Here is a 57,671-nt window from a genome sequence, read left to right on the forward strand (position 1 = left end):
ATCTGTTCGAGGTTCAGGCCGCGGACATACTTGTAGTAATAAAACGCTTCCCAGGTGTTCTGCGTCAGCCGGCCCCGGCCCGATGACGACACGGTCGGATACATCGCCCGGACGCTGCCATCGGGGTTGACACTCATGGCGACGGGAACCCACGGGATGTCGTAACCGATATTCCATTTGCTGAACAGGTCATGAACAGCCAGCAGACGATCATCGAGGAATTCATAGGGGCCGACGGCGTTCGACTCGGTCGAAGGCGTACCTGTCACCGGATCGACCTTGGTACCTTGCGACATGATCATGCGCGCCAGGATTTCCGAGTTGGTGAGGTCGCCGGCGCCGTGGGCCTGATCGCGGCCCATTTCCACGTGCTGGATCTGGGGCGGAATCGCTTCGCCGGTGGCGTCATTCTTCGTCACCAGGCGGAACAGCCTCTCGATCGAGCCGGTCCATGCAGGATCGGGCGCATCCTTGTTGACGGTGAACCACTCGACCGTCTGATTGTACGAATCGCGATCGCCCATGAAGATCGCACCGGACATCTTCGCGATGGTCGTGTACAGATGCTGGTTCATGAAACGGCAGTTGCAATTGTCGTCGGTCAGGATTGTCGGCACGAAGAGGTTGGCCGCGATCTTCTGTGTGTCGTCATCCGTCCACGCGAGCGTCGGGTCCTGGGTGCTGGAATAACGCATAATTTCGGCCGCGCCGACCATCCGCTGCATCGGGATTCCGGTATGGATGTGCGCATCGGTGTAATACGCGTACTTGGCCGGATCCATTTGCTCGTACAGGCGCATGATGCGCATGACGTTGGCCCGGTAGACCGGATCGCCGGTCACGTAGTAAAGGATCGCCTGGGTGTAGGCGGTCAAGGCGTCCGACTTGAAAATGCCCTCGGCACCCTGCGATTCAATTCCGAGAATGCGCGGCTTGGTCTGGTCCGAGGCATTGACGTTCGCGATGTTGGGCGTGCGCTTGGCGCTGGCCGACTGGAGCATCATGTTGAAATGTGTATACCAGGGCTCTTTCTTCGCCAGAACCTGGGCCCGCATGTTTTCCAGCTGCGCCTTCGTGAAGCCGACGCCGGGATGCTTGAATCCGCTTGCATCGATTGTTTCGGTGAGGACCGGCTGGTAGCTGGTCACCATCGTGTCGATCGGATCCGCGGCCATCGCGAGCTGGCCCGGGAAGGGCACCAGCGTCGTCGCGATACCGACTGAAAATGCCATGCAGACGGCGCGTCTTAACGCATGGTTCAATTTGATTGTTCTCATGTCTGTCCCTCCATTTTTAATCTCTTCGTGTTTAGGTTACCGATAACATTGTTGACCGGAGACGGACCGGAAATGCAGGGTGCGGCAGCACCCGCTTGCGTAGCCGAACCGGGTCGCATTGGTTTCTTATATATGAAGTGCTTATAAACGAGTGCCGTATCGAAGAACGTTCGGCGCAGTCTCACCGTACGTGTGCCTGAAACAATGCCGTTCCCGACTCGATCGGGTCACGATCAAGTCGCCGCTTGCACATGGCGGGATTGTACGTTATCGATACCGTACAATTGTAGGCCTAATTTCAGCAGGCGCGAACATATTTTTTGCCGCGCTGGCGATGCTCATGCCGGCTGGATGAATGAAAAAACCAAAAATGAAAAAAACCCAAAAGCCGGACAACGGCCTTTGGGGTCCGATTAAGACTGCAGGACGTCAGGACGGATCAGGGCCGGCGCGCGCCTTGCCCGCGCCACGCCATCATCGCCAGCATGGCAACCAGCATCAGCGCCGCCGTCGACGGTTCCGGAACCTTCGTCACGCTGCTGACCGGGGTCGAGGGCGCCGCCACGAGGACCTGTTCGCCGGCCGGTGCAAACGGCTGCAGGAACAGGTTGCCCAGGTCGCCGTCGGCGCCCAGGTAGTGCGTCGCATCGAACAGCGCCCAGCCGAACGCGGTGCCGATGTCGCCCGGCAGCATGGTGAAGCTGACGTCGAAGCCGAACTTGCCGCCCAGCTGGATAGCCTGGACCAGGTCACCGCCGCCGCCGGCATTGCCGAACACGAAGGAACCGGGCGCGGTGCCCGTGACCGTGCCCGTCAGGTCCGCCGCGCCGTCCAGCGCGCCCGTCAGGCCGCTCACGATGGCGGTTGCAGCCGGCGCGCCGTCCAGTCCCAGGAAATACAGCTCCAGGAAAGCCGGCCCCGAACCCAGCGACGCCGTGTCGATGTCGACGTGATAGAGCGGGGTGGCCGCCGCCTGGCCGCAGGTGCCGGTCAGCGCGGCCGCGAGTGCCAGCCAGGATACGAAGTGCTTGAATCGAAACATGGTCAGGTCCTTTACTGGATGCTGAAGAGGGCCGGCGTGTACGCGATGCCGGCCTTGTTCGGGTTGGAGAAAGTGGTCGTCAAGGTGACGCTCTGGCCAGCGGCCAGATTCGTCACGGGCAGCACCATGTACGGCACGCCGTCCTTCACGCCGGTCTGGGTGTCCAGCGTGACGCCGGCCGTCAGTGCCTGCAGGCGGAAATGCAGCGGCCCCGTCAGCGTCTGGCCACCGGTATTCGTGATCGTCACGGTGCCCGTGTACTTGTTGGTGAAGCGGTTCACCGTCAGGCCCGAGCGCGCGATCGATGCGAAGGAGGTCACGTCCGCCGATTTGTCGATCGACACCGTCACCGCGTGCGCCTGTTCGGTATTGCCCGCCCAGTCCTTGCTCCAGTAGCTCACCGTGTGCGTGCCGCTCGTGGTCAGCGTGACGGAGTTGCCCGTCTGCTGCGCGCCGCCGTCGACCGTGTAATAGGTCGCCGAGACACCGGAACCGCCCTGGTTGTCCGTGGCCGTGAAGGTGATCGTCGCGTCAGTGGTCACCGTGCCTTGCGGCGCGGTTGCGGTGGTGCCAGGCGCGGTCGTGTCCGCGGCGTTCACCGTACCGTACAGGCGCAGTTCGGTCATGTTGCCGAACCAGGCGTTGGCGTTGGTCATGCGGATGTAACGGTAGGGCGTGGTGCCGGTGATCTTCAGCGACTGCCACTCCGGCGCATTCCCGGCGAAGGTCGAGATGTTGGTCCACGTCGCGTTGTCATTGGAACCCTGGACGACGGTGCCGTTGATCCGGCCCGAGTACTGGTTCTGGGGACCGATGACGTCGACGCGGGACAGCACCGTGGTGACGCCGGGCCGGAAGTCGAACTTGACCCAGCCATTGTTGCCGCTGCCGTTGAGGCGCAAGTCGGTGTTCGTCGTCAGGTTGCTGTCGAACAGTAATTTTGCGTTCTTGATCACATCGGTTGCATTGCGGCCGTTGGAATCGGTGACGGTGGCAATGTCGAGCACGTTGTCGATGTAATCCTTCTGGTCCGCAATGAACAGGGTCGACGAATCGGTCGGGAACAGGACGGGTTCGGCGGCGGTGCCGTCGGCGGTCCTGTAGTTGAGGAGCAGCTTCACCGGTCCCGGTGCCATGGCGGCCTTGACGACTGTCGTCGCCGTCCAGTTCAGGTTATCCGTGGTGGTGACGGTGGCCGGTTCGCCCTGGATCGTCGCACTCACGTTGTTGATCGGCTCGGACGACTGGAACGTCAGCCTGATCGTATTCCCCGGCACGACCCGGTTCTTCAGCGCCTGGTCGGAACCCAGCGACACGCTGGTCAGCTTGTTCACGGTTTCATAGCGGGTGCCGAAGATCCTGAATTCGCCGAGTTCGAGGATGTTATACGACCAGAGATCATGGATCATCGAGAGCTTGAAGAAGCGATAGCGCTTGGTGCGGAACTCGTCCGCCACGTTCAGCGTCTGCCAGCCCTCGATCCCGAGCGTCTCGTCGGGCGAGATCCGGGTCCAGTTCTCGTTGTCGTTGGAACCGAAGATGGTCACGCCGCCGACGCGTTCCGGGAAGCTGGTGCGCGGCTGGAGCTGGAACTTGTTCGCGGCGACCTTGAAGCTGGGACCGAAGTCCAGCGTGAACGTGTGATTGGTATCGCGGGCGATCGTGAACGCGATGAAGCTGTCGGTATTGTTGTCGACCCCGTTCGCCGCCCAGTCGCCGAAATTCGTCACCAGGTTCGTCTTGAAGAACAGGTTCGTGTAGTCCATGCTGCCGTCCTTCAGCAGCGGGGTCAGTTCACGCAGGCCGGAGACCGCGTTGCGCAATGCCCCAAGCTTCTGGAAGTAGGTAGCGTCGGTGCTCGACCCGATCGTGTTCTGCATGTCGGCATAGGCGCTCTCGTAGGCCGTCTTCGTCGCGGTAACGTACAGCGTGTCCGGCTTGAACGGCGCGGCGACGGTCGCCACGGCAGCCTGCCGGTCGGCGGCGACTTCGACGATGACACGCCTGGTGGTCACCGAGGTGCCGTCCGATGCTTCGGCGAGGAACGTGTAGGTGCCGGCCTGCGTGGGTAGCCACGAGAACGCGCCCGTATTGGTATCGAACGTGGCGCCCTGCGGCAGGTCGTCCATGTTGTAGGTCACCACGTCGCCGGCCGCCGGGTCGGTGGCAGACAGGTCGAGCGTCACCGGGATGGTGGCGCCTGCATACGTGGTCGCCGTCGTGTCGCCGGTGCCGGACTTGAAGACTGGCGGGCTCAGCAAGGTGCTGGACTTGACGTTGATGTGGTCGACGTCGACCGTCGTACCGGCACCGGTGATCTTGAGCGGCAGGAAATCGCCCAGGTTCATCGGCACCACGACGTAACGCCACTGGCCCCGTGTATTCGGCAACGCGACCGACATGCCGTCGACGTCCATCATGGCCTGGCCATTGGTGCGGATGCGGAAGCCCATGTTGGGGATGGCGGCCCCGTTATAGCTGTACACGGCGATGCGCGTGCCTTCCGGCGTGGCCGTGCTTCGCACGAAGCCGGTCGTGCCTTCGGTCTGCGCGACCGCATTGCTGTCGTATGCCGTGAACCGGTCTTCCACTTCACGGTACGGATCGACGATCGGGAGGCCCAGGTATTTGCCGCCTTCCGCTTCGGCGGCCTTGGGAAGCGTCAGCCAGAAGTCGCCGCCGCCGTCGACGCCATCCCAGTTGTAGGCCTTGCGCTTGGCGTAGATCGTGGTATAGCCCGGCGCGATCTGTTCCAGGTCGAGGCCGCGCACGTATTTGTAGTAATAGAAGGCTTCCCAGTTGTTCTGGGTGAGCCGGCCGCGGTACGACGGATTCACGTTGTTGTACATCGCGCGGATGCTGCCATCCGGATTGACGCTCATGGCGACAGGCACCCATGGGATGTCATAGCCGATCATGTATTTGCCAAACAGTTCGTGGACGGCCAGCAGGCGGTCGTCCATGAATTCGTACGGGCCGACGGCGTTGGATGCCGTCGACGGCGTGCCCGCCACCGGATCGACCTTGGTACCCTGCGCCATCATCAGGCGCGCGAGGATCTCCGAGTTCGTGAGGTCGCCGGCGCCGTGCGCCTGGTCGCGGCCCATTTCGACGTGCTGGATCTGCGGCGGAATCTCTTCGCCGGTGGCGTCGTTTTTTGTCACCGTCCGGAACAACTGCTTGATCGATCCGGTCCAGGCCGGATCGGGGGCATCCTTGTTGACGGTGAACCACTCGACGGCCGTGTCATAGCCGTCGCGGTCGCCCATGAAGATCGAGCCGGACATCTTGGCGATGGTCGTGTACAGGTGCTGGTTCATGAACCGGCAGTTGCAGTTGTCGAAGGTCTGGATCACCGGCGTGACCAGGTTCCTCGAGAAGTTGACCGTATCGTCGTCCGTCCATGCGAGCGCCGGCGTCTGGGTGCTCGTGTAGCGCAGGATTTCCGCCGCCGCCGTCATGCGGCTCAGCGGAATCCCGGTATGGATGTGCGAGTCGACGAAGTACACGTACTTCGACGGATCCATTTTCCCGTACAGGCGGATGATCCGCATGGCGTTGGCGCGATAGACGTCGTCGCCGGTCACGTAGTACAGGATCGCCTGCGTGTAGGCGGTCAGTGCGTCGTTGATGAACAGGCCGTTGGCGCCCTGGGAATCGATCCCCAGGATACGCGGCTGCGTCGGGTCGGCGCCGTTGACGTTCGAGATGCCCACCGTACGCGACGCTTTGCTCGACTTGAGCATCATGTTGAAGTGGGTATTCCAGGACTCCTTCTTCGCCAGGACCTGGGCCCGCATGGTTTCCAGGGTCTCCTTCGTGAGCCCGACCCCGGGATGCCTGAAGCCGTTCGCATCGATGGATTCGCTGATGACGGGCTGGTAGCTGGTCACCATCGTATCGATCGGGTCTGCGGCCAGGGCGACCTGGCCCGGGTAGGGCACCAGCGTCGCGGCGATACCGATCGACACCGCCATGCAGGCGATGCGCCTCGCCGCACGGTCGAATTTAATTGCTCTCATGTTTGTTCCCCCATTTTTCTACCTCTTCTCGTGTTTAGGTTACCGATAACATCTTTTGTCGGAGCCAGAGTCGGGAAAGCCCCAAATCTGCTTCCAGAGGTTTTTAATGTATGAAAAACGTCCGCGTCCGGACGGTATCGACAGCTCCAGCCTGTAAAATTGCCGCACTGGCTAGACAGAAATGTACGTTATCGATACCATACAATTGTAGACCTAATCCCTGCCAGCCGACACAAATTTTTAACGATTACGACCATCTGCAACGGACATGCCCACCTTTCCCGAACATAAATTCTCCCGCTGGTGCGCAGTCGCACTGTCCGGCTTGCTCGCTGCCGCCATGACGGGCCCTTGCCAGGCCGGCGACGGCGTCACCTGGGGTGACTGGGCCAAGTGGGGCGACCTGGGCAACGGCCGCTACCGCAATCCCGTCCTGCCGGCCGATTACAGCGACCTGGATGCGATCCGTGTCGGCGACGACTACTACGCGATTACATCGACGTTCCAGTTTTCTCCGGGGATGGCGGTGCTGCATTCGCGCGACCTGGTCAACTGGCGCACGGTGGGCCACGCGGTGCCCGACCTCACGCAGATCTCGCCGGAACTGGACTGGACGCGGATGAACCGCTACGGCCGCGGCATCTGGGCCGGCGCCATCCGCCACCATGCGGGCCGGTTCTGGATTTATTTCGGCACCCCGGAAGAAGGCTATTTCATGACCAGCGCGGAACGGCCGGAAGGGCCGTGGACGCCGCTGCAGCACGTGTTGCGTGCAACCGGATGGGACGACTGCGCGCCGTTCTGGGACGATGACGGCAAGGGCTACCTGGTCGGCACGCACTTCAGCGACGGCTACAAGATCCATCTGTGGGAACTGAGCGCGGACAACCGCAGCCTCGTGCCGGGGACCGACCAGGTGATCTACCAGTCGAAGGGCAGCGAGGCCAGCAAACTGTACAAGTTCAACGGCACCTATTACCACTTCTTCAGCGAAGTGCAGGGCGACGCGCGCGTGATGATGATGCGGCGGGCGCCGTCGATCCGCGGACCGTGGTCCGAGAAGCGCCAGCTGATGCAGGCGGACCGCGCCGCCATGGAGCCGAACCAGGGCGGGATCGTCCAGGGCCCGGACGGCAACTGGTATTTCTTCACCCACCACGGCAGCGGCGACTGGGCGGGACGGGCCGCGAGCCTGCTGCCGGTCCACTGGATCGACGGCTGGCCGGTGATCGGGCAGCCCGACCGCGCCGGCATCGGCACCATGGTGTGGGAAGGACGGATGCCGGGCACGCCGTCCGTCCGCCGGTTCCCGCAAGGCGGCGACGACTTCGATGCGGGCGCGCTCGCGCCCGTCTGGGAATGGAATTACCAGCCGCGCATGGACAAGTGGTCGCTGTCGGCCCGTCCCGGCCATCTGCGCCTGCACGCCTTTCCCGGCCTGGACGGCGCCAACCTGCTCAAGGTGGGCAATGTGCTGACCCAGCGCGTCGTGCGGACGGGCGACCAGTCGTTCGCAGCGCGGATAGAACTGGCGGGGATGGCCGAGGGCCAGCATGCCGGCCTCGTCCACTTCACGGCGCAGCCGCGCGCCGCCAATCCCGCCGAATCCACGGCGTCCGCGGGCATCGTGATGGTGGAGGGCAAGCGTTACCTGGAAGTGTCCCGGGACGGCAGTTACACCCGATTGCAGCCGTGGAAGCACGATGCGATCTGGCTGCGCTCGACGTGGGGGCTGGATGGCAAGACCACCCTGGCCGTCAGCGCGGATGGAGCAAGGTACGAGACCGTGCTGCCCGACTTTTCGTTGACGTGGGGCGCGTATCGCGGCAGCCGTGTGGGCGTGTTCACGTTCAATCCGGCTGGAGAACATGGCTACGTGGACGTGGACAGGGTGGATTATCGCATCGACAACCGTCAGTATTAACTTGTCAACAAGAGGCAAATGGTCCACACTGGTTGTGTGATTATTTGTGATATTTCTCTTTGACTAGACATGAGCACCGTCACGCTGGACGCGGCCGTACTGCTGGACATCATCGACATCCAGACCGAGATCGCCTGCCAGGGCCTGGATCTGGGCGGCGTCATGCAGCTGGTCAGCCAGCGCGCCGCGACGCTGTGCCGGGCCGAGGGTGCTGCCGTGGAATTGGCCGAGGGTAATGAGATGGTGTACCGCGCGGCAGCCGGGCTCGCCCGGGCGCAGTTGGGGTTGCGCCTGCGGCGCGAAGGCAGTCTGTCCGGCCTGTGCGTGGACAGGAATGAAATCCTGCGTTGCGACGACGCCGAGCTCGACCCGCGCGTGGACCGCGCAGCATGCCGCAAGGTCGGCCTGCGCTCGATGCTCGTCGTGCCGCTACGCCATGACGACCATTCGGTGGGCGTGCTGAAAATCGTGTCGTCGGCGGTGAACGCCTTCGGCACCTGGCATGCGCAGGTGCTCGGCCTGCTGTCGACGCTCGTCGGCGCGGCGATCTACCACGCGGTGCAGAACGCGTCGAACGACCTGTACTACCGCGCGACGCACGATGCCCTGACGAGCCTCGCCAACCGGGCCCAGTTCTACGACAGCCTGCGCCAGCGTGTGGCGCGGGCGGCGCGGTGCCATGGGCACGTCGCCGTCCTGAACATCGACATGGATGGGCTGAAAGCGATCAACGACAACTTCGGGCACCGCGCCGGCGACGCGGCGCTGTGCGAAGTGGCCAGCCGCATCGGCGCCGAACTGCGCGCGGACGACATGGCGGCGCGCGTCGGCGGCGACGAGTTCGGCGTGATCCTCGTCGGCGTGCGCGACCGCTGCAGCGTCGCGAACAAATGCCAGGCATTGACGACGGCGATCGGCGCGCCGTTCGAGTTCGAGGGGCGCGCGCTGGCGCTGGGGGCGAGCATCGGGTTTGCGCTGTGGCCGGAGGATGGCGATGACATGGAGCAGCTGATCGAACTGGCGGATCGGGCCATGTATCGGGTCAAGCATGGGCGGCGCGCGGGCGTGGGTGCGGGCGCCTGAGTGTCATTTGTCGTCGAGTTCGGCCCGGTCGCGTCCGATAATCCGGAACGACGTGCTTGCGCTCTGACGCACAGGGAGTTTGATGCCTTCGAATTTCACGGGGACATGGGTCGTGTATCTCGTAGTGAGATCAAGCATCCATTCTCTCAGGCCCCGGATTGCCGATGGGGAAAGGCGCTCTTCCATTCTGATCGATTCCCCAGGCGCTACCGACGTAAATTTGTTGCGGAGCGAGAGATCCGCAGGCGGGAACGCGCACAGCGGGATGACCTTTTGTGTTTCGTTGTCGACCAAAGCACAACGTGCCCCGGTTTGCTGGAGGAATTCGAGCGGCACGCCGACCGGGCGCTTGAATTGTTCGTCAGTGTCAAATTGACGTCCATGCGGGCGTGGTCGAAGATGCACTTTTCATTATCACGGCATGTGGCTGTCGCCGAAAGGACCTGTGGCAGGGCTGCAGACACGGTCGTAATTGCCATTATTACTATGAATGCTAAGACCAGTCTGGGGTAATGGGGCATATTTTGTCCCGGCCATTGTCGAGGAGGTGGCCGGGCGTTTGAGTCATCAAAATAATGAAAGATACACGAGAACTTTTCCGGATTTTTCGCACGAAAAACCGTTGACCTTGCGCCCGGATTTCCTTACCTTTGTGTCATATGCGTGGCACCCGGCAGTTGTCGCGAGATCGAAATTCGTGTTCCTGTTCTTTACCAGAATGCTTTGAAAATGGCTTGAAAGCCATGGGCGCGCGGCTTCCGGAACAATATAAATAGCTTTGTCGTTCGTGCCGCTCGTGAAACTTTCGGCATTCGTGACCGGTTCGACTTCCGCAACGAGGGTCATGTAATCCGTGGGGCCCGGCACACCACCTTCGTATTCTGGCGTTCCGAACATTTCCCATCGGGCCGACTTCAGATCGGCTGGGACGTCGACGAGCTGTTGCAGTGCCTTGGCATCGTCGGACGCCTTGAGCTTTTTATCTTGCGCAGAGCAGCCAGAAATATAGAGAATGGCTGCGGCAACAAGCATGATCAAAATACGATCAACTTTTTCTGGCCTCTGCAACCCAGGACCGAGCATCGACGCACGCCCTATTTCCAACATAGCTATCAATTACCAATCCGCTCGAGGCTTTCACTCTCACACATTTCGTTTTCCTTGACCGGGTGTCGAGGATTCGTCACGTCGTAACAGACTAAAGATAACTGGTTATTTTTATCAACTTCACGTTTGTAAATATTATGGACCGACACTGGGACCGATGGATTGTCACTTGGCAACACCCCGATCCAGTCGAATCCGTAGCCATCTTTAAGGTATTTAATCGAAATTTCGGGTTTGGCGGTTGGGAAGGGGGTTGAGGTATCGATCTGGGTGGAGGCTGACCAAATTGACCGCATCGTGTTCGTTTTTTGGTCGTAAATGTAATAATCAGTTCCCCTGTAAAACCGTTGGGGGCGGTATTCCTGCTTTGGGCAAGTCTTTTTTATCAATGCGTAGTCGGATCTGGCGTCGATAACGCGGACTTGATATTTAAAACAGGGGTGTTTCGAGTTTTCGGCTGAGCTTGCTTCTGAAATTTTGAATGATTGTGTTGCATGGGGGGAGGCGAAAGTCAGCCGTCCCTTTTTTGGATCTAACGACAGGTTGAATTTATCAGCCATGATGATTGGCATGCTGAGTTCTTGCTTTTCCGTCGAACTGGATAGCAATATGACACTGGACCAGCGTCCCTTATCACTTGCATTTGCAAGAAGGCTAGCTTCGATCTCTCCGCCTTCGCGGGCTTCGATTGCACCTGGATCCTCGCCAGTTTGAGTGTTTGGGCATGGATGTTTTGAGCATTTACCCATATCTATACGTTCCCCAGCGGCCATCGCATGCATGATTCCCAATGCCAGGGAGATCGAGGAGATAAGTAATGCGGTCGAAATTCTGTTTTTCATGTCAGCGATTAGTGCAATTTACAATGAATGGCAGCGGATCTGCACGATTAGCCAGCCCTGTAGCCACCTTCCGTGCTTCCAATCTCACCTCGAAATGCAAGTGAGCGCCAAGAGCAATGCTGGTCATTTTGCTTGCGTTGCCGGATGAGCCAGTTTTACCTATAACGTCGCCGCTCTTGACGATTTGCTTCGGCGTATCAGGAAGTCCGCTTAAGTGAGCATAGAAAAATCCGATAGTTCTTGCGTTTGGATTAATGCGGCGGAATTCCGCAGCCTGTGGTTCCGGCAAGTCATTGATGCCCACTTCAAGAACTAGGGTATTCCCGTAAGCATAGGAAGAGGACGGGGATTTCTTGCTGTAGACGATTCCGTCGGCTACCGCGTAGATTGGCGTACCAGGATTCGCAGCGAGATCAATCCCTTGGTGGTTCTTTTTTCCACCGTTGCGCGTCCAGCCGAACATTGCCCCGGTTTTGCCGGCTAAGCCGGCGGTTCTAAGTGTACAAACTGCGAGCGGATCATGCCATCTGTTGGCAGGAGCGATTTGTGTTGTTGCAGACTGGGTTTGATGATCTGGCAGCGGTTTGCCGCTCGACGGAGGAGTGGTTTTGCTGGATGAATGCGCGGGAGTTTGATTTCCCTTCTTGTCGCTACGCGCTTTTGGTTTTGGTTTCGCAACTTGAATGCCGCTAGATAGCAATTGAGCGATCGCAGCCATCGACCTCGGCGGAGTCGCAAATTTTTTCGCGTCTTCGATTACGAAATGATCAACGCAGATATTGGCATCAATATAACTGAACAGCCAGCCTTTGTAAGCAGCGGCAGGTTCGTAATCATATCGTTCGAGCAAACTGTTTAGGGCTTTCCCAGCGTCTTCCCCCAGCTGCTTCCGTAAGCGTTTCAGTAGATCCGCGTCATTCATCTGCGGCTTTTTCCCGAATATTCGCAACGCACCTGTCAAGCCTTCATGATGAAGTAGGTAAGCCACCTTTGCCTTGTCCGCCGCGCTCAACGAATCAATAGGGAAATTCGTGCTCTGTTTAAATGCCTCCAGGTTGGAAGAAGCATACGATGACTATTTGAAGCTGTACAACCACCATATTCCGCAACGTTCACTCGACGCAAAAACGCCTATCCTCGCGCTCAAGGAATGGCAGCAGAAACGGCCAGAACTATTCGTTAAACGCGTTTACGATCAAACGGGACTCGACACGCCCGGATGCGCACCTGAAGGTCACGCGCTATAGTGGAGACGCTGTCCGGCAGACCGAGCCCACGACTGTCGGATAGGCGACTGTATTTCATTTCGGAAATATTTCAAAGATAAGTCAATTTTTAAAAAGGTGGTATCAATCGCCGATCGGACCTATCACTTCCCGTTGAGGGCGATATAAATAGCGTTGAGGTCCAGCTAAATCAATAAAGGTTTCCTGTTTTCCCCACTTGACTTTTTTCAGGTGTTCGCATATGTCATCGTCAGGATTGTAGGAGAACGGCTTAGATACAAAGGGCTTTGTGTCAGTAAAGTCAAGCATGATATAACGTCTCACGCAGTTACTCGTTGCGCCAACAGAAACGATCATCCTTTTCACATCACTCGGGCCGCTCTGATTACCTTTGCTGGAAGCCCAATCGATGACATTTGTGAAGCTGTCAAGCATGAGTGATTGTTCGGATCCTCCTTTGTCGGTAACGCCTTCTAAATTCACGATGGCTTTTCCGTTCAATAGAATCTTGATTGCAGGGGTTCCCCGCTCGCCTGAACGGTCCAAAAACTCAAGCGTTCCGAGTCCGGTATGGTAAGAATAATAATCGGAGCCTCGTTCATCCAACAAAACTTTTTGTTGTGCGTCAATCGGCCTTTTGGCGTTTTCTGAGTGGCACACACTTACGACGGTGCAAAGCAGGATCGTAAAACAGAGCTTTTTCATTATTTATTGATGATTGATTAGCGAATAGCGATTGTAAGGTCAATAAGGTGGCGCGGGAGCGTACCCTGTCTTGTACACATTTTGTCGGAAACTATGATCTTGTTGTCAATAAACTCGCCGAGCCAATTTCGATGGGCCTTGAGATAATCACCACCCGCCCGCTTTGCGCGTATTTCCGCGCCTTCATCTTTGATCTGGGTTCTAAGAAGAAGCTCCGCTTTCTTTGCACTCATTGTATTACAAATGAAGGATATAGCATCATCTGCTCCGAGATGATGGGTTAAATATATCACTTTCGCCTTTTCCCCGTCTGGAATGCTGTCTACTTTTACGCCTTTAGACTTCAACATCTCGAGGTTCTGAAGGCCGTAGTCAACGGCTGTATTGATCGCGCATTCGGGATCATACCGCAAATCCAGGAGATTTTGAATATTCTTATCACTCGACGTGGCCCATTTCCGTATAAACCTACGTGAAGAAAGCAATCTATCGAGGCTGGATTTCGGTGTGGAAGTGATTACTGTGCCGTCAGCCAAGTTGAATTGAGGATATGTTTTCTCCACTTAGTCTTTACCGCGCTGCACGGTCTTTGTCTTTTCAGTAATCCATCCCTCGCGTTTAGCGCGTTCGTACAAGAACGTGCCCTTGGTGAGGGCCAGACTTATCCATGTGGCGTCAAGAAACTGTGTCATTCCTCTGGCAGACGATCTTGGATTCTCAGAACGAGGGTCCCACTCACCAGTGTCGTATGTTTGCTTGATAAATACTGGCGTGCCATGTGCGTCAGTTTTTTGTTTGCCGGTTTTTTTGTCAATAACTGGCAATTTTTTTACGTTTAAAATGCGAGCCGCTTCTGCGTTCATAATGGCAGCAATAGCATGAGGCGACAGTTTTGAACGTCGCGAGGCTCCAAGAATGATTTCGCGATACTTATGGTTGGCTTCCAGCCTCAGATTTTCAGGATTCGGACATTCCAATGCGACCTGCTGTACAGGATGGCCGTTCTGGCTCCGAGTAAAGGTAGTGCTTCCAATCTCTTGTCGGGTTGTTTCGACAGGTTTGGCAGGTTGAGCTGGACCTTCATGTAATTTCTGTTCAGAAGTCCTTTTTATTTTTGGACTAACGACTCGCGCGTGTGTTGTGGGACCCGCTGGCTTTACCTCGGAAATGGTCTTCCATTCACCGGCCAATGTCTTCACGGAAATCTTAATTTCGTCACTCGGCTCGAGGACGACAGCAGGGACGAATCCATCGCTGTCGGTCGAGTGATGCAATTTGTGTGCGCCAATCGTTAGATTGACATGCATACCTTCTATAGGCTCATTTGAGGCATCAATAAACTGGCAAGTAATAATCGAGAGATCATCGAGCTGCGGGAGTGGTAACGGACCGAGCTCTTCAGGTGTTACCTCAATAGCCAGACGCGGCAATATAAGTACTTGATCTATTTTAATGAGATTATGGTTGTGTATGTCGTTTAATGAGGCGAGTTCATATCGATCGACCTTTTCCCGGGCCGCAATACCGGTTAGGGTGTCGCCCTTTTTCACCACATATATCCTGTTCATTCTTCTGCCTCCAAATCCATCCAGTCGTCTCGGTTCCAACGTCACGGGGTCCTGATCGGCAGTTATGTCGGTAACCCAATTTCCGCTTCCGACAAGGACGACGAATTCTTGCGGACGTTCTTGATCGGTTAGTCGCTGCGTCCTGCCATCGCCTTGCGTAGTGCCGGTATACGCAACCTCGAAGCTTTCGGTGTCAAAGACGTCGACATCGACGCCTGCCGCCGGCTTACCCGTGATAGCCGATGTCGCTGCCCAGCGTATGCTATATGGCTGTAGTATTGGCGTAACAAGACGATGCGGGAGCTCTTCCAATCGTGCGGCACCGAATGAACCTTCATCAAATACTTGTTGCGCGCCTTTAACGGAAAACCTGCCCGGACAGGCAAACGTAATATTCTTTCCGTCCAGCGTCACTGATGCCTGCCCCGCCTGCAGCACGATCTTCTTGCTCGCCTTGACCTCGATCCCGTCATTGACCGAGATGACAGTAACCTCTTTGTCCGCCAAAATCTCGAGCAGGTCCGTATGCGCCTGCACCGATACCGGCCCGTTACCGGCAACCGCCTGTATGCCTCCTTCGTGCGCATACAACGACGTCGCCTCGGCCGACACCGATGACGACGTGTACGCCGCCATCACGTGCATGTCCGACTGCGTCGTCCAGTGCAGATGCTGGCCCGCGAACAGCACGGTCGACGCGGGTGTCGCCCAGTTGATGCCGGCCTGCGAATCCAGCAGCACGACCGGCGCGCCGAATTTTTCGACGGGCGACGACGTGTCGAGGTCGCGCGATCCGGGCGTTGTCTTCGCGGCGTCCTGGCCGTTCACCGGGCCGGCGAACTTGCCCTTGTCGGCCGGATCGATCTGCGCGAGGAAATCCTTCTGCGCTTGCACGGCCGCCTTGCTGGTCAGCGCATGCTGTCCCGTCGCAGCCTCCAGCAGAGTAGCCCCGAGCGACTGCGCCGCTTTCAGGCTGTCTACCGCTTCGGCCGCGTCCATCTGCGTCGAGCCGACGCCGGCGCCTTGCGCGGCGCGCGCGCGCGTCGTCAGCAGCACGCCTTCCGCGCCGCGCACGACGGCCCAGGCATCCGTGCGCAGTTCGAAGCCGCTGCCGCGGTAGTGGCCGCGTTGCGCGCTGCGTGGCGCCTGGCGAACGAGGTGTCCGAGATTGAGCTGCGTGGCCGCCGTGCTGGTGGCCAGGCGCATGCGCAGCTGGCCCTGCGTGTCGTCCAGCTGCCACTGGTTCCAGCCGGCGCCGTCGAACGTCTGCGTGTGAATACCCGAGATCGTGCCCGCGTGGTCGACGCCGGAATCCACGCCCGCCGCGAACGGCGGCGCATCCGCCCCCGTGTACAACTGCGCGACCACGAGGGGGCGGTCGATGTCGTTGTCGATGAAGTCGACCAGCACTTCGGTGCCGATGCGCGGCGTGAATTGCGACCCCCAGTTGGGGCCCGCAAGCGCTTCGGCCACGCGCACCCACGTACCCGAGCGGTCGTCGCCGGGCGCGCAGCCCGCGTCGTCCGTGTCGTGATCCAGGCCGCCGCGGTTCGCCGCGGCGCCGCGCTGCCAGGCGAACTGCACGCGCACCTGGTGGTCGCGCGTCGTGGTGGCGACGCTGTCCGGCAGGCCAACCACCAGCGCCGTCTGCGGGCCGAGCGCCGTGTGCGGCTGGGGCAGGGCGGTCGCGTGCGGGACGATGGGCACGGCGTCGCGCACGCAGCCGAACCGGTTGCGGTACGTGCCGGGTTCGACGCCGCCCCGGTCCACGGCCGCGATCTGCGCGCCGACGTTGTTGCGCGCCTCGTGCTCGACCCACAGCACCTTGAAGGCGTTGTCGCGGTCGGGATAGCGGTCGTGCTGCGTCAGCGTGAACGCATGGCCGGCGGCGAGCCGGCGCGCGGCGCCTTCGCCTTCGAACAGCTTGTTGTCCAGTTCCAGCGCCTGCAGCATCAGGCGGCTGTGCAAGCCGGCCGCGCCAGCGTCGGTGGCGATGCGTTCGCCGGCGCCGTCGTATACCGGCAGCAGCGGCAGCTCGCCGGCGTCCAGGATCGATTGCTGTTCGGCGGCGGGCGCGCGAACCTGGGCCGGATCCCAACTGCTGATCGAGACGGCGTTCGCCTGCACGCGCCGGCGCGCGCTGAAGCCGTCGATGGCGTCGTCGGTGTCGGTGGCGCGCACGCCGTGAAAACGGATGGCGGCGTTGCCCGGCGTCGCGGGGAACCCGGCCGCACTGTCGAAGATGATCACGCGGTGCCGCGCCTGGCCGTCGTCGGCCGTGACGTCCTGGTCGTGCTCGAAGCGCCAGGACAGGCCCTCCGACGCCATCAGGCGCACGAAGAAATCGTAGTCGCTTTCGCGATACTGGGTGCAGATGGGGCGCGGCGGCAGGTCCTGCGTGATGTCGAAGTCGAAGCGCAGTTGCGGGTAGTCCGCGAACAGCTCGGTGACGATGGCGCGGACGTTCTTGTCCTGGAAGATGTAGCTGTCGCGGCGCAGGCGCAGCAGGGCCAGCGCGGGCTCCAGGCGCAGCCGGTAGCGCGCGACGCCGCCATCGGCACCCAGCCACTCGGCCGCGGTGCAGATGCCGTGCCACGCGCGGCGGCGTCCGTCAGGTTGCAGCAGGCCGACGGTCAGTTCTTCGCCGATGAAGCCCGCGAGATCGAGGTCGGTCGACGTGCTGAGGGCATCAACGTCGAAACGGTATAAATCATTTACGGCTTCGCGGCCGCGCACCCGTTCCGCGAGCGGGGATTGCGGCAGTGCGGCGTCGTACGCGCTGGCCAGCGTGATGAGGCGGGCATGCTGGGACAGGCCGGTGCCGAAGCGGCGAAGTGCTTCGCTTAATGTTGCGAGGTCCATGTCAGAACGGTGTCATTGTCGGGTTGGCGGAGTTGGGAGGGCGCCCAGGCGTTGCGACAGGGCGGCCCTGGCCGCCCTGATATCGCCGGTTGCGCCCGCACCGTTGATGTCGGCGGACAGGCCTTTTTCGACCTTCAGCGTGCCGTCGTTCGCAATGGACGCGATGACGACCAGCTGCTTGCCGGCGTCCGATCTGAACATGGAAATGTAGTACGTCGCGGCGGGCGCGGCCAGCCGAGTGGCAGCGAGGACGCCGGCGCACCCGGTCGTCGACGCCACCTCGGCCAGGTTTGCCGATAGCGGTTTGGCGCCGGCTTCCATCGCGAAATGGCAGGCGCGGGCGTGGCTGTCCTCGAAGGTGGCAAATGAGGACGTATCCCCCGCGATGAAGTCACGTTCCAGGAACCTCCATTGCGGGAACGTCTTCCGCATCATCGCCGCGCGTGCAAGCTTGATGCCGTCGGCTTCTTTCCAGGAGTCGGACGACGGGACACCGTCGTTGAGCATCTTGTCGTCGACGAAGCCCTGGGCCGGATCATCGTACACGTAATGGAACTCGCGATACGTGTCGTCGCGCGTGTCCCGGTCCAGATATTCGATGGCAAGGTAATGCTTGTCCTGCAGGCGGAACGCCCTGATCGACGGTATCGCGACGCATTGCGGAAACGTGTTGCCGCTGTCCGCATCAAGTATTTCGATATAGCGTGGCTTCGGCGCGTCGGGGACGGCAACGAGGAGGCCGCAGCTCGGCGCCAGGCCGTCCTGGTCGTAGAACGCGACGGGTACCACCGCCGGGTTGGGCGAGCGCGCCAGCTGACGGAGTTCGGCCCTCTCGGCGCCGCGCTCTTTCAGGAATGCGGCGACGTTAACTGATTGGGCGGCGGCCTGGATACTGAATGTCGGGATAGCCAGAGCAACGAACGCTGTGATCATTTTCATGGTGGCAGTCGGGTCTTAATCTGCAAAGGTATCTTCCGACATCTCGACCTTTTTGCCACCGCGCGTGAACGTATAGATGATGCGGCCGGATGTCGTATCCGAGCGCGTCTGCATCGTCATCGGTACGCCATTCGCCGTGAACGATGCCAGGATCGTGGGCTTGTCGAATCGCGCGCCGACCACGGCTGCCGAGAACGGCGAGCCATCTTCCGGGTTAGCCGCAATTTGTGCGAGCGTCTTCATCACAGGCGTCCAGAGCTTCTTGTCGGATGTCGGAGCGGCCACATAGATGTATCGGTAGCCCTTGATGCTTTTCATCTGTGAGGCGAACAGGGGATCTTTGCCGTACTTCGCCAGTTCCGTATCGAGCGACGTCGGCGTGGTGTTTTTGACTTCATAGCAGCACACGACGTCCAGGGTCGAGCCGGGGCCTTGCAGACCGTTGAAGACAGTCGATCCGGACAACTTCTCGTCGGTGAAGATGTAGGTCGGACGGGCGGTTACGTGGCTCCCGTTTGCCAGAACAGGGATTTGTTCGACGATACCGACGATGGGAAGCCCGTCGGCATGACAACCGACGCAGGCTAATGCGATGAGCGAGAAGAAGAGCCGTTTTTTCATGGAGACTGGTCGGGAAAGGTCAGGAAGAGGCTTTTCGGGTTGGATACCCGCTGGGCGTAGCCGATACTCGTGCTGACGACGCGCTTACCCGGCTTCGCCATGTCGCCGGGATTGTTGGTGCGCCATGCGAAGGAGCCGCCGATGTACGGCGTTCCCTCGCCGTTTTCGTCGAAGTAGTGGACGGCCTTCTTTTCGCGATAATAGGTCGCACGTACGAACATCGATTACCCCTCAGCGGCCGAAGAATTCATGGTCTATCGCGTCGCGTCCATCCACGTAATGGCCCTTCGAGCGTTGCTTACTGTCGCTCTTGAACAGTGGGATGTCCTCATTCTCGTTGAACCGGACGACTTCGAAATCGAAAGGCGTCTTGCGCGCGCCTTGCGCGTCGGCGCTTGGCCCGACCTTCGTCGCCTGGACCGCGAACAGGTGATTGCCTTCGACGTAAAACGCGACGGCGTGCGTGTTGGCGTCGCCGGACTCGTAGTTGCGGAAGTTGTAGCCGAGGCCCTTGGGCGTGGTGGTCGTTACCTGCAGCCAGGGCTCGCCCGCGCTGTCCGGCACCAGGTACACGGTGAACGTATCGAAGCTGCTCGCCGTGCCGTTGGCGACCATCCCGCGCACGATGTGCAGTGACAACTTGCTCAGATTGACCTCGTTGACGCCGTAGCCCAGCTTGACCTCATGATGGGTCGACGCCGCAATCGCCGGTGCTTGTACACCGGCACAGAGCCAGGCGGCGAATAGGACACCTGCCACAACGTTACGCGCTATGTGCATGCTTTTTTTCATCATTAGGGCGAAAGCGCTCAACTACGCCGCACCGAGAAAGCGCCAGACAGTCAATCCATATGGGGACTTCAGATCCTGCATTGGCGCCCCTTGCGTATAGACCGTATCGTGGACGGGCACCCCGATCGATTGCCAGCGTCGTCCAATCGGGCATGTTTCGCCAGGCTTTGCACGAATTTCAGCGGTTGCAGTGCGCGGCGCACCTGTGGCACTTCCTGCCGTCGAGTTCCTGAGATGTGCAACGAGGTCGCGTGGGTAGAAAGGTAGGTCCCGATACGATTGGTCGTCGACATTCAAAGCAATCGTGATTGCTGCCGCTTCCCATGCCCAATAGCCCAAGAACGAAGGGGCGCCGGTGTGAGCGTCGTAGTAGGGTTCGCGACGGCTCGCTTCGTACCAGTCCAGCAGATACGCCTTGATCAGTCCGGGGCGGTCGGATGGTTGCGCGTCGAAGATTGGCAACGCCTTATAGTACGGTAAATGACGCGTGCATTCATCGGGTAAAGGCGAGGGCCGCTGGCTGTAACACGACGCAATTCGTTCGAGCAGACCGTCGCGCATCGAATTGTTATAGTCGAGAATTGCCATGATCCGGGGGATCAATTTTGTATGCCCGAGCAAAACGGAAAAGCAGAGCAGCCGGTTTGCTATCTGGAATTCGACATCCTGCAGATGGATGACAGGCGAGTTGAGTCGCGTTCCTTCGTCAGTTCGATTGAATGCCTGGATATATAAAGCGAACGCCTCGAAATAGTCGACGACGTGCGGGAAAAATCCTTGTAATTCCATGATGTGCACGCCAGCCGAATAGCTGAGCGTCAACAGGTCGATCGCATAATCGGAACGTGCCCCCGTGAGACGCACCAGCGCGGCCACGTCTTGGCCGGAGAGCCATTCTGGATCGCTCAGTTTCTTTTGAGCGTTAGGAATTCGCCTTGAGATGTCTGCGGCTTCATCGCTGTAAGCAGCGTAGTCGAGTAAAGGTTCTCGCTTTGCCTGTTTGAATTCGGACTCGGTCAGTATATGGATCATGGTTCTCGCAAGTTTTTTCCGACGATCGAGCAAGTCGCCGCGGTGTTATTTCGGCCGGTATCTAATGATTCGCTTGTTGTCAATGTCGTTCGCAGTCTGCGATACAAACAAGCTTCTCTCGATTCTTGGCGACCTGCTCTAGCGTCATTTCGCTTTTGTCGGCGCTCATGACTACGTTATCGGGTACACGATACATCAACGGTTTCACCGGGTCGATATGCCGTGCAAATGCGACTTCGCCGTTACCAAACCACGCTTGATCGTCATTTTTCTGCTTGTACTGGTCAGAGGGTTCCTCATACATTCTCTTGATTCCGGGCCAGCCAGGCGAAGTATTAACGGCACTCATGCAACTGTCGGCATTCTGACCTGGACACAACGCGTTTAACTTTTCATTGTAGAAGTTAAGGAACAGCCAAGTCGCGTTTCTGCGACGTTTTGGATCGCCCGGAGCGAGGAAAACGGCATTTCCAGAAATAAATACTCGATCGCCTGTGGGCTTATGGCTTTTGGGGCTGATCGCTCTTCCTTCTTTATCGAAAAGAACGTGGAAAAATATGTTCGAATACGCTGCAGGCGCAATCAGATAAGGATTCTTGTTGACGCTCTCGCGAAGAATGACTGCGTCTTCGCTACCCGTACCCGGCGATCTGATATACAACCAATAGCGAAATGCCCAAGTCGGCACCGGCATGTATTCTTCGGCGCTACGAAAATCGTCATGCTTGACCCATCCTCTGACACCGCTGACTTTGCATTGCGCCCAACCATCCGCGCTGTTTTTGATGCAAGGCTTGACGGCGCCGCGTTGATTTATCACTGGCTTGTCTTTCAGCGTAGCGATAGGGCTTGTGTCACCTTTATTTTGGTATATGTTGAGCACGCCATTGACTGGAAAGATTGGGGCATCCAGGTCCATCCCAAAGTTAGTGTAATTTTGACTCCCTAACGCTTCGTCCGCAAGGATGCTTCCGGAAAAGAAAAACATGAACGAGAATAGAATTCCGATTTTAGTATCCAAGTTCAGTATCCCTCACGGTAATATGCAGATGGGTTCCATGCAATTTCTCATTGCCGGTAATGAGGTGGTTCGGTTGTGCTGGCGAATTGTCACGAGTGTTTAAATCCATTTCCCATGGATCAAATGTCTGCTTAACATCACTGTTCTCTCGCAGCTTATGAATAAAAGTGCGAATAGAGGTGCTGTCGCTGTTGCGAATCGCTATCGTCGCGGCTTCACGTTTATTTGTCTCTTGCGCCACTAGTTGCTTGAGTTCTTGTTTTTCATCCTCGGTAAGCGTCTTTTTTCCTTCAAGCCGATTTTTTTGCGTCAATAAATTTATGTATGCCGTGTCTGCAGAAGTCCGGCTGCGGCTTAGCTTCAAGTCACGACCTTCCACTAATATGCGGCTTACGTCCAAGCCCACGCCAACGCGATGCAAGACTGAACCAAGCATGGGGCGCCAACCCGATGCAATCTCAAGTGCCGTAGCGTCCAATTCGAACGCGGCCTTCAAGAATGCTTTATAAGTCTGAGGGTGAACGCGAGGAATAATTTCGGCTTTGGCTGCAGCAAGGTTCGTAATAGAAGGTATGTTTTGCCTGCAATTCTGAAATGCAGCCGCTTGCCACGTGATTACCATGTTTTTCTTGTTTGGTTTTACGACGCTCAGCGTTATAGCGTTGCCGCTAACGCTTGCATTTCCCCCAAAAATCTGTTGCAAGGCTGCTTGGAGTTCCGGAGGTTCGAATCGACTTTGTTCCAGGGCCTCATCCGCTGTGAATTTATGACTGAATTTTAACCAGGTCGTCCCGAAAAGGCTTGCAGAATAGACCTTTTTGGTTCCTGTCGAGACTGGGTCCGACGGTAGTTCATCTGAAGGGTCATAAGCCGTACCCTTGATTTCCGAAATCTTCACTACCACGTCGCTCAGCCCTTCTTCCGCACGCACGCGATAAAGCGGGGTAGTGCGATATTGAACCTTTGCATCATTGCCAAGGTATAAGGCGACTTCTTTGCCAAACGGAACTTTTTGTCGAATTTTGTTGTTTCTCATTAACAAAATACCTTGCCCCTTCATCAGGGGTTTGCCTTGATCGCCCGACATCTCAGCAATAACATACGGCAGTTTTTCCAGTTTCTTCTCAGAGCCACGCTTGGTATCGAATTCCCACGCAACATACACGCCAGCTTCTTTTATGACATCTTGTACATGGTTCTCGGACTTTTTCTTCGTACCGGATAGCTGAACTGCGCCAGCTTGCTTAACGGTCGACAGAGGAGCCGGTGGAGACAAAGGCGCCTCCTGGAGCTCTTGATGTCCAGCGTCTAAGTCGTTTTGGCGTGGTGATTCGTCATGCTTGCTGTCTTCGCCAGCAACTGCTTGACTGAACGTCTGGCTGTACCATGGTTTAGTCGTGACCTCGGCAGCGACAATCGTTTTTCCTTTGCCGCCTCCCACTTTTTTTTGCAGGGGTTTTAGAGACTGTCCGGGGTCAGGTCGAGGTAGATGCAATTGTACGGTAGTTCGGGTGTCGGTAACGGCGATGACGGTCTTGCCGTCCGCGCTTGTTTCGCCTTCGATTTTTTTCTGCTCACCATCGCCGGTGAAGTAGGAAAGTAAATAGCGTAGACCTCCCATCGGCTTTCCATCAATGCCTTTTACGAGAAATTGCTTGGCATGGGGAATTGGCTCAGTTTTTCCTTCTTTCCAACCTTCCACGCGCATGATTGCTAATTTAAATTCGTCCAACTCTTCCTTGGTGAGAGATCCAATAGTCCGAACGGCGTCCAGGCCGGTCATCTTTCTGACTGTGGCTGCATATTGCTCCGGATCGTTATGGTCGGTGGCCGGGGCATATTTTTTAAAAACCTTATCCAGTTTGATATCGGAATAAAAATTCTTTAAAGAATACTCCAGGGCCGCAAATCCATCCTCCTGACTCGCAAATGCCGCAAAGCTGCCGCCGCGTCCGATCGATAAACCACTCTTTTCGGCGGCAATAAGATTCCCTGGGTTGTTATTTCGCCAGGCGCGAGTGCCTCCGGATCGTAAGAATTCCGTGCCGTCTGCGCAAACGTATATGACACTGTTTTTTTCGCCATCACGCGCTTGGATGAATTTCTTCTCAGCCATTATTCGATCCCGTTGATAGGTGACGCCTCGCTGTCGATAGCACGATTGACATCACAGTATGCTTTTTTCGAGCTGTAAACTTTACGCTCTTTAAAATAGTGTAGTGGCGTGCCAGGGGCGCGCTCATCATTCTTCGTTAGATCGAATTCCTGGAATTTTACGGAGTTTTTTTCAGACCACTGGCCCTTCCGGCTCGCGTAAACGACACGAATTTTCTTCCCGTCCTGAAACGCGCGCATTCCAGTGATCGCGCAGTCGGCGCCGGAACGCAATGTCAGGGAAGCTTGATAGTCGTCGTTTATCTCGAACGGAATAGCTTCAGCGGCTCCACGCGGATTTCTTATCAGGAAACTGACAGTTTCCAGCGCATGTGCATTGTTCAGGTCAATGATCGTGTGCAAAGCCACGACATCACCGCTGGCGAGTTTGATCGGCGTCATGTCACCACGCAATACCACTGGGAGCGTCTGGGCCGTCGCGGAGAGGGCGGCTATCGCCAAGACGCTAGCACTCGCTATGGCTCGAATTTTCATCGCTTTCCTCTTCACAGATCCATTGCAAATCACGGTCGAATAAGATGTAGGTCGTCTCAGGGTTTTCGGTGTCGACATACGCCGTCATGCCATGCGTATCTGTCACACCCTTGATCTCTTGTTGGTCCGCTACGTATATCGTGTAGGCCTGATCTGCCAGCGGTGTGCCAAGCGTGTCCTTGAGCCTGAAACGTTGGCCACACTGATGGCTCAGCTGCGGCATGGCTGGTAGTTCGAATTGTGCGCTCGCCGGGCCGGTGAGCTCCTTCATGCTCGCCTTGAAGGCGATTGTCCCCGGGCCATGCACTTCGATGTCACCTCCCGAAAGCCGAATGTACGCGCCTTGCGCAGTCAACAGCACATGCTCCTTCGCTGCCACGTTCACGCTCCTCGCGATGCTCGCCACCGTAATCGTCTTGTCGGCTGTCAGCCGTGTCTGGCCACTTTGGCTTTGCATGCTGATTTTGCCGCTGGCCGCATGCATGCGGATGCCGGTTTCCTGATTCGGTTTGTCGGTGCTCGTGGCCTTACCGTACGTGAACAGGCTGACCCCGGCGCTGACCGAGTGAATGGTATTGCCTTGTGAGGCAAAGCCGATGTCCTGTCCCGCCGTGATGTTGGTGGTCGTGCCTGACGCAATGACGGTCGATGCTGGCGTGAGCGCTGCGATGCCTGCCGGCGTGTAGAGTTGCAGCTGCGGTTCGCCGTAAGCGGTGGCGTCGCCGTTGGCTGACGTCGCGGTCAGTGTATCGCTGGCCTTGGCGAGCGCTTCGGTTGCCGGCAACTTGTCTGGAGACGTGCCTCCCGCCAGCATGGCGTTGTGCTTGCCGGCCGTCTCGGCCAGGCTGTGTTGAAGTGTATGGCTTTGTTCGATCTGTGCAGCCGCCTGTCCGGACTCCAGCGCGCCCGCATCGGCCGACGCACGCTCGGTCGCAATCAGCAGTCCGCGGCCGGCGCGCACCGCCACCCCATGCTCCGCCTTCAGCTCGGCCCCCAGCCCCACGGTCCCCAGCCGCTGGTTATCCGTTTGATGCACCAGATGCCCGAGATTCAGCTCGGCCGTCCCCCGATGCGCCTTTGCATGCCGCTGCAGCGCCACGCGCGCCTGCTCCGGCGTGTCGTCGAACACGAGCTGGCTGTACGCGCCGGCGCCGTTGCCGCTCGCCTGCATGGCCTGGCTTTTCAGGCCCGACAGCACGGCCGCGTGCGCGTGCGCGCCGGCCGCGCCGGGGAACCAGGCGCCCGCGTTGCCGGTGGCCGCGCCCGCGCCGCCGGCTGCCGTGTTGTGCTGGGCGTCGTCGGCACCGGCCCCGTTGTAGACGGCGCCGATGACCACCGGCCGGTCGATGTTCCCGTCCAGGAAATCGACCAGCACTTCCTGGCCGACGCGGGGCAGGGCGTGGCTGCCCCAGTTCGCACCGGCGACCGGCGCGAGCGGCGTCGCCACGCGCACCCACGTGCCGGCGCGGTCGTCGGCCGGAGCGCCCGTGTGGCCGTGCGGTTCGGGATGATCGAGGCGGCTGTGGCTCGCTTCGCCGCGCTGCCAGTGGAACTGCACCTTGATACGGTGGTCGCGGTCCGTGTGGATCGCGGTGCCGGGCGGGCCGACGACGATGGCCGTCTGCTGGCCCCGCACCGTCGGGCGCGGATGCAGCAGGCGGCCGTGGCCGTCCACCGGGCTGTCGCGGTATGGCGTCGCGGCCGGGATCGCGTCGAAGCTGTTGCGGTACACGGGGCGTTCCGCGATGCCCTTGCCGCGCGCGTGCAGGCTGGCCGACAGGATCTCGTCGTTGAGCGCAGCGACCGGATCGTGGCCCAGGTGGCGGACGAGCGTCGATGCGGTATCGGCATCCAGGTTGTTGTGCGCGAGGTGGCGCACGCGCACGAGCAGGAACGTGTCGGCCGCGCTGTCCCGGGCGCCATGGTCCGCCAGGGTGAACGTCGTCCCCGGCGTGAAGGTACGCACGGTGCCGGCGCCCACGTGGACGACCTGGCCCGCTTCGAGTGCCTGCAACTGGCGCTCGGCGATGCGCGCGCCGTGTTCGCGGCTCGTGTACGCGTACACGCCGGGGATGTCGCGGCTGGCCAGTTCGACCGGATCCTGTCCGGCCGCGCCGGCGGTCCGCACCTGGCGCGCGCGATAGTCCCAGCTGCGCAATTCGACGGCATTCGTCGCGAGACGCGTCTCGGTGCGCCAGCGGTCGATGCTGTCCTCGCGCATCACGGCGCCGGATTGCGTGAAGCGCACGAGGGCCTGCGTGTTCGGCTTGAACGTGTCGTTGCTGTCGGCGATGACGAGCGTGTGTGCGCCCAGCGTCGCGCCGTCCGGATCGCCCTCGTGCTCGAAGAAGGCGAACAGGCCTTCCTCGCTCATCAGGCGCCGCACGAACGCGAGATCGCTTTCCTGGTATTGCGTCGTCAGGCTGCGCAGCGGGTAGAGCGAGCGGTCGACCTGGAAGCGCCAGGCCGGCGCCAGCCTGCCCTTGCCGTCGTATGCGGAAAACACGGTGTCGATGATGTCGACGATCGACTTGTCCTGGAAGACGCGGCTGTCGCGGCCCAGCGCGAGGAACGCGGTCCAGGGTTCGATCGTCAGCGTGTACCGGGCCAGGCCACCGTTCGCGCCCGTCATCTCGGCCGCCGTCACGTGGCCGTGAAACGGACGCACACCCTGGAACGGGCCGGCGAGCAGCTGGAGCAGCACGGGCTGGCCCAACAGCGATTTGAGCGCCAGCCCGGCATCCGTCGAGAGGGCCGACACGCGCAGCCGGTAACCCGTGGCGATGGCTTCCTCGCCGTGCAGCGATTCGGCCAGCAGGACGTCGTCATCACCCAGCGGCGTATGCAGGCGCAGCACGCGGCTCGACGGGGTGAAGCGCGCCACGAGCGCCCGGATCGCCTGGGCCGTCAGTGGAAGAGAGGGTGTCAGCATACGCGGGGTTCTCGTTGTCGCATGATTCAGGTACCGATGAATGCCGCGCACAACGCGTCCAGCGCGGACTTGAGCGAGACGTCGGGCCGCTTCAGGTGCCTGGACACCTTGTCGACGGCATAGTCGGTGTCGACCTGGTCTTCGACCCAGTCCAGGTCATCGAACGCGATGTGGCGCTCGCTGGCTGCCTGCGGATCCATGATCGCCTGCAGCGTGTGCGCCGACGCGCCGCCGAAGCCGAGCACGAGGCGCGGCTGCTCCCCGATGCGCGTGACGAACAGGGCGAGCTCGAAATCGGCGCGTGCGAGGAACGGCGCGATCGAATGCATCCAGTAGGCGCCGACGAGGCCGCGGTACAGCGGGTCGGCAGGCAGCGGCAAAACGAGGCTTTTCTCCAGCCGGCTCGCGCTGCTGGCCAGGACCGGCTGCAGCAACAGGCCGAGCGCCAGCAGCAACTGGCGCACCGAGCCCGCGTAGCCGGCTTGCGCCAGCAGCGCCTGCAGGGTGCCGAGCGACTGCAGTTCGATGAAGTCGGTAAATGCCGCCGCGTGGGCATCCGCACGCAGGTCGAGTTCGACGACCTGGCCGGCCGCCGCGCGGAGCGGCACGTCGGCGTCGACGGCCGTCACCAGTCCCTTGCTGAGCGCTTCCAGGCGGTTCCACAAGAGACCCAGCATCAGCGGCGCGGACGGGACGAACGCGCGCGGTTCGGCCACGTCCAGCATGCCCATCATGAGGAACGGAAAGCGGCGTCCCGACTCGTCGCTGCTCGCGACGATGTGGCCGGCGATCGCGTGCCGGCGGCGCGGACCCGTGATGACGAAGTGCAGCGGGGCGACTGCGTCGTAATTCGCCTTCCACTGCGCGTCCGCCGTCATGAGGTCCATCGCGCGCGCGAGCCAGTCGTCCAGCAGCTTGACGAGCGCCGGGTTGTCGGAACCCTTGATGAAGTCGCCGCGGCTCGGGATCTTGCCGAAGTAGCCGATCGACACGTGTGTGGACGCGAGACTCATCAGAACGGCGGCGGACGCGGCGAGACCGGCCGGGCGGACCACGGCGACACTACGATGGACTGGATCGGCATTCCCGACGCACAGGACGGCGCCGGCGCCATCCAGTGCCTGGCGGCGGGCCAGCGCGAGCGTGGCCAGGAACGGCACGCCACCCGACAGTCCGCAAGCCGGCCCGGTGGTCCTCACGTCGATGCCTGCATCGAGGTGCGGCAGGTCCTCGTGGGCCAGTGCCATCGCCTCGAGGACGCGGTTGCTGCGGTGGTCCGCATCCGCGAACAGCGCGGACACGGTGGATGCGTCGACGGCCGTTTCGGCCAGCACCCGTTCCGCCAGCCGGCGTAGGTCCACGGCGTCGGTGCGGTGCATGGCGTCGGCCGATGCGCTGCGCGTGGCGCTTGCCGCCTGCAGCGTCGGCGCCGTGTACGCGGTATCGGACAGCAGGAGCCCGGCGGCGCCTTCGCCCGGCACCAGTCCCTGCGGATGGGCGGCGGAGAACAGGATGCCGTCGGCCGCCATCCGGTCGACGGCCGCCTGGTCGATGCGCGAATCGAAGGCGAGCAGGATAGTCAATGCCGGATCGTTGTTCGGCTGGCCGGCCAGCACCGACAGCAGGGCGCTGGCGGCCGCCGCGGGTTCGCCCGGCGGGGCAGGGCTGACGGTGACCTTGTCCGCGTCCCAGCCGGCCTGCGCAGCGACGTGGACGAACCACGCGCCGGCCGCCGTGCGCTGCGCGGCGGTCCAATCTACAGGCGCCAGGGGCACGATGCGCAGCAACGGATCGTCGACGGCGGCCAGTGCCGCGGCGTCGGCGAGTTCGCTCACGACGGCGCTGGCCAGTTCGAGGGCGCGCCAGTGCGCTTCACCGAAGCGGACGTCCGACTGGCCCTGTGCGGCGAGCCACGGCTCGGCCTCGGCCCGCCACGCGGCGTCGCCGGCGGACGGCACGCGCACGGTCATCACGGGATAGCCGGCGTCGTCGACGAGCTCCGGGTCCAGGTCGGGGCGCGCGCGTCGTGCGTCGATCGTGGCCGCCAGTTCGTCGATCGAGTCGCCGTGGCGCGTGCGCACGGCCGCATCGACCAGCGCCAGCGCGGGTAGGCGCGCCGCCGCGGCGGGAGCCGGTGCGGCGGTCGTGGCCGGCGCGGCGGCATCGGCTGCGGGTTGCGGCCGCGCGAATCGCCGGACCAGCACGACGGCGGCCAGTACGGCGAGCGGCAGCGCGACCAGGTACGTGACCAGGTCGGACGTGGAAGGCGCGCGGTCGGTGCCGCGCCAGGTGAAGATGGCGCCACCCCAGAAGGCGGCGAACGTCAGCATCGTCAGGATGCCGCCGCGGATCCATGTGCCCATCAGGTCCGTCTCCGCCTGTGGCCGCGGCGCTGCGGGTTACACATGATCGACCGTCGCCTGCTGGCCGGCGATCAGCGTGGCGCCGCAACCAGCCTTGTCGCCGTGCCGTGCCGCGGCCTTGCCGTCGACGATGAAGGTGGTGTCGCCGCTGACGATGGGGGAGCGGCCGTGGCGCGGACATACGGTCATGTCGCCCACGCGCGCGATGCCCTTGCCGTCGCAATCGCTCAGCGTCGACGCTTCGATCACGCTGCCGCCGTGCGATGTCCTGTCACCCAATACGATCAATGGTCCTGCCATGCTTTTCTTCCGTCACCGTTACAAATGTGCCGCATGTAATGTTACATGAAGACAATATTTTTCCGCATTATAGCTGGGCAAAACTGTGTTATTAATCACGGTTTGTAACAGTTATGCAGTTTCTTTCAGGCTATAGCGTGGCGCTCGCGATTAGCGTAAAGTTAAGTTTGTTAAGTATGGATGAGTTGGAGAGTGTGTCTTGCAGCAATCGATGACCCATGCACTGGAAGCGCTGGCCGCCCTTGCCGGATTCGACAGCGTCACGCGCCTGTACGCGTTGCGGATCGGGGATGGCGCTACGGATTTCCCGGGCGGTGAACTGCTGGTCGAGGCGTTCGTCGCCGACGATGCGGTTCAGGGGCTCGGCGTACGCGACGTGATCGCGCTGTCGACCAGCGCCGCGATCGAGCCATCCTCGCTGCTGGGCCGGCCGGCCGCCCTCGAAGTCACCCTGGCGGACGGCACGCGCGCCGACTTCGCCGGCGAGATCTGCGCGGCCGCGCAGCTGGGCAGCGACGGCGGCCTGGCGCGCTACCGCGTCCGCATCGCCCACTGGGTGTGGCGCATGGCCCACGTGCGCAATAGCCGCGTATGGCAGGACAAGTCCGTCACCGACATCGTCGACGACGTCTTTTCCGCCTATGCACCCGACGCGCGCTGGCGCTGGAGCGACGACGTCGGCCCGTTCATGGACGGCGCCAACCCGCGCAGCTACTGCTGCCAGTACCGCGAATCGGATCTCGCGTTCGTCGAGCGGCTGCTCGCGGAAGAAGGCCTGGCATGGCGCTTCGAACAGGCCGACGACGGCCCGCGCATGGTGCTGTTCGCGGACAGCCGCGATGCGTCCGCCGTGGCCGACGACCCGAGCATCGACGCCGGCGGCGCACGCTTCCACGGCGCGCACGCGCGCGAAAAAAGCGACAGCGTGCAGGCGCTGGCGGCGCTGCGCAGCGTCGGCGCGTCCGCCGTCACCCTGCTCAGCTACGACTACAAGAGCAAGCAGGCGGTCGCCGCGAACTCGCCGTCGCGCCTGTCGAACGGCAGCCTGCCGTGGCTCGAATCGTTCGACACGCCGGGCCAGTACGCGTATGCCGACAGTGCGCAGGCCCGCCGCTACGCCGACCTGCAGATGGAAGCGCGCGAGGCGCGCAGCCAGTTGTGGCGTGGCCGCTCGACCTTGCGCACGCTGCGCGCGGGCACGCGCCTGACGGTGACCGGCGCCCCCGTGAGCGCGCTCGGCGCGGCGGCACCGTTCACGATCCTGCGCGTGACGAGCGTCGGCGTGAACAACCTGCCGACGCGCGCGCAGGATGCGCTGGCCGAGTTGTTCGGCCCCATCCCCGAACTGCTGGAAGAATCCCTGCGCGACGACTTGCCGGAAGACTTCGGCCTGGCGCTCGCGCAGGCGCGCACGGCCGGGTACGCGAACTGCTTCGAGGCCGTCGCCGCCGACGTCGTGTGGCGTCCGCAACTGGGCGGCAGCGACGGCCGCAGCCACCCGCGTCCGACAGCGGCGGGCGCACAGAGCGCGATCGTCGTGGGCGCCGACGGCAGCGACACGCCACGCGGCGCCGACGAACTGTATTGCGACCGCCTGGGCCGCGTGCGCATCCGCTTCCACTGGCAGGACGGCGGCGACGCCACGTGCTGGGTGCGCGTGGCGCAGCGCCTGGCAGGCGGCGGCAGCGGCAGCCAGTTCCTGCCGCGCATCGGGCAGGAAGTCATCGTCCAGTTCATCGAGAACGACATCGACCGCCCGATCATCGTGGGCGCGCTGTACAACGGCCAGGGCGAAGGCGGCGTGACGCCGACTCCGGGCGGCGAGCACCGCGACGCCGGCATCGATCCATTCGAGGCCGCGCACGACCACGCGACGTCCGGGCAGGGCAATCTCGCCGGCGGCAACAGCCCCGTGTGGCACGGCGCCTCGGCAGCGCTGGCCGGCCACCGCAATGCCGCGGCCCAGTGGGGCGTGCGCACCAAGGAATTCGGCGGCGCGGGCTACAACCAGCTGCTGTTCGACGACACCGATGCGCAGGGCCGCGTCCAGCTGCGCACGACGCACGCGGCGACAGAACTGAACCTGGGCCACCTGATCCACGGCGCCGACAACTACCGCGGGAGCCTGCGCGGCGAAGGCGCCGAACTCCGCACGGACGCCTACGGCGCGCTGCGCGCGGGTGCCGGTCTGCTGGTATCGAGCTACCGCATCGAGCACGACGCGTTGTCGCGCGACCCGGCGGGCGACAACGTGGCGGGTATCGCGCTGCTGAAGCAGGCCGTCAAATTGGGCGAGACGTTCAACGACGCGGCCGTGACGCACAAGACCGTGGGGCTGGCTGCGCATCTGGGCGCGACGAAGGCCGGCGCCAGCGCGCTGGATGCGAAGGCGGCGCCGTTGCAGGCTATGTTGAACGCGGTGGCCGGCATGGTGGCGCTCGATGGCGGTGCATTGGGCGACGACAAGCTGCCGCATGTGGCGGCGCCCGTGATCGCTCTGTCGGCGAAGGCCGGGCTGGGCGTGACCGCGGCGGATGCGGTGCAACTGTCGAACGGCGAGGCGGTCAGCCTGATGAGCGGGCAGGACACGCAGTTCGTCACCGGTGGCGCCATGCGGATGCATACCGGGCAGGCGATCGGCGTACTGGCCGGCGCCGTGAAGGCGGGCGAAGGCGGCGTCGGACTGCAGATGATCGTGGCGCAGGATGCGGTCGACATGCAGGCGCAGGCGTGCACGCTCGATGTACAGGCGCGCGATGACGTGCATATCGTCAGCGCGAACGCGCACGTGGATTGGGCGGCGGCGAAGCGGATCAGTTTGTCGACGGCGGATGGGGCGAATATCACCATCGAGGGCGGGAATATTACGGTGCAGTGTCCGGGGAAGATTGCGGTGCATGCACTTAAAAAGAGTTTCATGACCGGCGTACGCCTTGACTATGACCTGCCAAGGCTGCCTTCGAGCGCTCCGGTGTGCATCGAATGTCTCGTAAAGGCCGCCAGCTTCGGCTCTCCCCTTGCAATGGTTGTGTCATGAGAAATACGCGTCGCTTATCACAAGATGAAACGGACGTGGTCGAAGCCGTCAGCCAGATGTGCAGCCTAATCCAAAGTCGACAAGGATTTGAATGGTATGGGCTTGTTGATACTGTATTCGACTACCCGGATGGAAAATTTTTTAACGAATGTGCCGACGTAATTAACTGCTATGTGGGTCACCCGCAATTAGAGGCACTTGCAAGTGCCGCGCCTTGTCTGGTATCACTTCAAGATAATGATGCTTTAGCCCATCGATTGACATCACTTTTCCGGCATTGTTCTGCTCGGCCCATGTTGAGTTTTTTCGCCAGTGAAGTGAGCGTTGCAAGAATGCTCGAGCATTGGCGGGCATTCTATATGGCTAGATTGGACGAGGGACAGGAAATGCTGTTGCGATTCGCTGATACACGAGTGCTGCCAAACCTCCAGCACGTGCTCGCCCTCGATCAGTGGGCAGCTTTCTGTGGTGCGGTGAGGTACTGGTATTATGTTGATCGAACTGGAAAAATTGCGGAGTGCGCAGTTTCAAATATTGCTGACTATCGCCATGATCAGTTGCAGTTGTCGAATCACCAAGTTGACAGGTTAATAAAACTAAGCTATCCAGACATTCTGATGCAGCGAATCATTGAATCCTTGCCTGACGCGATCCCTCCGTTGATTTGTCCTTCTTCCCTATATGAGCTAATTTCCGCGTCATATCGTTTAGCTCAACGCTACTCGATAGAAAACGAGGCGGACGTATTTTCTTTAGCCGTTGCAGCGTGCCTTACTGAGGGGAAAAGCAACAAAAATGCTGGGCTTTATCGATTGTTGGAAAGTGGGAGCTGGAGCGCCGGCAATTTAGGCGACGAAATGTTTGAGGCTAATATTGTATGAAATTTAACTTTGCGGCATTGCAGAACAAAAAGAAGAAGTCGATTTCCTTCGCCATCTCATGTTTTTTTGCTGCCGCATCGCTGCAGGCGTGTGGCGACGAGGGTACGGCGGTGAGTGTCACTGCATACAATCATACGCGGACTCATGATATCGAATATTTTACAATGAACGGGGCCGGCGGAGTAGACGTAAGGCGAGGGAGCTCAAGTGGGGAAACTTGTTGTATCGTAATTCCTAATAAGTGGCGTCCAGGTCTCAAGGTTTCGTTAACGTGGCGTTATGCTGCGCCAAATGATAATGAAAACAACGTAATGCCTGTGATAACTCAAGAGGTAGAGTTGCCCAAATATCCTCACCCTGATGCGATGCGAGTGCATTTCTATGAGAACGAAAGAATAAAGATCGTCCTGTCAAAGTGCTCGCCAAAACACCCTTTCTATCCTCTTTCGCCTGAAGATCGTCTCCCGTGGAAGCCTATGTCATCGAAGAGCGAATATCGTGAGAGTGGAGGCCCAATTGACTGTTGAAGTTCAGTTTGCTTACAACCCCGAAATTAATAACACCCGATCGCTTGTTCGGCCATTATCGCCTCGCGAAGTCATGCAGCAAGCCAAGGCCGTTTCGGCACAGTATTCGGAGCAATCGGTGCTGAAATGTTGTGGTCAAGTTTTTATCGGAATTTTCTTTGATGGAACAGGTAACAATGAAGACATCGATTACCTATCAGTAAAAAGCACGCCGCAGAAATTTCAACACAGCAATGTTGTCCGACTTTTTCACACGTTTAAGAGAGAAGAGGAAGGCACGACAGCATATTATCCGTTCTACATCCCCGGTGTCGGAACTCCGTTCCCTAAAATTTCTGACACCGGTGGAAAGCTAGGAACTGGGACTTCTTGGAATGGAGAGTCTCGTTTGATTTGGGGGCTTACGAGGGTTTTTAACGCGGTTAGCGATTATCTGGAGGGGAGTCAATTAATATCTGATTCGGTGGCTAATAGCATGGCTAACGCCTTGGGCGGGATCGGTTCTTTGGAGGCGCAACGGAATTATGCGTTGGGACGTACATGGATGGATCAGTTGTCGCAGTTGGTCAAAAGACAGCCGAAGAATCGGCCGTCCATAGAACAGATCAATATTTCGGTTTTCGGATTCTCTCGCGGCGCCGCTGAGGGCCGAGCATTCGTTAATTGGCTGTATCAGATTTGCGCAAAAAACTCCGAAGGCTATACTTTTGCGAACATCCCGATAAGAGTACAGTTTTTAGGGATTTTTGATACAGTTGCATCAGTTGGCATTGCCGGTGCCTTTTCCTCGGGACTAATGGGGGCGGAGGGGCACCAGTCCTGGGCTAATAAAAACATGCAGATTCATCCGGGGGTTGAAAGCTGTCTGCATATTGTCGCTGCCCATGAGGTTCGCGCTACGTTCCCGCTTGACTCGGTAAGAATTGACCAAAGATACCCTCCTAACGTTAAAGAATATGTTTATCCAGGATCGCATTCGGATGTCGGCGGTGGCTACAATCGGCATGCGCAGGGTAAGACAGACGCTCTTGCTCGAGTACCGGGTTTTGAAATGTACTGTGCAGCCCGCGCGGCAGGTGTCCCATTATTGCCACTTGAAGGTCTATCCAGGCCGGTCAAGGAGTGCTTGGTGCCGACCAACGAGGCATTAATAACATTCCAGAGATATATGCGCGAGGCACAGATTCCTGCGGGGCCGGTGGAGGAAATGATGCGCGCTCATATGGCCAAGTATTTTTCTTACAGGTATCAAGCTATAGCGAACGAAGAAGATAAGTCGACAGCGGAAGAATATTTCGCTCGCAACTTCTTTAGAAAATCGACGGCAGAGCGCGAGTATTTAAGAGACACGCAGCAGTATTTTGTTGCCATTATTGCCGCACTGGTTGAGAAGCTCGAGTATCGGATGGGCCACGACTCGGTACTGTATGGACTTCGACACGATGGCCTTGGCGAGACTTATGTAAAGCAGCCATTTCAAGAGATCGATTTCAGGACGCTTAATCTATTGTCCAGCGCAGCTCAACTGGTGAATAGACGAATATTTGCTTTGCTTGATGTTAAGGATCAGAAGTCCAACGAAAAGTCTATCGCAAGATTGCACCGGACTTTAGAGAGATGGTATAAGTGGCTTAAGGAAAACAACCTGCCAAATCTTGTAGATTCAAGCGCTCCGGAACGCGATGTTTTAACTGTGGCATCATCCATTGCAAGAGATTCGCAATCTCAGGAGATGCGAGATTTTTTCGATAACTGGGTGCATGATTCAATGGCTGGTTTAGCGAAAGATGGTATGAACGAGTTTTTATTCAATGGAATTGGCCTTTTCAAGTTTCGTCGTGTCTATTTTGGTGACCGCTCCGATGAAATAATTCACCGACGTGTGATCGAAGCTAACGATCGCGAGAAAGCAGCGTCTCGATTGAAGCAAAAGCAACGGAAGGAATGGGATCTGGAGTCAGCCGAGTATAGACGAGCGGCGTCGTAGAAGTAAGGATTTTGTTGGTGCGGTCTTGGGAACTTTAGGAGTGGACGAAAGTCTTTGTGCTGGGTTGGATTTCAAAGAAAAATATCCAACACTTCGAAAATAGTCGTGCAGGCTGTATGAACTTTGACGGCTTCCCGGCCGTCATGCGTGTAGTTTTTCTTGTTAACTTTGCGATCACGAACGCCATCTCGAGGCTTATAACATGAGGTCATGCAATCATTCTAAGGCAGTATTCGCTGCTAAAGTTAATTCGAAGTTCGGGACGCTACGTATTCTTGGCATGCAAAAGCCCGGGTAAAAGAAAAATCCCCTAGCGAAATACAAGGTTTCATCGTAACGTTGCCTTTATCATGGACTGAAGGAGAAAACAACCGTTCGGCAATGAATCTTACGATGCTTGCGAAGACAGATCCCACAACAGTGCCTCAACAAACAGTCGCGAGTACAATGCAACCGACTGAAACTGAAGTCAATGGATAGTTGATTCGCATTGTTTTAAGCCTTGTATACTCCTGGAATATTATTGATGTCACGAACTGAATCCTCGTCTCCTCACGGAAGGAGATTTCCTCGTCTAGTGCTTGCCTTGCTATTGCTAGGGCGTTTTTCAAATGCGCTCCAGGCGGCAGATCTGCCGGTCGATGCGTCAAAAGCCACACCTTCTCGAGCTCCAACCTCGGACGATTTATTGAAAATAATCGCCCCTGACTACCAGAAACCGGTTGGCGTCAATTCGGAGTGTTTTGGTCGAATGATGTTCGAAGTTAGTGGAGTTGATGAGTGGCCGACTTACTATCGCCACATGTATCCAACAGGCATTTTTGCAAGGTCGTTCAGCGATAATGTTGGGGATCCATATGATAGTATGCGCTTTGGGGATACGCTCATCGCTGTTATTGCATCGACAAAAAGGTTTCCGAAAGAGAAGATATTTGAGGCTACACCTTTCGGTAGAATAGCTGCGTTGCAAAAAAATATTGAAGAAAAGCGCTCTTATATTGCAAGATTGAAAAAGTCCGGAGAAATATCGGACGTTGATAAGGCCGAGATCGAGGAGCAGTCGCAGGATATCCAGCGATTCGAGGCGATCATAGCTGAGTACAGAACGAAATTTGAGAAGTTCAACACCGGACTGCCGAACAGTGAGGCGTATTGGACCAGTGAAGACTCGTCAGTTGATAATTCCGATCTCCGTTCGATTCTCAGGGCGTACCTTACGCGAGGCGATCACATCTTCGTATTCGAATCCAATGCGAAGATAAAAAATTCTGCGGATAAGGAGAGTCATAAGAAAAAATTCTCTTCCATGCTCTCGAATTTTCGCCCGCGAGCGGCTAACGAAATTCCTGCAGAAAGAGGTGTATGCATACCTTTCGGCTTTATCGCAGACGATGGAGAAACACCTATCGCATTCAAGCAGTCAATACGCTTCAGTGATGCTCCGGGTGTCCTGTATACCATGAGTACGGGTACTGTCGATTCACGGAATATCAAGGCGACGCCTTTGCTTGCAATGGCCGAGGCGGCCATTTCGCCTCCGCCGCCGGAGAAGCCGGGCGACCCAGCACCAAAAGTGATTCAACGTATTGGCCCTCGGATGGTCAAGATGGGGGGGGTGTCTGCGTCACAGGGAGGGGTGCACCTGAAGTTTGATCAACCTGGAAGCAAGGGGTACGAAATTTACAGTGTGTTCACTGGTTATGGAGGATGGCTGGGCACGACGGTATTGCCTTATATTCTCGTGAATATGCGTACCATGAACAAGAATCTGGCTCCGGAATTGAAGGAAAACCCTCCGCCATTCGCTGTCAGTAAGAACCGTATGGACCTGATGGTCAAAAGCATGCGCTGGAGGCCAACCACGCCACCCATGCCGGAGCTGACTCGAAGATAAATCAGAGAAGCGCGTGAGCAAATGTTCTCTACCGTGCTTCGAATCACGGCGCGCACGCGCGCGCGCGCACGAAAAGCGACAGTGTGCTGGCATTGGCGGGGCTGCGCAGCGTGGGCGCAGCGGCCGTCACGCTGCTCAGTTACGACTGCAAGGGCACGCAGGCGGTCGCCGCGAACTCGCCGTCGCGGCTGTCGAACGGCAGCCTGCCGTGGCTCGAATCGTTCGACACGCCGGGCCTGTCAAATCCCGTCTGATCATAAACGCGTTTAACGAATAATTCTGGCCGCGTCTGCTGCCATTCTTTAAGCGCCTGGACGGGCGTTTTTGCGTCGAGTGCGCGCTGTGGAATGTGGTGGTTGTACAGCTTCAAATAGTTCAGCAAAGTCGTCTCCAGATCGGCCCTGCTGTCAAAGCGGGTCTGCTGCAGCAGTTCGTTGATACGGCCGTTGAAACGCTCGACCATGCCATTCGTTTGAGGGTGGCGCGGCGGTTCCAGCCGATGCTCGGCAGGCAGGGCTGCGCAAGCGACGTCGAAGGCGTGCCTGCCGTGGGCTTCTTGTCTTTGGTGGCGAAACGGTCGGTGGATTGCGAGCCGTTGTCGGTCAGGATCTTGCTGATTTTGATGGGTGAAGCCAGCTTGAGCCGGCGCAGGAAATCGACGCTGCTCGCCTCGGTCATGGCGCCGTAGATGCGCATGAGGACCCAGCGCGGGGCACGGTCGATGGCGACGAACAGGTAGCGTCGCGAGGTCTCGTCGGGCATCTGCGGCAGGTACTTGATGTCGATGTGGATGAAGCAGGGCTCATAGTCCTTGAACGTCTTCTTCGGCGCGATAGTCTCGCCTTCGGCCGTCGGGATCACGTCCACCAGGCGCGACATGCCTTCGCGCTTGAGTAGGCGTGCAATGCCGGACCGGGAGACGTCGGGATTGATGTATTGCCGCGTTATGAAAAGCAGATCGTCGAGCGGCAGGTAGAGCGACTGGCGCGGTGCCAGGACGATGGCTTCCTGGGCCGTGCTCAGCGTCGTATGCAGCGTGTGCGCGCGATGGGAGCGGTCCTGTACGTCCTCTCGTTTGAGTCACTTCGCCGCGGTTGCCCGCGTGATGCCGAAGACCTATGCCGCCTGGCGATCGGACAGACCGGAATCCCTGATCTCCTGCCGGACCTTCGGGGTGGTGCGAGCTTGTGAATGGATGCGTGAACTCATGCTGCGGACTGCTCCTGTTGCGGTTGAATGCCAAGACTGCTGAACCCAGCAATCAAGTCGCCCAGCATAGCTCTTGCACGAAACAAAGGCCAGCCACGATAAGGAATATGATCGTACGAAACTAAACAGTTAAGCGCAGGAAGGGTGAAATGAAGATCTTTAGAAATAATATTTATGATGCGCGCCATTAATGGCGATTAATTGGATTATGGTGGGCTAGTTTAGGTAACGGATGAAATGGCGCAGAGCTCGTGCATACGTTGGCGCTTTGGTAAGGGAATAATGATGAGATCGTTCTTAATTGCACTGTTGTGCAGCTTCGGTGTGGTGTGTTCGTGGGCTCAGGCTGCTCCGTTAAACGGCACATGGAAATTCGATCGTGCTGTGGATTACTACGGGCGCACCCCGCTGGGTTTGGTATCGCACTTCAATACAGTAGTCATCAAGGATGGCGAAGCCAGGTTTTCGTCAGACTGTGCGGTTCGATTCAATGCGGAAGAGTATTTTTTCTCCGACGTGTTTCAGCCGCTCACCAAGGGTGATGTTACCGAAAAGCAGGTTAATGAGTTTCTGAATAAGAACCTTGGAGTGTCCCTGGTCGGAACGAAGGATGTGTATAGTTTGGCGAATGCGCCGGCAACGTGTGCTCGTCCCATCATGGAATTTTTTGTTGTTGGCGACAAGTTGCTGATTCCATTTGGCGCAACGTTTTACAGTTACGACGAGCAGCAAACACTGGAAATTGGGAAAAATGCGTCAGAAAGCGTTGTGCCGAGTATTCTTTCGAACTACAAGTATACGCGTTTGCCCTTGAACTATGACCGCTACTTCTCCTGGTGCAGACCGAAGATTGCCGGTGAAAACGGCCGTCCGCAGACAACTGATAAATGCAGGCCCGATTTTTATCCGTACGTCGCGGATTCAAAAAGTCACGATCCACTCATGAATATTATCGGCAACCACGATTATGCAATGAATGGACAGGAATATACCGAAGGGTTCTCGCCACCGTTCAAACAAAAAGTAGCTGCGACCTTTCTCGTACTCCCGCCCATGAAACGGGTAGTCCTGGTCCGTGTCGATGACTTCGACCTCGTGCGCGACGAAGAGCGCGATGTAATGTCCGGCGTGTATCTTTCGATTGTAAACGGGAAGGTCATCGATCAGATCGAAGGTTGTCAGTTCGATCAACGGTATATGTGTGTCGTCGACGGCACGCCGGTGGCGAGATTGACCGATAGCGGTAAGTTTGAGCGTATTTCATCCAAATGAGGTCGCGCTTCCGATAAACCGGCAATGCGCCTTTCATTGTCCCGACGGCGAGATCCACGTAGCGGTTATGACGTGGATCACTGCAACCACAAACATACAGTCAAGCCCTCCCGGGTACAACGATATCAATTTATTGAATTACCGAGCAGGGACGTCCTTACGGCGCGGCTTCGCTGCAAATTTCATCAGGACGATCCCGCAGCACCTTACGCTCGATGCGCCCATTCGCAAAGTACGGGATCTCCGGACAATAACGGCGCCCAGCCGTCGTATCGACCTGTTTCCACGCCGTGCTCTCCGTGCGCACGACCTTGAGCCGCCCCGCTGCGTCACGCTTCCAAATCGCGATGTCGCCCGATGCAGTGGACAAAGCCTGCGATTCGCAGCCGCTGAAGTCCTCGAACGTCAACGTCAGCCGATCGCCGACCTGTTCCACCCGATCAGGAAATTCGATACGCCCGTCCCGATACTCGGGAATCGTGTAGCAATACAGGATCCTTTGGCCGACCAGCACCGGCAACTGCACGCTCGACGCCGTGGCGGTTTCCTTGAGCTGCCCGCCATCCCAACGATACGTGGTTACGCCATGTTCGCAGCATCCGTTACGCCACTGCGAAACAATGGTTTTGAATGTCTTGTCGAACTCGGGTGACGTAATCCCCTGCAGCGTTTCCGGCGCATCGACGAAGCGCTGGGTGCGCGGATCGAACAGCCAGGTCTGCTGCGGAATGTTCGGCCCCGCCGGCAAACTGAGCGCAATCGTCAGATCGGGGAACCCATCGAAATTGGCGTCGACGAGCGATGGAATGAAGACGCTGCCCGGACCCTGGGAATCGGTCGTCAGTTCCTGGGCGAGCCGGCCCTTTCGATAAATCCTGATGGCCGATACATGAGGCGCCTCGTCGCTGTCATCCGTCTCTTTCGGCATCGCGTCGGCAACGAGGCGCAGTTCGAACGGCACCGGCTGCGTATCGCGCAGGTGCAGCGCAAACGTCTTCCCGCCATCGGGCGATGTCCAGTTTCCCGAGGCGCTATCTCCGTCCAGGTTCACCGTCCAGCGGCCGGTCGCAATGTTCTTCGCAGACTGCGAATCGCGCTCGGTCAGCTTGAGCGTGTTGGCTTTCACCGTACCCGTCAGCTGGAGCTGTTGCCGGGTTTTCCCGGAACAGGGCGCATAGCAATACCAGCCCGACACGTTCGCGGCGATGCGGGCCAGCGCCACGTTGATCGGCTTTGTGCCGAGTGTGCCGGACAGTACCCGTTCCCAGACAGGAAATTCAACGCGAGGCGGCTTTGCTTCCTGGGCAAAAGACTGACCATGAGCGGACAGCAACGAACAAGCCATGACGAAAGCGAAGATGTTGCGCATTTTGCTACCTGTGATTGATCCGCTCGAAGTCTACATGGAAACCCGAAACAGCAAAATCGCTATTATTTGTATGGATCTTGATTTCGCCTAGCATCGCTACAATGCGTTTTTACACAGGACGAATCGATGGCACGAATGGATGAATCGCTGGTCGCATGGCTCGACGAGCATGCGGACAGCCTGGATGCGGACACGCTGCATGCGGACGCGCTGCCGGCCCGTCTGGCCCGGGCCGGCCTGTTCGCGGTGGCAGTGCCCGAAGGCGAGGGCGGTGACGGGCGCGCCTTGAGTGCGGCCGTCGATGTCGTCGCGGGACTCGCCGAACACTCGCTCGGTGCCGCCTTCGTGTACTGGGCACAGCGTGCCGTCATCGCCTGCCTGCTGGCGAGCCCGAACCGGGACCTCGTGCGCAGGCTCGTGCCGGACCTGGTGCACGGTAGGCTTGCGGGCGCGCCCGGGTTGTCGAACGCGATGAAATTCCTGGGCGGCCTGGACCGGCTGCGCATCACCGGCACCGCCGTACCGGACGGCATGCGGCTGAACGGCACGGTGGCCTGGGCGACGAATGTGCGCAGGCAGGGATTCGTCGCCGCGATCGCTGTCGGCGACGAACATGGCGACAATCCGGCCGTGCTTGCGCTTCCCCACGACGTGCGTGGCGTGGTGCGCGAACCCGACCTCGATCTGCTCGCGCTGCGCGGCACCAACACGGCGGCCGTAAGGCTGGACGACGTCACGCTCGATGCGTCCTGGCAGATCCACCCGCAGGCGCGGGTTTTCCTGCCCTCGATCCGTCCCGTTTTCGTCGGCCTGCAATGCGGGCTCGGGCTCGGGCTCGCGCGCGCATCGCTGCGGGCAGGGCGCGCGGCGCTCGGTAACCGCCCGTCGGCCTTGTCGGGCGAAATCGACGCGCTCAATGCGGACATCGCAGCCTACCGCCAGACACTGTGCGCCGGCCTCGATGACGGCACCCTGCGCGACCGGCCGCGCGAGCTGCTGACGCTGCGCCTGCGGATGGTCGACATCGCGGCGGCTGCCCTCGCGCTGGAATTGCAGGTGTTGGGGGGACGTGCCTTGCTGCGCGCGGAGAGCGGCGGCTACGCCCGCCGTGCGCGTGAAGCAGCGTTCCTCGCGGTTGTCACGCCAACGGTTGGCCAGCTCAAAGGTGACCTGGCCAGACTGGCGTAGTCCGGATTTCACACACTTCACAAATGTTGTCTATACGAAATTATTTTCTTGCCAGAATGAGTAAATACCAGATAACATTTGCCTCAAGTCAACCTTAAGGAGCCGGCCAACGGCTTCCGCGTGGAGTGAAGATGCTGAGCCGCCTGCCCGTGCTGTGGAAAGTCCTGTTGGCCCCGGCCATCGCCATGTTGTGCATGGCGGCTTACCTGATCTTCACGGCCATCGTCTTCAAGCAGAACAACGTGCGCCTGGCGGACGTGCGCGACGTGCAGTACCCGGTGCTCGATGCGCTGACGGAGAACGCGGGCGCCCTGGACAAGATCATCGACGTGCTGAATTCGGCGGCCGCCGCCGGCGAACCCGAGCAGATCGCCGGCGCCGACGCCCTCGCCGCGAAGGTGGCGGACAACTACCGCCGCGTGCGCGCGCTCGACAAGGTCCATGAGGCGGACCTGGGCCGGCTGGCACTGGAGTTCGACACGTATTACAAGACGGCCCGCGCGATTTCCGACGCCATGGCGAATCACAGCGGCATGCCGGCCAAGGACAGGCTGCAGGCGATGGCCACGGCGCTGGCGACCTATCGCAAGGATGTCACGGCGTTCCGCACGGCGGCGCGCGACCGCTTTACCGGCACGGTCGGCGCGGCGACCGACGCGTCGAACCGGGCGGTGCTCGGTGGCGCCGTCACCGGCGTGCTGGGCCTCGTCGTCACGCTCGCCTTCGCCCTGCTCGTCGCGCGCACGCTGGTGCGCCAGTTGAACGAGGCGGTGCGCGTCGCGGAAACCGTCGCGGCGGGCGACCTGACGAGCATGATCGCCGTGGATGCCCAGGACGAGACGGGCAAGCTGCTGCAGGCGCTGCGGGACATGAACGGCAGCCTCGTACGAATCGTCAGCGAAGCGCGCAGCGCCACCGACAACATCGCGGCCACGTCGGTCCAGATCGCGCAGGGCAATGGCGACCTGGCCGGGCGCACGGAGCACCAGGCGCAGGCCCTCGTGCAGACGTCGTCGTCGATGGGCGCGCTCACCGGCACGGCCAAGGAAAACGCGGCGAATGCCGCGCAGGCCAACGAGCTGGCCGGATTCGCCGCCAACGTCGCCACGCAGGGCGGCGCGGTCGTCGGGCAGGTCATCGCCACGATGGAGGCGATCCATGCGTCGTCGCGCGAAATTGCGGACATCGTGGGCGTCATCGAGGGCATCGCGTTCCAGACCAACCTGCTCGCGCTGAACGCCGCCGTCGAGGCGGCGCGCGCCGGCGAACACGGGCGCGGCTTCGCCGTCGTGGCGAACGAAGTGCGCAGCCTCGCGCAGCGTTCGGCCGCCGCGGCGAAGGACATCACCGCCCTGATCGGGCGCTCGGTCTCCCAGGTCGAACTGGGCACGACACTGGCCGACCAGACCGGCCGCACGATGGACGAGATCGTGAGCAGCGTCCGGCGCGTCACCGACATCATGGCCGCGATCGCCGAAGCGAGCAAGGCGCAGACCGCGGGCATCGAGCATATCAACGATGCCATCGCCCAGATGGACCTGGACACGCAGAGCAACGCCGGTCTCGTCGACGAGACCGCGGGCCTGGCGAGCGCGCTGCGCGAGCAGGCCGCCAGCCTGGCCGCCGTCGTGAGCGTGTTCACCCTGGCACGCCAGGACGGCTTGCCGCAGCCGGCCGCGCGCGACAGGCTCGCGCTGCCGGCATCGAACAGTCCCGTCGCGCGGCGCCGCGCCTGACCCGCATCCTTTTCAACACCACACCATCATCATGAAGAGAGTCCTTTCCGCTGCGGCATCCGCCGTGGCGTTCGCGGCGTGCGCCGTGGCGCCCGCGCACGCCGAGATCAGCATCATCGTGTCCGCCCACTCGTCGCTGGCGCCGCCCGTGACGCAGGTATGCCAGGCGTTCCTCGGCAAAATCAAGTCGCCGACCCCGATCAACCTCACGGAAAAGAACCCGTTGCGCGACGAGTTCTTCGCCAAGGCCTGCAAGAAGGACCCGGTCCAGGTCCAGGCCATGTGGGGCAAGCTGATTTTCACGGGCACCGGCACGCCGCCGGCCGAGGTGGACTCGGGCGCGGCCATGCGCAAGGCCGTCGCGGCCGATCCGAACGCCGTCGGCTACATCGACAAGAAGGACGTTGACGCCACCGTCAAGGTCATCGCCACTGCCAACTAACCGATAAAAAGCATGAAGAAACTGATGATCGCCGCGCTGTTGTCCAGCGCCGGCATGGCACAGGCCAGCGACTTGAGTATTTCGGGGTTCGCCACCGCCACCGCGGGCAAGGCCTACGGCGGTTCCGACGGGGAGTTCATGGGGCAGCCGTGTCCCTGCTTCATCGGCAATTACGAGCACGGCGCGGTTTACCACGGCAACGAATGGAGCCTCGCGCGCGAATCGCTCGTCGGCCTGCAGGCCACCTACCGGTTCACCGGCAAGCTGTCCGGCACCGTCCAGGCGGTGGCGCGCGCCTCGGAACACGGCAAGCCGGAGGTCGATTGGGCCTATCTCTCGTACGACGTGGCGCCCGACACAACGGTGCAAGTGGGCCGCCGCCGGCTGCCGATCTACGCGTATTCCGACAGCGTCTACATCGGCTACACGCTGCCGTGGGCGCGCGTGCCGCAGGATATCTACGGCTGGGAAGTCGGCGCCTACAACGGTGTGAACGTGCGCCATTCGCGCAGCTTCGGCGACTGGGCCGTCACCGGCACCGTCTTCGCCGGCCAGGAGACCACGGAGAACAACACCGAACAGCGCAAGATCTATTACGGCTACCGCGTCGACGACGACTGGAAGCACATCCTGGGCGGCTACCTCGACGTGTCCAACGAGGTGTTCGGCGCGCGCCTGATCTACATGCAGAACTCGATCGACCTGTCGATGTATCCGCCGGGCGAAGACCCGACGTTCGCCCGGGGTACGCGCCAGCGGATCATCGGCCTGTCCGGCAGCATCGACTACGGCAACTGGATGGTGCGCGCGGAAGCCAACCGCTTCATGCGTCCCGCGCTGGACTACAAGTCGTCCAGCTGGACGGCGACGGTTGGCTACCGCATGGGCCAGTTCATGCCGATGGCCGGTTTTTCCTCGTACAAGGAAAAGCAGACCGCGACCTATACGGAAACGCAGAACGACAACACGCGTTTCGTCGGCGTGCGCTGGGACTTTCGCAAGAACATGGACCTGAAGGTGCAGTGGGACTCGGTGAAGGATTCGAGCGCGTACGACTTCACAAAGAACGCGAAGATGGTGACCGTGACCTGGGACGTACTGTTCTGACTCATCCGGTTCCGTGCGACATCGATCGTGAGCATTCGTTATATTTAAATTAACAATGCTCATTCGATGTCGAGAGGAACATGAAGGTATCGAGGAATCGCTTCATGCCGCGCCGCTGCGCCTGCGCGGTCCTGCTGGCGCTGGCCGCCGGCGCCGTCCAGGCGGACGACGATCCGCTGCCGGAACCCGGACATGGCGACGATACACGTCCATACAAGAGCTATGGCGCCGCGGCGCTGGAAATCGCCACCTTCCAGCTCCTGCTGAACCGCGTGGATCACGCCTTCGTTCGTCCGGACGACTACGGCGTCAGCGTCGGTTCCTTCCGGCGCAACCTGCGCAGCAGCTGGGTCGTCGACCGCGATCCGTTCGAGATCAACCAGCTTGGGCACCCGTACCAGGGTTCCGTCTACTTCGGCCTCGCGCGCAGCAATGGCCTGTCGTTCTGGGAATCGCTGGGCTTCGCGTTCGCCGGCAGCGCCGTGTGGGAAATCGCGGGCGAGACGACGCCGCCCTCGCGCAACGACCAGATCACCACGAGCTTCGGCGGCAGCTTCCTGGGCGAATCCCTGTATCGCATGGCGAACCTCGTGCTGGAGCAGGGCTATGGCCTGTCGCCGCGTTGGCGCGAGGCCGCCGCGGCCGCGGTGTCGCCGCCGCTCGGCTTCAACCGCTACGTGCGCCCGGGCCGCGGATCCGACATCTGGCCCAGCAACAGCCCGGACGTCTATGCGCGCCTGCAGCTGGGCGCGGGCGGGGTCTCGCACCGGAACGTCGGGCCGTCGCAGGCGCCGCACCGCAATGAGGTCTCGGCCGACTTCGCGCTCGACTACGGGCTGCCCGGCAAACCCGGTTACATGTATCGCCGGCCATTCGATTACTTCCTGTTCCGCCTGCGGCTGTCGAACATCCAGGGCATCGAAAGCCTCGCGTCGCGCGGCCTGCTGTGGGGAGCCCCGTATGCGCCCGGCCGCAACGTGCGCGGCATCGCGGGCCTCTACGGCAGCTACGATTACCTGGCCCCGCAGCTGTTCCGCGTGGCCAGCACCGGCCTGTCGCTGGGCACCAATGCGCAGTGGTGGGTGGCCGACGGACTCGCACTGCAGGGGCACGCGTCGGCCGGTGTCGGCTACACATCGACGGGGACCGTGCGCGCCAGCACGAGCGGCCAGTACAACTATGGCTTCGCACCGCAGGCGATGCTGATGCTGCGCGTGATCGGCGGCGAGAAGGTCGCGCTCGACCTGACGGCGCGCGAATTCTTCAACGGTAAACTGACCAGTCCCGAGACCAGTGGCACAGACCGCGTGTTCCGGGGCGACGCCACGCTGACATACCGTCTGACCGGTCGCCACGCCGTCTCGCTCAAGTACATCACGTCGCGCCGGACGTTCGCCTTCGCCAACGTGCCGGAGCGGCAGCAGCGGCGCGATACCATCGGTCTTTACTACACCTGGCAGCCGTTTCGCGGCTTCGGCGCCGTCGAATGGTAGGGCGCTCGCCACCGTTGTAAAACGTTTTACTTGAGGTTATATTGCGTCGGATAGCCCAGGTGGAGACGACATGGAGAAAAAACGTTTTGCGCGCACGGTCATCGCCTGTGCGCTGATGGCGTTCGCGGGCGCGGCGCAGGCCGATGTGAGCCAGCGCGTGGAAGCGCTGCTGCGGCAGATGACGCTGGACGAGAAGGTCGGCCAGCTGAACCAGCTGTCGGGCAAGGACTTCAGCACGGGGCCGGGCTCCGACAAAGTGCGCGACATCGAGCGCGACATCCGCGAAGGCAGGATCGGCTCCATGCTGAACATCCGCGGTGCGGCCGAGACGCGCCGCGTGCAGGCGCTGGCGCTGCAGTCGCGCCTGCACATTCCGCTGCTGTTCGGGCTCGACGTCATCCATGGATACCGCACCGTGTTCCCCGTGCCGCTGGGCGAAGCGGCGTCGTGGGACCTCGACGCGATCGAGGAATCGGCTCGCATCGCCGCGCGCGAAGCCTCCGCGGCCGGCGTGCACTGGACGTTCGCGCCGATGGTCGACATCGGCCGCGATCCACGCTGGGGCAGGGTGATGGAAGGCGCGGGCGAAGATACCTACCTCGGATCGCGCATCGCCGCGGCCCGCGTGCGTGGCTTCCAGGGCCAGAAGCTGGGCGGCCTCGAATCCGTGATGGCCACCGCCAAGCATTTTGCAGGCTATGGCGCCGCGATCGCGGGCCGCGACTACAACGCCGTCGACATGAGCGAGCACCAGCTGTACGAAACCTATCTGCCGCCATTCAAGGCCGCGGCGGATGCGGGCGTGGCCACGTTCATGAACTCGTTCAACACGCTGAACGGGATCCCGGCCACCGGCAACGCGATGCTGCAGCGGGATATCCTCAAGGGCCGCTGGGGTTTCAAGGGCTTCGTCGTCAGCGACTGGGGCTCGGTGCGCGAGATGGTCGTCCACGGCTATGCGAACGACTTGCCGGATGCGGCCGCGAAGGCCATCACCGCGGGCAGCGACATGGACATGGAAAGCGGTGCGTACTCGTCGTCGCTCGCGAAGCTCGTGCGCAGCGGACGGGTAGATGTGGCGCTCGTCGACGATGCCGTGCGGCGCGTGCTGACGAAGAAGTTCGAGCTGGGCCTGTTCGACGATCCATACCGCTTTTCCGATCCCGCGCGCGAGAAGGCGGCGCTGGCGGATCCGCGCCATCGCGCGGCCGCGCGCCGGATCGCCGCGGAATCGATGGTGCTGCTGAAGAACGATGGCCGCGTGCTGCCGCTGCGCAAGGACGCGCGCTCGATCGCCGTGATCGGCCCGCTCGCCGACGCCCGCCGCGACCTCGAAGGCGGCTGGATCGTGGATTCCAATGCGGCCACGATGGCGAGCCTCGTCGACGCCGTGCGTGCGCACGCGGGACCGGGCACGCGCGTCGCGTACGCGGCCGGCTGCGACGTCGCCTGCCGCGGCACCGACGGCTTCGCGGCGGCGCTCGACGTCGCGCGCACGGCCGACGTCGTCGTGCTGGCCGTCGGCGAAAGCTGGGACATGTCGGGCGAGGCGAAATCGCGCGCCGATATCGGCCTGCCGGGTCGCCAGGCGGAACTGTTCGACGCGCTGAAGGCGATCGGCAAGACGCCCGTCGTCGTGATCATGGCCGGTCGGCCGCTGATCTTCGAGAACGTCGCGGAAGGGGCGAACGCCATCCTGTATGCGTGGCACCCGGGTAGCGAAGGCGGTAATGCGATCGCGGACGTTCTGTTCGGTGACGTGAATCCATCGGCGAAGCTGCCGATGACCTTCCCGCGCAACATGGGGCAGATCCCGATCGGCTACCAGCAATACCAGACGGGCCGCCCCGTGCTGGACAACGGAAACAGCGTCTACCGGTCCGCCTACATCGATTCGCCGAACACGCCGCGCTACGCGTTCGGGCATGGCCTGAGCTATACGAGGTTCGCGTACGGCGACCTGCGTCTCTCCAGCACGCGGATGGCGCCGGACGGGAAGATCACCCTCCAGTTCACGCTGACGAATAGCGGACGCGTGGCCGGCGCCGAGGTCGTGCAGCTGTACCTGCGCGACCCCGTGGCGTCCGTCGTGCGGCCGGTGAAGGAACTGAAGGGTTTTCAACGTATTGTATTGAAACCGGGCGAGCATCGCACCGTCAGCTTCACGATCGACCGCGACACCTTGTCGTTCTTCGACCGCAAGCTGGCGTGGGGTGCGGAACCGGGAACGTTCGAGCTGATGGTCGGCAGCGCATCGGACGACATCCGGCTGCGCCAGGCCATCGAGCTGGCGCCCCGTTGACGACGCCCGTCAGAACGTCACGTCCGCGCGCACGCCGACGTAGCGGTGCCAGTCGCGCGGCGGCAGCCATTCGGTGGTGTTCACGGCATGCGGCGTATTCGGTGCCTTCGGGCTCCACGTGCTGTTGGCGATGCTGTTGTTCAGGCCCGCCGCATACTGGCGGTCGAACAGGTTGTTGACGAACAGCGTGGCTTTCCAGCGGCCGCCCCGGTCCGCGGCGCCGAACGTCAGGTGCGTGATGCTGTAGGCGCCCTGGATCGTGTTCGGATCCTGGTTCAGCGAGAATTGCGTGCGGCTCTGGTAGCGCGTGGTGGCGGCGACGAAGCCGTCGAAGGGCAGTCCGGGCAGCGGCACGTCCAGTTGGCCGCCCAGGTTCAGTTTTACTTTCGGCGCGTTCGGCAACGTCTTGCCGGCCAGGTCTTGCACGTTCGTGTTGTTGAATTCGGGGCTCTGGTAGCAGCCCGGTCCCGGCACGGCCGCCGTGCCGGCCGCAGCTCAGACGCGGGAAGCGTTCATGCGCTATATTCTACGGTCTTCCAATTCGTCGATGCATATGCACGTGATCGAAACAACCGTCGTCGTCGCTGCATCCCCGGCCGCGGTCTGGGACGCGCTGACGGACCCCGCCGCGATGTGCGTGTGGATGGGGGAACCGGAAATGGCGATCGACGTCGCCACCGACTGGCGGCCCGGGTCGCCCATCGTGATCGGCGGCGTGCACCACGGGCCGTTCCGCAATCATGGCATCGTGCTGGACGCCTTGCCCGGTGCGCTGCTCCGCTATACGCACCTCAGTTCCGTGTCCGCGCTGGCGGACGTACCGGAGCACTACAGCGTGATCGCGTTCGCGCTCGATGCCGTGGAGGGCGGGACGTCCGTGCGGTTGACGGTGGAGCGGTTTGCGACCGAAACGATCTACCGGCACCTCGACCTGTACTGGCGCGGCACCATGGAAGTGTTCAAGGCATTCGTCGAGCGGCGGCTTATAATGAAACCATGAACCCGGATTTGTGGAACGCGCTGGCGGCACGCCGGCATGTGGCCCTGCGCCGCCTGCAGGCGCCGGGTCCGGACGATGCCGCGCTGGCGCGGATGATGGACGCGGCCGCGCAGGCGCCCGATCACGGCTGCCTGCTGCCCTGGCGCTTCGTGCTGATCCCGCCGGAGCGGCGCGCCGATCTCGGCGCCGTGTTCGAGGAAGCGCTTGCGCAGCGCAATCCCACGGCCGACGATAGAGCGCGGGCGTCCGCGCGCGAGAAAGCCTTCCACGCACCGTGCCTGCTCGTGGCGGTCCTCGTCGACGGGCCCGGTACAACCATCCCGGTCGAGGAAAAACTGGTCTCCCTGGGCTGCGCGCTGCAGAACGTGCTGCTCGCGGCGCGGGCGCTGGGCTTTGCCAGCGGTCTCGCGAGCGGCGGGGCGCTCGACACGCCCGCCATGCGCCGCCTGCTGGCGCTCGACGCGCACGAGCGCGCGGTCTGCTTCATCGGCATCGGCACGGGCGAACCCAAAAAAACGCCCCGGGTGCGTCCGCAGCCGGGGCAGTTTTTTTCAACCTTGTAGGGAGGGCGCCCTGCGCCCACGCGTAACGTTCGCGTTATGCCCGCTTTCGCGTTGGCGCGTGGTGCCCACCCTACTGCACGAGCGGCGTCGCGCTCCCTTCCAGCGTGATGCCCTCGATGCGCGCGCGGCCCACGAGGATCTGCAGGTACTGGTGGATGCCCCGCTGCAGCGCCGCGCTGCACGTGCTGACGGTCGGCGCGCTCGCCCGCCTGATCATGGGCATGACCACCCGCACGGCGCTGGGCCACACGGGCCGTCCGTTGAAGGCCGGCCGCGGCTATGCGCCTTACCTGACGGCCGCCCGCATCGACGGCCGCGAAGGCTGAACCGGAGTGACCATGCATCCCACCATCGGCGAGCTGCCCGTGGCGCGCGGGCTGGCGCTGTCCGGCGACGGCCGGCTGACCGTGGCGCCGGACCGCATCACCGTCACGCCGAAGGGCCGCCTGCTGGTGCGGAACATCTGCATGGTGTTCGATGATTATTTCGGCAAGCCGGCCGCCGTGCCGTTGCAAAGGATGCAGTATTCGCGTACGGTGTAGCGTTGCCAGAGCGTCCAGACTGTATTCGCAGAGACACAGTTTCCGCAAATATGTGAACATTCCGTGCGGCAATGTTCTATATTCTCGACATAAGGCTTGATTCCTCTCAAGCTGATCGAGTTTTGCCAAACTGCCATGAATGCAGCCACCTTACATCTTCCCGCGCCCAGGATGGCGCCGACGCCGCCATGCCCGGAGGGCTATGTCGCGCTCGAATGGCTCGAACATGCGCCCGGCTTCGTCGCCTTCCTCGTCGGTCCCGACCTCGTGTTCGCCCATGCGAACGACGCGTACAAACAGCTGGTGGGGCGCAGCGACCTGATCGGCCTGCCGATGGGCGACGCACTGCCGGAAGTGGCGGAGCAGGGCGTCGCGGCACTGTTGAAAGCGGCGCTGACCACCGGCGAACCGGTCGTGCACCGTGCCTGGCCGGTCCAGCTGGCCGGTCCCGGCGGCGCGCTGCAGCTGCGCTACGTCGACTTCGTGGCGCAACCCGTGCCGCACAGCGCGGCGCAGGGCGGCGCCGGCCTGCTGATCCTGGGCAGCGACGTGACGATGGAGACGGTGTCCCAGCGCGACCTGCAATTCAGCCTGACGCACGACATGCTCACGGGCCTGCCGAACCACGCGCTGTTCCGCGACCGCCTCGAGCACGCGCTGCGCCGTGCCGCGCGGGCCCAGCGTCCGCTGCAGGTGGCGGCGCTGCAGCTCGACCTGTTCAAGCGCGTCCACGCGCTGGTCGGCCGCGAGGGCGGCGAGCGCATGCTGGTCGAGATCGCGCGGCGCATCGAGCGCGCCGCCGGGCCGGACGTGACGGTCGCCCGCGACGGTGCCGACAAATTCCTGTTGCTGCTGGAAGGGACGCAGCAACCGCAGGTGACGGCGCGCATCGACGAGATCATTCGTACCGTCGCGGCGCCGTTCGAACACGCCGAACACGCCGATCACAGTGTGTACGTGACCTGCTGCGTGGGCGGTGCCGCGTTCCCCCTGAGCGGAGGCACGGCGGAAGACCTGCTGCTGGCCGCCGACCGCGCCCTCGCGTGCGCGCAGGAAGCGGGTGCCGGCACCCAGCGCTGGGACGATACGCTGCCCGCCGACGGTGGCCTCGACCGGCTGCGGATCGGCTTCGCGCTGCGCGAGGCGCTCGCGGGCGACGGCCTGTCCCTGCGCTACCGGCCGCGGGTCGACCTCGTCAGCGGCGCGATCTGCGCCGTGGAAGCGTCGGTCTGCCTGCACCACGACGGTGCCGCGGTGCCGTCCGCCACCCTGCTCGGCGTGGCCGAAGAGTGCGGCCTGGGCGGCGCGCTGGCCGACTGGGTGCTGCGCCACGCCGCCGCGCACGCGGCACAGTGGCGCGCGCACGGCTACACGGCGCTGCGCGTGGGCGTCAACCTGTCGGCGCGCCAGGTCTCGATGTGCGACCTGGAGGGGACCATCCTGCCCGCGCTCGCGGCCGCGGGCGTCCCGCCGACCTGCCTCGACCTGGAGCTGGCCGAGCACCTGCTGGCGGACGACGCCGGCCGGCTCGCCGACTGCCTGCACGCGTTGCGCAACGCGGGCATCCGGCTGTGCCTCGACGGCTTCGGCACCGGCTCGTCGAGCCTCGTCAACCTGCAGCGCCTGCCGATCGACGTCCTCAAGATCGACGGCTCCTTCATCGCGCGCGTGCCCGACGGGGACAGCGCGGCGGCGGTCGTGGATGCGATCGTCACGATGGGGCACAGCCTCGGCATGCGCGTCGTCGCCGACGGCGTCGAGCGCGAAGGGCAGTGCGACTTCCTGGCGCGTCACATGTGCGATGCGGTGCAGGGCGATTTCGTCTCCGCGCCGGTGCCGTTCGACGCGCTGACCGCGCTGCTGCAGACCGGCCCCGGCCTGGCGCCGCGCCTGCTGCGCTTCAACCGCACGCAACCCACGCTGCTGCTCGTCGACGACGAGCCGAGCATCGTGTCGTCGCTGCGGCGCCTGCTGCGCGGCGACGGCTACCGCATCCTGACCGCGAACAGCGGCAGCGAAGGCCTGAAGCTGCTGGAAGAACATACCGTCGACCTGATCGTGTCCGACCAGCGCATGCCCGAGATGACCGGCGTCGAATTCCTGCGCAAGGTGCGCCAGCTGTACCCGGATACGGTGCGCATCGTCTTGTCCGGCTACACCGAGCTGCAGACGGTGACGGACGCGGTGAACGGCGGCGCGATCTACAAATTCCTCACCAAGCCGTGGGACGACGAACAGCTGCGCGGCCACATCCAGGAGGCGGTCGCATACGGCGCGATGGCCAACGAAAACCGCCTGCTCACGCTGGAAGTGCGCACGGCGAACCAGAAGCTCGCGGCCGTGAACCGCCAGCTCGAATCCGTGCTGGCGCGCCAGCGGAGCGACATCGAACAGGGTGAGATCAGCCTCGACATCGTGCACGAGGCGCTCGACAACGTGCCCGTGCCGGTGCTGGCGGGCGACGACACCGGCACCATCGTGCTGGCCAATCGCGCGGCGCACGGGCTGTTCGCGGCGCAGGGGCCCGTGCTGGGATGCGCGCTGCGCCAGCTGTTCCCGGGTTTACCCGAGCCGCTGCCGGACGGCGCGAGTTTCGCCTTCGAACACAAGCTCGGAGAGCAGCGGCTCCATGCCCGCGCGCAGCCGATGGGCAACGGCTCCCAGTCGCGGGGCTGGCTGATCGTGATCGAGCCGGCATGACGACGACCGTGGTGGAGCTCACCCAGGTGGTGCAGCGCCTGCGCGACCTGCCGGCGCTGCCGTCGATCGTGCTCGACCTGATCAGTTCGTTCGGGCGCGAGGACGTCGACGTGACGACGCTGGCGGAAAAGATGTCGCGCGACCAGGCGCTGGCCGCGAAGATCCTGCGCCTGGCGAATTCGTCGTTCTACGGCCTCCCGGCCAAGGTGAAAACGGTGAAGCAGGCGATCGTCGTGCTCGGGTTTGACAGCGCGCGGGCGCTGGCCGTGGCGAGCACCGTCATCGACCGCTTCGGCGGCGCCGGCGGGCCCAGGGTCGACGTCGCGCACTTCTGGCGCCATTCGATCGCGACGGCGCTGTGCGCCCGCAGCCTCGCGCGCCAGGCGGGGCTCGACCAGGATGCCGCCTTCATCGGCGGCCTGCTGCACGACATCGGCCGGCTCGTGCTGGCGATCAGCTTTCCCGAACAGTATGCCCGGGTGATCGCCGAGTACGACGACGTGGGCCTGTCCGCGGTGGAGCGGCGCGTGCTCGGCGTGGACCACGAGCACGCCGGCCAGCTGCTCGCCGAGGCGTGGAAGTTCCCGCCCGTGATCCAGCGCGCGATCGGCCGGCACCACGCGCCGGCCGCGGCCGACCTGGCCGACATCCCCGGCGTCGTGCACGTCGCGAACGGGCTGGTGCACGCGCTCGATCCGAACGGGCGCATGGCCGGCGTGGCGGCGGCCAACCTCGGCCTGTTGCCGGAACAACTGCAGGCCGTGTGCCGCGAGACGGAAGGGCAGTTCGAGGAAGCGTGCCGCCTTTTGATGCAAGATTAGCCATGAACGACATTATCGAGAGGGCCGGCGCCATGGAGGCTCAGTCATGAACATGTTTTCCGCCACCGCGCGCCCGGATGCGCCCGCGGCCACGATCCTGTGCGTCGACGACGAGCCGAACATCCTCGCCGCGCTGCGCCGCCTGTTCCGCCGCGAACACTACAAGGTCCTCGTCGCGGGCAGCGCCGCGGCAGGGTGGGCCGTGCTGGAAGAAGAGCACGTCGACATCGTGATCTCCGACATGCAGATGCCGGAGGTGAACGGCACCGAATTCCTCGAACGCGTGCGCCAGCGCTGGCCGGACACGCTGCGCCTGCTGCTGACGGGCCACGCCGACCACGAGGCCACCGTCGGCGCGATCAACCGCGGCGAGGTCTATCGCTACATCACGAAGCCGTGGAACGAGGAGGCCATCCTGCTCGTCGTGCGCGACGCGCTGGAACGCCAGTCGCTGCAGCGCGAAAAGCTCCGCCTGGAAGAACTGACGCGCCAGCAGAACGAGCAGCTGCGCGACCTGAACGCGAACCTGGAGCAGCGCGTGCGCGACCGGACGGCGGAATTGTCCGCGGCCCAGAAATCGCTGCAGGCCTCGCACGAACGCCTCAAGAACAACTTCCTCACGCTCATCAAGGTGTTCTCGAGCATGGTCGAGACGCGCGCCGGCGCCGTGCCCGGCCACGGCCGCAAGGTCGCCGACCTGGCGCGCCGCATCGCCATGCGCATGGGTCTGACGGCGCGCGAGGCGCAGGACATCTTCGTGGCGGGCCTGCTGCACGAAATCGGCAAAACCGGCTTTCCCGACGGCCTGATCGGCATTCCGGAATCCGTGCTGAAAGGTGACAATCTCGGGCTCTACCGCACCTACCCGCACCTGGGCGAACAGCTCCTGATGCCGCTCGAGGAATTGCGCGAGGCGGCACGCATCATCGGCGCCCACCGCGAGCGCTTCGACGGCGCGGGCTTCCCGGAAGGCATGGCCGGCTTCGACATTCCGCTCGGCGCGCGCATCCTGGCGGTGGCCCACGATTACGAGGCGCTGCAGCGGGGCCTGCTCGCGCAGCGCCGCGCGGATGCGGCGCAGGCGACGGAACTCGTCGCGGAAAGCCGCGGCAAGCGCTACGACCCGGAGGTCGTCGAAGCGTTCTACGATATCCGCACCGGGCGCAGCGTGGCCGAGGTGATCGCCGAAGTCGCGATGGGCACGGCCCAGCTCAAGCCGGGCATGGTGCTCAGCCGCGACCTGCTGTCCCCGGAAGGGACGCTGCTGCTGTCGGCCGACCATGTGCTGTCCGAC

The 57,671-nt window shown here is 61.2% G+C and carries 44 protein-coding genes and 2 pseudogenes (2 of these 46 running past the window's edge); 22 read left to right on the forward strand and 24 right to left on the reverse strand.

Features of this window, described 5'->3' with window-relative positions:
* The 3 genes from ACL58G_RS17140 to ACL58G_RS17150 all read right to left on the reverse strand — a co-directional run.
* Positions 1-1,232, reverse strand: the start of a protein-coding gene (locus tag ACL58G_RS17140; protein WP_413385628.1) for a discoidin domain-containing protein. Its footprint begins 3,496 nt before the window's first position; 1,232 of the gene's 4,728 nt are visible here — the first part of the coding sequence; it begins with the start codon at positions 1,230-1,232; its stop codon lies off the left edge, out of view.
* 484 nt (positions 1,233-1,716) lie between these two features.
* A complete protein-coding gene (locus ACL58G_RS17145; protein WP_440962556.1) occupies positions 1,717-2,319 on the reverse strand; it encodes an NF038129 family PEP-CTERM protein in 603 nt (200 codons plus the stop codon).
* Between the two features lie 11 nt (positions 2,320-2,330).
* Positions 2,331-6,341, reverse strand: a complete 4,011-nt coding sequence (locus tag ACL58G_RS17150; protein WP_440962557.1) for an OmpL47-type beta-barrel domain-containing protein — start codon at positions 6,339-6,341, stop codon at positions 2,331-2,333.
* 268 nt (positions 6,342-6,609) lie between these two features.
* Between ACL58G_RS17150 and ACL58G_RS17155 the strand changes: the two genes are divergently transcribed.
* A complete protein-coding gene (locus tag ACL58G_RS17155) occupies positions 6,610-8,265 on the forward strand; it encodes a family 43 glycosylhydrolase (RefSeq protein WP_440962558.1) in 1,656 nt (551 codons plus the stop codon).
* 69 nt (positions 8,266-8,334) lie between these two features.
* Positions 8,335-9,348: a diguanylate cyclase domain-containing protein gene (locus ACL58G_RS17160; RefSeq protein WP_440962559.1), complete on the forward strand. Its 1,014-nt coding sequence runs from the start codon at positions 8,335-8,337 to the stop codon at positions 9,346-9,348.
* A 567-nt stretch (positions 9,349-9,915) separates the two neighbouring features.
* Here the strand turns inward: ACL58G_RS17160 and ACL58G_RS17165 are convergent.
* The 17 genes from ACL58G_RS17165 to ACL58G_RS17245 form a co-directional block, all read right to left on the reverse strand.
* The gene (locus ACL58G_RS17165) at positions 9,916-10,464 is read right to left on the reverse strand and encodes a hypothetical protein (RefSeq protein WP_440962560.1); all 549 of its coding nucleotides are present in this window, start codon (positions 10,462-10,464) and stop codon (positions 9,916-9,918) included.
* Entirely contained in the window at positions 10,461-11,297 is an 837-nt protein-coding gene (locus ACL58G_RS17170; RefSeq protein WP_440962561.1) for a hypothetical protein, read from the reverse strand. Before ACL58G_RS17170 ends, ACL58G_RS17165 begins: the two co-directional genes overlap by 4 nt.
* Before the next feature lies 1 nt (position 11,298).
* Entirely contained in the window at positions 11,299-12,285 is a 987-nt protein-coding gene (locus tag ACL58G_RS17175; protein WP_440962562.1) for a M23 family metallopeptidase, read from the reverse strand.
* Positions 12,286-12,646: 361 nt separating this feature from the next.
* Positions 12,647-13,228, reverse strand: coding sequence for a hypothetical protein (locus ACL58G_RS17180; protein ID WP_440962563.1), 582 nt, complete (start codon positions 13,226-13,228; stop codon positions 12,647-12,649).
* Between the two features lie 17 nt (positions 13,229-13,245).
* Positions 13,246-13,791: a hypothetical protein gene (locus ACL58G_RS17185; protein WP_440962564.1), complete on the reverse strand. Its 546-nt coding sequence runs from the start codon at positions 13,789-13,791 to the stop codon at positions 13,246-13,248.
* Positions 13,792-17,658 carry a type VI secretion system tip protein TssI/VgrG gene (tssI, locus tag ACL58G_RS17190; protein WP_440962565.1) on the reverse strand — a complete coding sequence of 1,289 codons (3,867 nt, stop codon included), beginning with the start codon at positions 17,656-17,658 and terminating at the stop codon, positions 13,792-13,794.
* 12 nt (positions 17,659-17,670) lie between these two features.
* Positions 17,671-18,597 carry a hypothetical protein gene (locus ACL58G_RS17195; protein WP_440962566.1) on the reverse strand — a complete coding sequence of 309 codons (927 nt, stop codon included), beginning with the start codon at positions 18,595-18,597 and terminating at the stop codon, positions 17,671-17,673.
* A gap of 15 nt (positions 18,598-18,612) precedes the next feature.
* Positions 18,613-19,218 carry a hypothetical protein gene (locus tag ACL58G_RS17200; RefSeq protein WP_413385641.1) on the reverse strand — a complete coding sequence of 202 codons (606 nt, stop codon included), beginning with the start codon at positions 19,216-19,218 and terminating at the stop codon, positions 18,613-18,615.
* Positions 19,215-19,439, reverse strand: coding sequence for a hypothetical protein (locus ACL58G_RS17205; protein WP_413385642.1), 225 nt, complete (start codon positions 19,437-19,439; stop codon positions 19,215-19,217). Before ACL58G_RS17205 ends, ACL58G_RS17200 begins: the two co-directional genes overlap by 4 nt.
* Positions 19,440-19,449: 10 nt before the next feature.
* Positions 19,450-20,031: a hypothetical protein gene (locus ACL58G_RS17210; RefSeq protein WP_440962567.1), complete on the reverse strand. Its 582-nt coding sequence runs from the start codon at positions 20,029-20,031 to the stop codon at positions 19,450-19,452.
* Positions 20,032-21,042, reverse strand: a complete 1,011-nt coding sequence (locus ACL58G_RS17215) for a PoNe immunity protein domain-containing protein (RefSeq protein ID WP_440962568.1) — start codon at positions 21,040-21,042, stop codon at positions 20,032-20,034.
* 79 nt (positions 21,043-21,121) lie between these two features.
* The gene (locus tag ACL58G_RS17220; RefSeq protein ID WP_413385645.1) at positions 21,122-22,063 is read right to left on the reverse strand and encodes a hypothetical protein; all 942 of its coding nucleotides are present in this window, start codon (positions 22,061-22,063) and stop codon (positions 21,122-21,124) included.
* A complete protein-coding gene (locus ACL58G_RS17225; RefSeq protein WP_440962569.1) occupies positions 22,053-24,179 on the reverse strand; it encodes a hypothetical protein in 2,127 nt (708 codons plus the stop codon). The genes ACL58G_RS17220 and ACL58G_RS17225 overlap by 11 nt, the downstream gene beginning before the upstream one ends.
* Positions 24,179-24,712, reverse strand: coding sequence for a carbapenem self-resistance protein CarG family protein (locus tag ACL58G_RS17230; protein WP_413385647.1), 534 nt, complete (start codon positions 24,710-24,712; stop codon positions 24,179-24,181). The genes ACL58G_RS17225 and ACL58G_RS17230 overlap by 1 nt, the downstream gene beginning before the upstream one ends.
* Complete coding sequence (locus ACL58G_RS17235) at positions 24,684-27,644, reverse strand: type VI secretion system Vgr family protein (RefSeq protein WP_440962570.1); 2,961 nt, start codon at positions 27,642-27,644, stop codon at positions 24,684-24,686. The genes ACL58G_RS17230 and ACL58G_RS17235 overlap by 29 nt, the downstream gene beginning before the upstream one ends.
* A gap of 26 nt (positions 27,645-27,670) precedes the next feature.
* On the reverse strand, positions 27,671-30,007 hold the full coding sequence (gene tagF, locus ACL58G_RS17240) for a type VI secretion system-associated protein TagF (RefSeq protein ID WP_440962571.1): 2,337 nt from the start codon (positions 30,005-30,007) through the stop codon (positions 27,671-27,673).
* Between the two features lie 36 nt (positions 30,008-30,043).
* On the reverse strand, positions 30,044-30,307 hold the full coding sequence (locus ACL58G_RS17245; protein ID WP_036228705.1) for a PAAR domain-containing protein: 264 nt from the start codon (positions 30,305-30,307) through the stop codon (positions 30,044-30,046).
* A gap of 211 nt (positions 30,308-30,518) precedes the next feature.
* Between ACL58G_RS17245 and ACL58G_RS17250 the strand changes: the two genes are divergently transcribed.
* The 6 genes from ACL58G_RS17250 (at position 30,519) to ACL58G_RS17275 (ending at position 38,887) form a co-directional block, all read left to right on the forward strand.
* Entirely contained in the window at positions 30,519-33,344 is a 2,826-nt protein-coding gene (locus ACL58G_RS17250; RefSeq protein WP_440962572.1) for a type VI secretion system Vgr family protein, read from the forward strand.
* Positions 33,345-33,379: 35 nt separating this feature from the next.
* Positions 33,380-34,225, forward strand: a complete 846-nt coding sequence (locus tag ACL58G_RS17255) for a DUF4123 domain-containing protein (RefSeq protein ID WP_440962573.1) — start codon at positions 33,380-33,382, stop codon at positions 34,223-34,225.
* On the forward strand, positions 34,222-34,752 hold the full coding sequence (locus ACL58G_RS17260; RefSeq protein ID WP_413385654.1) for a DUF3304 domain-containing protein: 531 nt from the start codon (positions 34,222-34,224) through the stop codon (positions 34,750-34,752). Before ACL58G_RS17255 ends, ACL58G_RS17260 begins: the two co-directional genes overlap by 4 nt.
* A complete protein-coding gene (locus ACL58G_RS17265) occupies positions 34,742-36,739 on the forward strand; it encodes a T6SS phospholipase effector Tle1-like catalytic domain-containing protein (RefSeq protein WP_440962574.1) in 1,998 nt (665 codons plus the stop codon). Before ACL58G_RS17260 ends, ACL58G_RS17265 begins: the two co-directional genes overlap by 11 nt.
* Before the next feature lie 577 nt (positions 36,740-37,316).
* Positions 37,317-38,633, forward strand: coding sequence for a T6SS immunity protein Tli4 family protein (locus tag ACL58G_RS17270; protein ID WP_440962575.1), 1,317 nt, complete (start codon positions 37,317-37,319; stop codon positions 38,631-38,633).
* Positions 38,634-38,716: 83 nt separating this feature from the next.
* The gene (locus ACL58G_RS17275; RefSeq protein WP_440968183.1) at positions 38,717-38,887 is read left to right on the forward strand and encodes a hypothetical protein; all 171 of its coding nucleotides are present in this window, start codon (positions 38,717-38,719) and stop codon (positions 38,885-38,887) included.
* On the opposite strand, the pseudogene ACL58G_RS17280 reads toward ACL58G_RS17275, so the two are convergent.
* Positions 38,872-39,842 (reverse strand): annotated as a pseudogene (locus ACL58G_RS17280) (integrase core domain-containing protein); the annotation flags it as partial. The gene ACL58G_RS17275 and the pseudogene ACL58G_RS17280 overlap by 16 nt on opposite strands.
* 282 nt (positions 39,843-40,124) lie before the next feature.
* On the opposite strand from ACL58G_RS17280, the gene ACL58G_RS17285 reads away from it, so the two are divergent.
* On the forward strand, positions 40,125-41,114 hold the full coding sequence (locus ACL58G_RS17285) for a hypothetical protein (protein ID WP_440962576.1): 990 nt from the start codon (positions 40,125-40,127) through the stop codon (positions 41,112-41,114).
* 157 nt (positions 41,115-41,271) lie between these two features.
* Here ACL58G_RS17285 and ACL58G_RS17290 read toward each other — a convergent pair whose 3' ends face one another.
* Positions 41,272-42,483, reverse strand: coding sequence for an XAC2610-related protein (locus ACL58G_RS17290; protein WP_440962577.1), 1,212 nt, complete (start codon positions 42,481-42,483; stop codon positions 41,272-41,274).
* Positions 42,484-42,609: 126 nt separating this feature from the next.
* Here ACL58G_RS17290 and ACL58G_RS17295 point away from each other — a divergent pair, with 126 nt between their 5' ends.
* The 6 genes from ACL58G_RS17295 to ACL58G_RS17320 all read left to right on the forward strand — a co-directional run bounded on the left by ACL58G_RS17295 (position 42,610) and on the right by ACL58G_RS17320 (position 50,751).
* A complete protein-coding gene (locus tag ACL58G_RS17295; RefSeq protein ID WP_440962578.1) occupies positions 42,610-43,671 on the forward strand; it encodes an acyl-CoA dehydrogenase family protein in 1,062 nt (353 codons plus the stop codon).
* A 131-nt stretch (positions 43,672-43,802) separates the two neighbouring features.
* Positions 43,803-45,407, forward strand: coding sequence for a methyl-accepting chemotaxis protein (locus tag ACL58G_RS17300; protein ID WP_440962579.1), 1,605 nt, complete (start codon positions 43,803-43,805; stop codon positions 45,405-45,407).
* A 31-nt stretch (positions 45,408-45,438) separates the two neighbouring features.
* Positions 45,439-45,849, forward strand: a complete 411-nt coding sequence (locus ACL58G_RS17305; RefSeq protein WP_440962580.1) for a hypothetical protein — start codon at positions 45,439-45,441, stop codon at positions 45,847-45,849.
* 12 nt (positions 45,850-45,861) lie between these two features.
* Positions 45,862-46,956 (forward strand): hypothetical protein, encoded by a 1,095-nt coding sequence (locus ACL58G_RS17310; protein ID WP_440962581.1) that lies wholly within the window; start codon positions 45,862-45,864, stop codon positions 46,954-46,956.
* A gap of 80 nt (positions 46,957-47,036) precedes the next feature.
* The gene (locus tag ACL58G_RS17315; RefSeq protein ID WP_440962582.1) at positions 47,037-48,449 is read left to right on the forward strand and encodes a DUF3943 domain-containing protein; all 1,413 of its coding nucleotides are present in this window, start codon (positions 47,037-47,039) and stop codon (positions 48,447-48,449) included.
* A 70-nt stretch (positions 48,450-48,519) separates the two neighbouring features.
* A complete protein-coding gene (locus ACL58G_RS17320; RefSeq protein ID WP_440962583.1) occupies positions 48,520-50,751 on the forward strand; it encodes a glycoside hydrolase family 3 N-terminal domain-containing protein in 2,232 nt (743 codons plus the stop codon).
* Positions 50,752-50,760: 9 nt separating this feature from the next.
* On the opposite strand, the gene ACL58G_RS17325 is transcribed toward ACL58G_RS17320, so the two are convergent.
* The gene (locus ACL58G_RS17325; protein WP_440962584.1) at positions 50,761-51,225 is read right to left on the reverse strand and encodes a hypothetical protein; all 465 of its coding nucleotides are present in this window, start codon (positions 51,223-51,225) and stop codon (positions 50,761-50,763) included.
* Between the two features lie 85 nt (positions 51,226-51,310).
* Here ACL58G_RS17325 and ACL58G_RS17330 point away from each other — a divergent pair, with 85 nt between their 5' ends.
* Entirely contained in the window at positions 51,311-51,751 is a 441-nt protein-coding gene (locus ACL58G_RS17330) for an SRPBCC family protein (RefSeq protein WP_440962585.1), read from the forward strand.
* The gene (locus ACL58G_RS17335; RefSeq protein ID WP_440962586.1) at positions 51,748-52,314 is read left to right on the forward strand and encodes a nitroreductase family protein; all 567 of its coding nucleotides are present in this window, start codon (positions 51,748-51,750) and stop codon (positions 52,312-52,314) included. Before ACL58G_RS17330 ends, ACL58G_RS17335 begins: the two co-directional genes overlap by 4 nt.
* A 70-nt stretch (positions 52,315-52,384) precedes the next feature.
* On the opposite strand, the gene ACL58G_RS17340 is transcribed toward ACL58G_RS17335, so the two are convergent.
* Positions 52,385-52,537, reverse strand: coding sequence for a hypothetical protein (locus ACL58G_RS17340; RefSeq protein WP_440968185.1), 153 nt, complete (start codon positions 52,535-52,537; stop codon positions 52,385-52,387).
* Here ACL58G_RS17340 and ACL58G_RS17345 point away from each other — a divergent pair.
* The 5 genes and pseudogenes from ACL58G_RS17345 to ACL58G_RS17365 form a co-directional block, all read left to right on the forward strand.
* Positions 52,482-52,640 (forward strand): annotated as a pseudogene (locus ACL58G_RS17345) (NnrS family protein); the annotation flags it as partial. The gene ACL58G_RS17340 and the pseudogene ACL58G_RS17345 overlap by 56 nt on opposite strands.
* 12 nt (positions 52,641-52,652) lie before the next feature.
* Entirely contained in the window at positions 52,653-52,856 is a 204-nt protein-coding gene (locus ACL58G_RS17350) for a hypothetical protein (RefSeq protein WP_440962587.1), read from the forward strand.
* 135 nt (positions 52,857-52,991) lie between these two features.
* On the forward strand, positions 52,992-55,556 hold the full coding sequence (locus ACL58G_RS17355) for an EAL domain-containing protein (RefSeq protein ID WP_440962588.1): 2,565 nt from the start codon (positions 52,992-52,994) through the stop codon (positions 55,554-55,556).
* The gene (locus ACL58G_RS17360) at positions 55,553-56,377 is read left to right on the forward strand and encodes an HDOD domain-containing protein (protein WP_440962589.1); all 825 of its coding nucleotides are present in this window, start codon (positions 55,553-55,555) and stop codon (positions 56,375-56,377) included. The genes ACL58G_RS17355 and ACL58G_RS17360 overlap by 4 nt, the downstream gene beginning before the upstream one ends.
* Positions 56,378-56,423: 46 nt before the next feature.
* Positions 56,424-57,671, forward strand: the 5' portion of a protein-coding gene (locus ACL58G_RS17365; RefSeq protein ID WP_413385710.1) for an HD domain-containing phosphohydrolase. The gene runs 102 nt beyond the window's last position; only the first 1,248 of its 1,350 coding nucleotides appear in the window; the start codon lies at positions 56,424-56,426; its stop codon lies beyond the right edge, outside the window.

Source organism: Massilia sp. GER05 (genome assembly GCF_052056005.1).
GTDB classification, from domain to species: Bacteria; Pseudomonadota; Gammaproteobacteria; order Burkholderiales; family Burkholderiaceae_D; genus Telluria; species Telluria orientalis.

Excerpts from the sequence above, each read along its gene's own strand:
- ACL58G_RS17145 (WP_440962556.1), bottom strand. The coding sequence starts at position 2,319 with ATGTTTCGATTCAAGCACTTCGTATCCTGGCTGGCACTCGCGGCCGCG.
- ACL58G_RS17150 (WP_440962557.1), bottom strand. The coding sequence starts at position 6,341 with ATGAGAGCAATTAAATTCGACCGTGCGGCGAGGCGCATCGCCTGCATG.
- ACL58G_RS17155 (WP_440962558.1), top strand. The coding sequence starts at position 6,610 with ATGCCCACCTTTCCCGAACATAAATTCTCCCGCTGGTGCGCAGTCGCA.
- ACL58G_RS17160 (WP_440962559.1), top strand. The coding sequence starts at position 8,335 with ATGAGCACCGTCACGCTGGACGCGGCCGTACTGCTGGACATCATCGAC.
- ACL58G_RS17170 (WP_440962561.1), bottom strand. The coding sequence starts at position 11,297 with ATGAAAAACAGAATTTCGACCGCATTACTTATCTCCTCGATCTCCCTG.
- ACL58G_RS17180 (WP_440962563.1), bottom strand. The coding sequence starts at position 13,228 with ATGAAAAAGCTCTGTTTTACGATCCTGCTTTGCACCGTCGTAAGTGTG.
- tssI (WP_440962565.1), bottom strand. The coding sequence starts at position 17,658 with ATGGACCTCGCAACATTAAGCGAAGCACTTCGCCGCTTCGGCACCGGC.
- ACL58G_RS17195 (WP_440962566.1), bottom strand. The coding sequence starts at position 18,597 with ATGAAAATGATCACAGCGTTCGTTGCTCTGGCTATCCCGACATTCAGT.
- ACL58G_RS17200 (WP_413385641.1), bottom strand. The coding sequence starts at position 19,218 with ATGAAAAAACGGCTCTTCTTCTCGCTCATCGCATTAGCCTGCGTCGGT.
- ACL58G_RS17205 (WP_413385642.1), bottom strand. The coding sequence starts at position 19,439 with ATGTTCGTACGTGCGACCTATTATCGCGAAAAGAAGGCCGTCCACTAC.
- ACL58G_RS17215 (WP_440962568.1), bottom strand. The coding sequence starts at position 21,042 with ATGATCCATATACTGACCGAGTCCGAATTCAAACAGGCAAAGCGAGAA.
- ACL58G_RS17225 (WP_440962569.1), bottom strand. The coding sequence starts at position 24,179 with ATGGCTGAGAAGAAATTCATCCAAGCGCGTGATGGCGAAAAAAACAGT.
- ACL58G_RS17230 (WP_413385647.1), bottom strand. The coding sequence starts at position 24,712 with ATGAAAATTCGAGCCATAGCGAGTGCTAGCGTCTTGGCGATAGCCGCC.
- ACL58G_RS17235 (WP_440962570.1), bottom strand. The coding sequence starts at position 27,644 with ATGCTGACACCCTCTCTTCCACTGACGGCCCAGGCGATCCGGGCGCTC.
- tagF (WP_440962571.1), bottom strand. The coding sequence starts at position 30,007 with ATGGGCACATGGATCCGCGGCGGCATCCTGACGATGCTGACGTTCGCC.
- ACL58G_RS17245 (WP_036228705.1), bottom strand. The coding sequence starts at position 30,307 with ATGGCAGGACCATTGATCGTATTGGGTGACAGGACATCGCACGGCGGC.
- ACL58G_RS17250 (WP_440962572.1), top strand. The coding sequence starts at position 30,519 with ATGACCCATGCACTGGAAGCGCTGGCCGCCCTTGCCGGATTCGACAGC.
- ACL58G_RS17260 (WP_413385654.1), top strand. The coding sequence starts at position 34,222 with ATGAAATTTAACTTTGCGGCATTGCAGAACAAAAAGAAGAAGTCGATT.
- ACL58G_RS17285 (WP_440962576.1), top strand. The coding sequence starts at position 40,125 with ATGATGAGATCGTTCTTAATTGCACTGTTGTGCAGCTTCGGTGTGGTG.
- ACL58G_RS17290 (WP_440962577.1), bottom strand. The coding sequence starts at position 42,483 with ATGCGCAACATCTTCGCTTTCGTCATGGCTTGTTCGTTGCTGTCCGCT.
- ACL58G_RS17295 (WP_440962578.1), top strand. The coding sequence starts at position 42,610 with ATGGCACGAATGGATGAATCGCTGGTCGCATGGCTCGACGAGCATGCG.
- ACL58G_RS17300 (WP_440962579.1), top strand. The coding sequence starts at position 43,803 with ATGCTGAGCCGCCTGCCCGTGCTGTGGAAAGTCCTGTTGGCCCCGGCC.
- ACL58G_RS17305 (WP_440962580.1), top strand. The coding sequence starts at position 45,439 with ATGAAGAGAGTCCTTTCCGCTGCGGCATCCGCCGTGGCGTTCGCGGCG.
- ACL58G_RS17310 (WP_440962581.1), top strand. The coding sequence starts at position 45,862 with ATGAAGAAACTGATGATCGCCGCGCTGTTGTCCAGCGCCGGCATGGCA.
- ACL58G_RS17315 (WP_440962582.1), top strand. The coding sequence starts at position 47,037 with ATGAAGGTATCGAGGAATCGCTTCATGCCGCGCCGCTGCGCCTGCGCG.
- ACL58G_RS17320 (WP_440962583.1), top strand. The coding sequence starts at position 48,520 with ATGGAGAAAAAACGTTTTGCGCGCACGGTCATCGCCTGTGCGCTGATG.
- ACL58G_RS17335 (WP_440962586.1), top strand. The coding sequence starts at position 51,748 with ATGAACCCGGATTTGTGGAACGCGCTGGCGGCACGCCGGCATGTGGCC.
- ACL58G_RS17340 (WP_440968185.1), bottom strand. The coding sequence starts at position 52,537 with ATGCCCATGATCAGGCGGGCGAGCGCGCCGACCGTCAGCACGTGCAGC.
- ACL58G_RS17350 (WP_440962587.1), top strand. The coding sequence starts at position 52,653 with ATGCATCCCACCATCGGCGAGCTGCCCGTGGCGCGCGGGCTGGCGCTG.
- ACL58G_RS17355 (WP_440962588.1), top strand. The coding sequence starts at position 52,992 with ATGAATGCAGCCACCTTACATCTTCCCGCGCCCAGGATGGCGCCGACG.
- ACL58G_RS17360 (WP_440962589.1), top strand. The coding sequence starts at position 55,553 with ATGACGACGACCGTGGTGGAGCTCACCCAGGTGGTGCAGCGCCTGCGC.